Source organism: Corynebacterium sp. HMSC065H09, assembly GCF_001812845.1.
Taxonomy (GTDB): Bacteria; Actinomycetota; Actinomycetes; order Mycobacteriales; family Mycobacteriaceae; genus Corynebacterium; species Corynebacterium jeikeium_D.
Map to the genome: position 1 here is coordinate 1 of NZ_KV810595.1, position 57,671 is coordinate 57,671.

Here is a 57,671-nt window from a genome sequence, read left to right on the forward strand (position 1 = left end):
AGTGGTGATGCATTCACCGCCTGAACCTACCGGCCCGAAAGTGTCATAAACTAGGTCAGTTTCACATTTGCAGCCCGTCAGATTTTAGTCCGTCAGGCCTTAGCCCGCCAAGTCAGTTTTTCGCCGCCAGCTTGCAGCCTCTACCCCTCAATCAACTCCTGTCCCCAGTAAGAATCAGGGGTAGTGCCAGGGGCGATCCAATACACAGCGGAGCCGATGTGACGGTTCCACTCATTGAGCAAATCGCCGCGATCCAAACGGGCCTGGATTGCGCTGAACTGGTTGTCCGGGTTCTTCTGGAATGCAACCCAGACCAGGCCAACGTTCGGTCCTTCGAACGGGAAGGCCGGCTCACCGGGCTGGTCTTCGTAGGCATAGGCGCGGCGACGCAGGGCGTCGTCAGGCTGACCATCCTGCTCACGGGAAAGCGCCAAGTGAGACTGGCGGTGGATGAGATACTCGCCCTGGTCATCGACGGCGTCCATGTCCTCTTCATCGAACTCGTCATTGCCGCCGGAAAGAGGAGCGCCGGTGTGGAAGTCACGACCGATAACGATGGAGCGTTCGTCGGTGCTGAGCTCATCCCAATTGTTCAAGTCGAGGGCAATACGGCGAACAACCATCACGCAGGAGTTGTTAATCGCCTTGTCCTTGGAGTCAATCCACACCTGTTCGGACCATTCCTCCGGAGTGGACGGGTTGACGGTGCCGTCGAGCTGACCCAGCGGGTTGCGTGGGGTAGCGCCGTGAGGCTGCGAACCCCAGGCGTAGGAAAAGCCCTTCTGGAACCACTTCACGCGAGCCCACGGAGCCGCCTTCTTTTCCAGTAGACGGGACGCGGCCGAAACGGTGACGAGATCATCACCGCACAACTGCAGAGCGAAGTCAGACTGGCCCCACTCAGGGCGGAGCATGTCATGCTGGAATGACGGGATATCGTGCAGACCAGCCGGCTTGCGCTCTGGCTTGCCGAGCACATCGAAGATGCGCTCACCGAAACCTGCGGTAATGGTCAGGTTTGCAGTGGCTGCAACCATTTCCGGTTCCAGATACCCCTCGATGTCCTGGCCTTGGGTGAGGCGGCGGGCAACGTCGGTAAGCGAGGAGAACAGTGCCTTCAGATCTGCTGCGTCGACGCCGTCCTTCAAATCGAATGCGACGAGGCGGAGATGTGCTTGGCCGGGCTGTTCAACGCCTGACTGGACCGGGCCATCGAACGGAATCTTGGCGCCCCTCAGGGAAGTTTCGGAAGCCTGTGTCAATCGAGGTCACTCCTTGAAAGCGGTGGAATGAATAGCTTTTATGACTACGAGCTTAATCGCATTGGCCCCAGCAGGAGAGCACTAAAGCGAAGGCTCGGGGAGGGGCTAAGTGAATGAGATATTTGTATATTGCGATATACTTCACATCCACAGCCGCCTCGAAGGTGTTCATTAAGGAAAGTGCTGCATATCGCACGTTTTCCGCGCAAGGTGTGTTTTGAGCCTAGCGCGCATAAGGCCTTCGAGTTATGCAGGGGAATCCCGGTGCAAGTCCGGAACTGTCCCGCAACGGTAAGCATCACTGCCAGAGCTTTGGTTTATCCGACGCGTTGATAACCAATCTTTTCAGTGATGACAAGTCCGAATGCCTGCCGGTTGTGCAATTTCATACCCGATGCTGATCACGACTGACGAGGAAATCACGAGATCATGGCAATTCACGCAACCCTCGCGGGCATTCCGCGGATAGGGCGTAATCGTGAGCTCAAAAGAGCTCTGGAAAACTACTGGCGCGACCCGGCGACCGGCGGCCTGCTGGCCGCGACGGCGCGCAACACTGTCAATAGCTACATTGGCGCAGCGCTGAAGGCAGGAATCGACTCGGTTCCGACAATTGGGCGCTCGTTCTACGACTCTATGCTGGATACATCGGCGCTGCTCGGAGTGCTTCCAGCCCGCTTCCAGAATGTCCCGAAAACGGACGGTTCCAACCTACCGGAATGGATCAACCACTACTTCGCCGCCGCTCGCGGTACGAAGACGCAACCGGCATCCGCAATGACCAAGTGGTTCGACACCAATTACCACTACATTGTTCCGGAGCTGTCAGCCGATACTGAATTTACCTCTGACCTCACTGACTGGTTGGATGATTCCTGCAGCTTAAACAATGGCGCCACCACCATGCTGCGCCCTCATTTGATTGGTCCTGTGACCTACTTGAGCCTGTCGCGTACCGACGATGATTCGAACCCACTTGGCCTTTTGGAAAAGTTGACCGATGCGTACGCGGAAATCATCGCTCAACTGGGGGATAAGGGCTTTGAGTGGATTCAGCTCGATGAGCCAGTATTGGTCACTGACCTCGATGAAGTGACTCTTGCTAGGACTCGCCAGGCCTACGAGAAGTTGGCCGGCGTGGCGGAGTCTGCGAATACCAAGTTGTGGGTGCAGACCTACTTTGGTGATGGTGATCAGGCGCTGGAAACCCTTTCTGGCACAGGCGTGCAGGCCATTGGTTGCGACCTGGTAGCAGGTAGCTTTGAGTTGCCGCATTGGACCGGCAAGGAACTGCTGGTTGCGGGCATTGTTGATGGGCGTAATGTGTGGCGCACCGACTTGGATGCAGCCCTGGCGACGCTGGAGAAGCTGGCAGTCCGAGGCCCCATCGCGGTGTCGACTAGCTGTTCGCTGCTACACGTCCCGTACTCCCTGGCCTCGGAAAACCCGAGCGAAGAAGATGCCGAGGTGCTGCAGTGGCTGGCCTTCGGGGATGAGAAAATCGGCGAGGTGACCCTCTTGGCGAGGGCGCTTGATGCCAGGTTGAATGACCGCCAACTCGATGCCGCGGATTTGAAGGCGTTGAGGGAGTCCCGGGCAGCACTGGCATCAAGGGCAGAATCGAAGCGGATTGTTAAGCCTGAAGTTCGTGAAGCTTTGGCAGCAATCGAGGAGAGCGACCGGACTCGTTCCTCGTTTGCAGCTCGCCAGGCGGCTCAGGCTGAGGCCCTTAACCTGCCTCCGCTGCCGACCACCACAATCGGTTCCTTCCCGCAGACCAATAGCATTCGTCGTGCACGTGCGCAGTTGCGCGCGGGAGAGCTCACCCCAGTCGACTACGAATCAGCAATGCTCGCTGAAATTCGATGCTCCATTGAGCAGCAGGAAGAATTGGGACTCGATGTGCTCGTTCACGGCGAACCTGAGCGCAATGACATGGTGCAGTACTTCTCGGAGCAGCTGGACGGCTACCTCGCGACCGCCAATGGCTGGGTCCAAAGCTATGGTTCCCGCTGCGTGCGGCCGCCGATTCTCTACGGTGATATCACCAGGCCAGAGCCGATGACGGTGCAGTGGTACAAGGCAGCGGCAGACATGACTGACCTTCCCGTCAAGGGAATGCTCACCGGGCCGGTGACCATGTTGGCATGGTCGTTTGTCCGTGATGACCAGCCCATCGGTGACACTGCGGATAACGTTGCGCTGGTTTTGCGCGATGAGATTGCAGATCTCGTGGCCGCTGGAGCGCAAATCGTGCAGGTCGATGAGCCAGCCATTCGCGAGTTGCTGCCCCTGAATGAAGCGGACCAGCCCGCCTACCTGAAGTGGGCCGTAGGTTCCTTCCGTCTGGCTACCTCTGGTGTGGCTGACGACATTCAGATTCACACGCATATGTGCTACTCGGACTTCAATGAGCTTATCGACACCGTCGATGATCTCAACGCCGATGTCACGTCCATCGAAGCAGCTCGCAACGGTATGCAGGTGCTCGCAGCGCTGAAAGATGAGGGATACGTTCGCGGGATTGGTCCAGGTGTCTGGGACATCCACTCGCCTCGCGTGCCGACGGACGGAGAAGTCAACCAGCTCGTGGAAGATGCGCTTGAAAGCGTTGACCCCAACCTGCTGTGGATTAATCCGGACTGTGGTCTAAAGACCCGAGGTTGGGAAGAGGTTACGGCTTCACTGAAAGTATTGGTAGCCGCAGCTCAGCAGGCTCGGTTGCAGCTAGCAGAGTAAGTCGCGAACTGCATAGCCGCAAAATAAATAGTGGGTTAAGTAGCAAAAAGTGTGTCCGCTCGGCGTGTCGCCGGGTGGGCACCTTTTGCTACTTAGCCCTACTTAGCCCCAATGCGAGTTAGTGACCTCGGTTATGGCTGGCAGCGGGCCAATGGAGTTACTGACCGCGTTTATAGCAAAAATTGTCCGAAAAATGGCTTGAAAGTGTCATAAACTCTCACAGTTTCACATTTGCAGCCCGTTGTGCCTACCAGGCTCCTACCTAAGCCCCCCACTCAATCCGGGCTACTTCTTGGCCACCACTGGCTCAATTGGGTTACCTCGCCAGGAGGTGTGCGCAGGAACATGGTCACCGCGCATGACGAGAGAACCGGGTTCGACGCGGCAGCCGTCGTCAAGCACAGATGCCGGCAGTGCGACTGAGTGCGGTCCCAGCACGGAGCCGTGTCCGATGTGGACGGTGTCGAGCGTCATCACACGGTCGGTGAACAGGTGCGTCTGAACGACACAACCGCGGCCGACAGAGGCACCCCGCGCGATGGTGACCAGGTCGGTCTCGGGCAGCCAGTACGTCTCCAGCCACACGCCGTGGCCGACGTTTGCGCCGAGCAGACGCATCGCGCGTGCGATACCGCCGGTGGCCATCGCCGGGTTCAGGTACCACGGCGCGGCGACCATTTCGACGAATGCATCCTGCAGCTCGTTGAGCCAGACGAACTTGCTCCACAATGGGTGATCACCGGGCTTGTGCTTGCCGACGCACACCCACTTGGCCACGACCGTGACCAACAGCCCCAGCACACCAACAATCAGCAGCACGGCAGGGGAGAGCAGCCACGCGACCACCAGGCCGAGCAGGGCAGCGTTGACGCCACCTGCAGTGACCAACTCCGCGGTGAACATGCCAATTCCCTGCAGACTCAACAACGTGATTGTTGCCAGCATGAGAGAGACCATCGGCGCCAGGATGCGCAGCGTTTCGACAATGCCGCGGGCGACCTTCAATCCCGTAGTCGGACGGTAGGTCTGCGCTGACTCATCGCTGGAGACGGTGCCCACGCGGCGCATGCGCTCTGGCGGCGAACCCCACCAGTTGGAGCCGGACTTGGTCTTCTTCGGGGTAGAGGACAGCACGGCCACCAGCGAGTTCTTCGCCAGCTTGCGTTCCGGAAGCGTGATGCCGGAGTTGCCCAGGAAGGCGCGCTTGCCGATGCGGGAGTCGCCCACCAGCAGCCAACCACCGCCGAGCTCGTAGCTGCCGACCATGGTGTCGTCAGCCAAGAAGGACTCGTCCTTGACGTGCAAGAACTTCGGAATACCGATCGCGGTGGAGACTTCGCTGTCGTGACCAATTTGGGCGCCCAGTGCACGCAGCCACAGCGGCGTCAGCATGGAGGCGTAGATGAAAAATAGGTCGTGACGGGCAGCGTCCATCAGGCGAATTGTCGCCCAGGACTGCCAACCCACGCGCGAACGCACCGGGAACACTCCCGGCTTCAGACCGATGCTGAACAGGCGCACGAGAATCAGCGTCAGCAGGGCATACACCGCAACACCGACGAAGGTGGCGGGAATAGTCCACAGCACGGCACTGCCCAGCGTTGACCAGAGATTCGAGGTGGCTAGCTCGGTGGTGCCGTCGATAAGCCCCGTGCCCCAACCGATGACAGCAGCCATCGCGACCGCAGCGGACAGCGGCACCAATGTCAGCAAGACAGCGGTGAGACCGTAGATAGCCACCCAGTGGCGGCGAGCCGGCGGAACTTCCTCCGGGAAGCGGTGCTTGGACCGACCGACCTTGCGAGCCGGGGAACCCGACCAGCGCGCGCCAGCCTTGACCTTCTTCTCGCCGGTGACGGTGGAACCCGCCTCGATGTGAGCGTCATTGCCAATACGCGCGCCGGGCAGCAGCGTTGAACGGGCACCGATGCGGGCGTGCTTGCCAATAGTGACCTCGCCGACGTGGACGACATCGCCATCGACCCAGTATCCGGACAGGTCTACCTCCGGCTCGATCGAGCAGTAATCATCCAGTTTGACCAGACCCGTCACCGGCGGCAGCGCGTGCAGATTCACACCCTTACCAATGCGGGCACCCAGCATGCGGGCGTACCACAGCACGAACGGAGCGCCCGCCACAGAGTGGGCGCCAGAGCTCTCCGCCAGGCGTTCGGCCGCCCATAGCCGCAGGTGTACCGAACCGCCACGCGGGTAATCACCCGCGGTGATGTTGCGCGTGAGCAGGCGTGTCGTCGCCGCGTTGATGGGCATGACCCCCAGCGGGGTCAGGAACAGCACGGCCAGTACGGCCACCAACCAGCCTGGTAGCGCCAGCGGTCCGCCGATAACCCAGTTGATAATCGCAAGCCACGTTACCCAGCGCATGCCACGTGCCCACTGCAGAGGCACCATGAGGCCGACCTGCGCCCAACGGGTCTTGCGGGAGACAGGCGTCGGCTCGGGCACCTTTTCCAGGTGAGCGGTGGGGTCGCTGGTGTCGTCGGCAAGCATGTCGTCGCTGATGAAACCGCGCGCGACCAGCTCTTCAGCGAGATTTCCCAGGCGCGGGTGGTCGTAGAGATCGCGCACGGCGACCTGTGGGGCGCGCTGGCGAATGCGCGCAATGACGCTCGCCGCCGCCAAGGACGTGCCGCCCAGGGCGAAGAAGTCCGAGGCCGCGCCGGGCGCAGGTACGGACAGCACGTCCGCCCAGATGTCGGACAGCCACTTCTCCACAGGGCTCAGCTTGTCGACGTCGCCCTCACCCGCACGCGCAGGCAGGGGCCACGGCAACGCCGCCTTGTCGACCTTGCCGGAGGTACGAACCGGCAGCTCATCCATGATGTGCAGGCGTGGCACCATCGCGGCTGGCATGGCATCGCGGAGAGTGTCCATGCACTTGTCATAGTCCATGGCTGCGGCGTCGCCACCGGCGCCGACGTAGCCGACCAGGATGGAATCGCCAGCACCGGTCTTCTGCACCACGACAGTCGCCTGAGTAGCGCCGGGGAGGGCAGCCAGGTGCGCCTCGACCTCGCCGAGCTCAATTCGCCGACCGCCGATTTTCACCTGATCGTCGACGCGGCCGGTGAAGTACAGTCCGGCCTCGTCCATGATGACGTGGTCGCCGGTGCGATACGCACGCTCCCAGCCGAGGGCTGGCAGCGGTGCGTACTTCTCGGCGTCCTTCTCCGGATCCAGATAGCGTGCGAGTCCCACGCCGCCGATGACCAGCTCGCCCTTGGTGCCCGGTGGGACGGGGTTGCCCTCTTCGTCGATGACGGTGAGGTCCCAGCCGTCCAGAGGAAAACCGATGGTTACGGGCTTGCCGGGCTTCAGCTCGATGCCGGAGGCCACGACGGTGGCCTCGGTGGGGCCGTAGGTGTTCCACATTTCGCGCTCTGGGGTGGACAGACGCTCGACCAGCTCTTGCGGGCAGGCCTCGCCGCCAACGATGAGCAGGCGCACGCTGTCGAGCGCCTCGGCAGGCCACAGGCCGGCCAGTGTCGGCACCGTGGAAACAGCGGTGATGTGGCGGGAAATCAACCATGGCCCCAGGTCCACGCCGGAGCGCACCAGTGAACGCGGGGCTGGCACCAGGCAAGCTCCATTTCGCCAGGCCAGCCACATTTCCTCACAGGAGGCGTCGAAGGCGACGGACAAGCCGGCGAGAACGCGGTCATCCGGGCCGAGCGGTCCTTCCGGGTGGTTCGCCAAGAACCAGCGGGCCTCCGCATCGACAAAAGCGGCGGCGCTGCGGTGGGTGACCGCCACGCCCTTGGGCTTGCCGGTGGAGCCAGAGGTGAAAATAATCCAGCAGTCGTCGTCCGGAGTGGGCTCCTGCGAGATGATCTCGCGTGCGCTCGGCGGTGTCGGTTCCGTCTCTTCCTCGTCGGAGTCGGCATCGGAGTCCAGCGGGCGGGGGCGATTACGTGCCGTGGAGCCAGCCAAATGCAGGCCTTCAGCATCGAAGTAACCGGCGATACCGGCCTCGCCGAAGACCATTTCTGCACGCTCGTCGGGGTCATCCGCATCCACCGGAACGTAGGCGGCTCCGGCGGCCATGATGGACAAGATTGCCAGGTAGAGCTCGCGGCTTCCCGACGGCATCCGCACACCAATGCGGTCGCCGCGACGGATGCCCTGTTCGTAGAGCCACGTAGCTGTGGAATCAATCTCGTTGATCAACTCCGCATACGTGACGACAACCTCGCCGTCATCGATGGCCTCAGCCTCGGGGAACCTTCGCGCGGTCGCCCGGACAATGTCAATGAGTGTGCGCTCAAGCGGCTGTTCCGTAGCGCGTAGGAACTTCGCTTCAGTGGTTGTCACTTAGAAGACCCCTTCTTATTCTTCTTCTTGCGCTTTTTCTTCTTCGACTTCTTACGTTTAGGACGCGGGGCATCGCTTGACGACGTCGCCTGCGTCTTATTCTCCGCCATGTCCTTGGTGTCTGTCTCAGTGGCCGTGACCTCTGGGGTAGTGGTCTCGGGGTTCTTCGCGCCGGCATCGGTTTCGGGGCTTGCAGCGGAGTCGTCGGCAAGCGATGCAAGCAGCGCGCGTACCTCGGGTGCGCATTCGGCGACGGCGGCGCGTTCGGCTCTGCGGAGTGAGCGTCGCAGAGATGCGCGGGTGGTGTTGCCCGTTTCTGTCAGCGCGATGAGCTGGCGGCGTCGATCCTTGGAGTCTCGGGTGCGTTCGACTAGATTTGCCGACTCCAGAGAGTCAATCAGGCGAACCATGTCAGAGCGGTCCATGCCGAGCAGCGCGCTCAGCTCGGTTTGAGCCATGTCGCCGCCATCGGCGATGGCCTCCAGAACCCAATAACCGCGGATGGAAATCGACTCAATCTGAGTGCGGCCAAGAGCCGCGTTGACACTGGCGCGGACAGCCGCATCGAGCTGCGCCAGGCACCAGGACGCGGATTTGCGCAGGGCGGCCGGTGCGACGGCGAGTTCGCTTGCGGAGCCGGGCTTGCACTTGGACTTAGCGCTGGCCTTGTTTTTGGCTTTCGCTCCCTTGCGAGCCTTCTTCGCCTTGGTGCCGCTCTGTGCGTCGACAGCAGGCACCTTCGCGTCTACGTCGGCTGCCACACCACCGCTGGTGTCGGCTGAGTCCGCCGAGGAAAGTACGGATGAATCAGACATACTTCCCATACTAGACAATCTGGGGAACCATCAATAATGGGACATGGCCAACTAATAATGCCCATGTTTGCCTGCGGATTGTTAGAAGGTCGGTGCTTTGGGGTGGGTAAATAAATGAAAAACTGCCCTGCAGGTAGGCAGGGCAGTTGTAGTTGATTTAGTTGGCTTTCTCCATTGGGCGGCCGAAGTGCTCCCAGTCGATCATGCCGCCGGTGATGACGATGGTGTCGATACCGTTCTTCTCCAACCAGGAAGAAACCTGAGCGGCGCGTCCACCGGAGCGGCACATCAGGTAAATGTCGGAATCCAAATCTAGCTCGCCGTAGCGGGACGGAATCTCTTCCATGGGGATGTGAACGGCGCCGGTGGCGTGGCCGTCATCCCACTCCATCTGTGAGCGGACATCAATGATCTGTGCGTCTTCGGGTACTTCAGATACGTTTACGGTTTCCATAGTGCGCACTATACGCAATCTGACCTTATCGCCGGAAGCACAAAGGCCGCCGGAGGAAAACTCCGACGGCCGTAGCGCTGAATCACAGGAACTGCGTCAAAGGTGCGAGCCCCAGGAAGGGAGATTGGCTAGCGCAATTCTTACTTGTGGCTCTTACTTGTGGCGCTCGATAGCCTCAGCCAGGATGCGCTCAGCCTCAGCCTTGTTGCCCCAGCCCGAACCGGAAACTTCCTTGCCCGGCTCCAGGTCCTTGTAGTGGACGAAGAAGTGCTCAATCTCGTCCTTGGTGAACTGGGAAACATCGTCGATGTCCTGGTAGTGGTCGAAGCGGACATCATCCAGGACGCACAGCAGCTTGTCATCGCCGCCGGCCTCGTCGGTCATCTTGAAAACGCCGAGCGGACGAGCCTTGACAATAACGCCCGGGAAAACCGGCTCCGGCAGGATCACGAGAGCGTCCAACGGGTCGCCATCCTCGCCGAGGGTTTCATCGATGAAGCCGTAGTCGGCCGGGTAGGCCATTGGGGTGAACAGGTAGCGGTCGAGGTAGACCTTGCCGGTCTCGTGGTCGACTTCGTACTTGTTGCGCTGACCCTTCGGGATCTCAATAGTGACCTCAACGCTCACGGCGATGACTCCTTATAATCGGTGTACACTTCTCTGACGGCTATCTTATGCGAAACCCGCTCAAAACCGTTTATTTGTGCACCTTAAGTGAGGTTTTGTTTTCAGGAAGAAGGTGTTTGTGACCGTGGGTAGTACCGACTCTGACAGCTCCAAAACCGCCGCTAAGGGCACGCAAAAATCGCCCAGTTCCGTAAAATCCGGCAAATCCAAGAAGTCGCGCGGACTGAAAATCGGCGGTGCCATCGCCGGTGTTCTCGTTATCGCAGCGGGCAGCGGCGTAGCGGTTGTCGTCAATAACAATCGTCAGATTGTTGTCGATGCACCGCCCGCGGTCAGTCATGTCTCTGCTCCTGTGACGGCGGCGCAGTCTTCGCTTGACGACGGCGCTCTGGCCCAAAAAGTCAGCGCCATCATGGACGCTGCTGCGGCCGATCCAGCCTTCGGTGAGCTGCATGGAATTGTTAGCGATGCTACTACCGGCCAGAAACTGTGGGGGATCAATGACACCGCGGTGGCCTTGCCGGCGTCCAGCATGAAGATTCTCACCGCGTCTGCCGCACTGTTGGACTTAGGTGAAGATCATCGGGTTTCCACCCGCGTCTCCCGGGTTACGGGGACTAATGACATCGTTTTGCACGGCGGGGGCGACCCTACCTTAAGCAAGGACGGGGAAGGGTTCTTCCAGGACTCGGCTTCAATCGCTGAGTTGGCGAAAAAGATTTCCGTGGTCATTCCGGAGGGGGTCGGCAAGGTTTATCTCGACAACTCTCTATTCACCGAGAGTTTCCACGAGACCTGGGAGCGCGAGGGGTTGGAGGACGGCTACATCGCACCGGTGGAGTCGGTGATGATGGATGCCGGTCGTATCGATCCGACGAATGAAGAATCGCAGCGCAGCGCCACGCCCGCTGCGGATGCAGCTGATGCGCTGGCCAAGGCGCTTGGTGCGGAAAACGGAGGCAGCCTGAGGGATGCAGCCAAGGATGGTCAGTCACTACCTCTGGACCCAGACATTGTTGCGCTCGTGCAGTCGGCTCCGCTAGTTACCCGTGTGCACGAGATGATGATTTACAGCGACAACGTGCTCGCAGAGTCCATTGCCCGTGAGGTGGCTATCTCTCGCGGTCTGCCGCCGACCTTTGAGGGGGCCGCACGTGCCGTGCGTGACACTCTCGCGGAGCACGGTTTTCCTCTCGATGGTGCGGTGCTGTCGGACTCCGGCGGCCTGAGCACGGATAACCGTATTTCTCCGCAGCATCTCTCCGAGGTGCTCAATTCCGCCGCGGGGCCGGTGGAATCGGCTGAGCAGGGAGGACTGGCGGAGTCGCAGGAGTCGTCGGAAAGCACTGCGTTGCGGTTGCGCCCACTGTTGGACAGCCTGCCGGTGGCGGCAGTGTCCGGCACTCTGGCGACGCGCTTTGCTGGTCAGTCCGGGGCGGGCATCGTCCGTGCGAAGACAGGCACGCTGAATAAAGCCTCGGCGTTGGCGGGATATGTGGTGACGAAGTCGGGGCAGGTGCTGACGTTCGCACTGATTTCCAACGAGGCGAGCCTGTTGCCGGCAAGAGCTGCGTCCGATAAGGCAGCGAGCGCCCTTGCGGATATCTAAACTGAGATTCATTTGCCACTGAAAATAATTTGAGGAGATGAATCCGCAATGGCCTCTCACACTTCCGCGATTAGGAATTTGCCAACCGTTCGCGAGATTGCCGCACAGGTCCGCGAGGGAAAGCTAAGCCCCGTGGACAGCGTGCAGCGCAGTCTCGACGCTATCGCCAGACTGGATGGAGGGATTCATGCCTTCCGCGAAGTGTGGGCGGATAGGGCTCTGCAGGCTGCGCGGGAACTCGAGCAAAGCGAGAAACTCTCGGAGTTGCCGCTTGCAGGTGTGCCATTTGCGCTGAAGGAAAACACCGCTCTAGAGAACCCGTTTGTCCAGCAGTTGACTAGCGCCGGTGCAATCGCGGTGGGAACTACGGTGAATCCGCAGTTCTGTACGTGGGGGACGACGACGCTGCCGGGGCTGGCAGTCGATAATCCGATTCTGCCGGGGCACACTCCGGGTGGGTCCTCCGGTGGATCCGCAGCGGCTGTCGCCGCTGGGATGGTTCCGTTTGCGCAGGGCAACGACGGCATGGGGTCACTTCGTATCCCTGCAGCGTGCTGCGGGCTTTCGACTCTGAAGGCGACCCCGGGAACAATGCCGGGGCGCGTGGGCGGCAATGACTGGTACGGAATGTCTGTCCAAGGGGTGCTCACAGTCGACAACGATGACTTGCGCCTGATCACCAAGATCCTCACAAATGGCATGGTGGATGCGGAGGATCCGGCGAAGACCCTGCCTGAAAACTTCGCCGTCAGCGTGGACACCACTGCGCCCGTATTCGGTTTGAAGGCTGCACCGGAGTACGTCGATGCGGCACAACAGGCGGCGAGAGTATTCGCGGACAAGGGATTTGCCGTCACGGAAAAGAACATGCCGTACCCGCTGAACCCACTGCCGATGCTCGCGCGCTGGACTGCGGGGGTGGCGGATCAGCTTCGCGACGAGCCGCGCCCTGATCACCTGGAGTGGCGCAATCGAGTCCACGCCGGCATTGGACGCTTGCTGCGTTTCACAATCAATGGCCGCCAAGTGGCACGCGATGGCGCCCGCATCGAGCGTGAGCTACCGGGTGACACCATCTTGATTACCCCGGCTCTGGCCAAGAACCCACCGCGAATCCGCGCGTGGCATCGCATGCCCTGGATTGTGAACCTGCTGTCCAATCTGCGCTTCACTCCCTACGTCTCGACGTGGAATTACCTGGGATTCCCGGCTGGCATCGTTGTGGAACCGACCTCTGGGGTGCCGGTGCAACTGATTGCGCGCCCGACCCAGGAGCGAATTCTGCTTACCGCGATGGAAACCATCGCAAGTGGTGGGCGCGTTGGCTAGACCTTTTTGGCCGGACCGCAGCCCTCATTTCCTCATCATTCGGCAAGCTGTCCGCGCGATAGTGCAGCAGGTGGGGCAGGAATTGGGCAGCGGTGTCGTCATTGGGCTTTCCGGTGGTGCGGATTCGCTGGCCCTGACCGCCGGGGCCTGTGCGGAAGCTCTCGGGCCCAAGGGTGCGCTGGCCGGCCGCAAAGTCCACGCCGTCGTCGTGGATCATCAGCTTCAGCAGGGCTCTGCAGAAGTCGCCGAGCGCGCCGCCCACATAGCTCGGGGGATGGGGGCTACGGCCGAGGTTATCGCGGTCGATATCAACAACAATTCCGACCGTGGTCCCGAATACGAGGCGCGTTTGGCACGACACAGAGTCCTACGGGAGGTCGCCCAATCTCGAGGTGCGGCGCTGATGCTTGCCCACACCTTGGACGACCAGGCGGAAACAGTTTTGCTGCGGCTGGCCAGGGGAGGTGGTCCGCAGGCGCTGTCCGCCATCCGCGACAACCTCACGTGGTCTGACGGGACTCGGATTCTGCGCCCGCTGCTCGGTGTACGACGCTCAGATACTCAGCTCTGCTGCGAAGAGCTGGGCTTGAAGGTGTGGCATGACCCGCACAACCATGACGACCATTACGCCCGCGTCCGGGTTCGAAAGACGATTTTGCCGCTGCTGGAGCAGGAGCTGGGTCCGGGGGTGGCGGAAAATCTCGCTAAGACTGCGGCGATTGCCGCAGTCGACAATGACTTTTTGGACGCTCACGCCGAGTCAGCTCTGCATGCGCTGCTGGGGGAGGAAGAGGCGTTGGCAAGCGGGAGTCTGTCTGTGCGAGGGGTGGCTGAGCTCGACGACGCCATCGCGGTGCGCGTCCTCGCACGTTGGTTGAGGCAGGCGGGTGCGGAGCCCAGCAGTAAACAGATCGGCATGGTGTTGGCGCTCGTGCACCGCTATCACGGCCAGGGCGAAGTGCCGGTGACCCGTGGTCGCGATGGTGCTGACAGAAATGCCAGGTTGGTCGTTGAGCGAAAAGATGGCACTCTACAATTGGTAATGAATCGTCCCGCGGTGCCTTAAGAAGGGTGCCGCAATCCAACTTCCGGCGGCTGAGAACAATCGGTTGCCATAGCTCTGAACTTGCACTGGGGCAGTTACGCTCCATCGACACGCCGCCATAGAAGTGCGGAAAGGAAATGCGATGCATGATGTGAAGGATTTCAACGTCCCCGCAAACCCCTACGGCGATGAGGTAGAGGCAGTTCTCATTGGCGAAGAGGAGCTGCATGCTCGCATTGACGAGATGGCGCATCGTGTGAATGAGAAGTACAAGGATGCCGACAGCGATCTGATTCTGGTCGCAGTGCTCAAGGGTGCGGTGTTCTTCCTGACTGACTTTGCTCGTCAGCTCAGCATTCCCAGCCAGATGGAGTTCATGGCGGTTTCCAGTTACGGAAACTCCACCTCGTCGTCAGGCGTGGTGCGTATTTTGAAGGACCTGGATCGAGATATTGAGGGACGCGATGTTGTGATCGTCGAGGACATCATTGACTCCGGCCTGACCCTGTCCTGGTTGATGAAGAACCTGCGCAACCGTAATCCGCGCTCCCTGGAGGTCATTACGCTGCTGCGTAAGCCGGAGGCTGTGCGCACCAGCCTGGATGTTGCGGATGTTGGCTTCGACATTCCGAACGAGTTCGTCATCGGTTACGGCCTGGATTACGCCGAACGTTACCGCGATTTGCCGTACGTCGGCACGCTTCACCCGCGCGTTTACCAGGGCTAGGTCTGTCTTCGGCGCTATTGCACAGTGCCGATGCTTGACGACGGGCATTGCGCGCGTACCTCCGGCAGTTCTAGCTGTCTTCTAGCGATGAAAAGTAGGAGTTGGAAACTTTTTTCGGTTGCGATGCGTTATGCCTACTGTGGGGTCAGGTGCCATGAGCCCTGGCCCCACGTTGTGTCATTGATGTGTCTTCGAGAAGAACTCGTTGATGCGTACAATTAATAAAAGCAACTAATAGATGTAGAGAGCGAAAAGCGAACCCACTGTATGGACAAGAAAAAGGTGTTCCGGTTTGCCACCGTTGCCGGCATCATCCTGATTATCCTCTTTGCTATTACTCAGCTGGCGGATGATTCCCGGGAATACCGCGAGGTGGATACGTCCGTTGCCCTGACCCAGTTGGATAAGGGCAATGTCACGGAAGCTCAGATCGACGATCGCGAACAGCGAATTCGCCTCACCCTGAAGAAGGGCGTGGAGGTCGAGGGCACTGAGGACGTCACGAAGGTGATGACCAAGTACCCAGCGCGTGCGACCGACCAAGTCTTTGACAAGGTCACCGCCGCCGAGGGCATGGAGAAGTTCGATACCAAGGTCACGCAGGATTCCTTCCTGATGTCCACCTTGGGCTTCCTGCTGCCGATGGTGATCTTCTTCTTCGTCATCATGTACTTCTTCAGCCGCATGCAAGGCGGCAAGAACGGCATGTTCGGCTTTGGTGGCAACCGCGCCAAGCTGCTGAACAAGGAGACCCCGACCAATACGTTCGAGGATGTTGCTGGTGCCGATGAGGCCGTCCAGGAGCTCGACGAGATTAGGGATTTCCTGCAGCACCCAGCTCGCTACGAGGAGCTCGGCGCGAAGATTCCGCGTGGTGTTCTGCTCTACGGTCCTCCCGGTACCGGTAAGACCTTGCTGGCCCGCGCCGTCGCCGGTGAGGCAGGAGTGCCTTTCTACACCATCTCGGGTTCGGACTTCGTTGAAATGTTCGTCGGTGTCGGTGCCTCTCGTGTCCGTGACCTGTTTAATCAGGCCAAGGAAAACAGCCCGTGCATTATCTTCATCGACGAGATTGACGCCGTCGGTCGCCAGCGTGGTGCCGGTATGGGCGGCGGCCATGATGAGCGTGAGCAAACCCTGAACCAGCTGCTGGTGGAGATGGATGGTTTTGGTGATCGTCAGGGCGTAATCATCATGGCTGCGACCAACCGTCCGGATATTCTCGACCCGGCGCTGCTGCGTCCGGGCCGTTTTGACCGACAGATTCCGGTGGGTGCGCCAGACCTGAAGGGCCGTGAGGCAATTCTGAAGGTCCACGCCCGGAACAAGCCGCTGGGTCCGGATGCGGATCTGACGTCGCTGGCGAAGCGCACCGCCGGTATGAGCGGTGCTGATCTGCAGAACGTGCTGAATGAAGCGGCGTTGCTGACCGCTCGCGTCAACGGCAACATCATTACTGCGGATGCGTTGGAAGAGGCAGTCGACCGAGTTATCGGTGGTCCGCGTCGTACCTCCAAGGTGATTTCCGAGCAGGAGAAGAAGGTCACCGCCTACCACGAGGGTGGTCACACCTTGGCCGCATGGGCGCTGAAGGACATCGAGCGTGTTTACAAGGTCACCATCTTGGCTCGCGGTCGCACTGGTGGACATGCGCTGACCGTCCCCGAGGACGACAAGGGCATGTATAACCTGCCAGAGCTCTTTGCCCGTCTGGTCTTCGCCATGGGTGGTCGCGCTGCCGAGGAGCTGGTTTTCGGACTGCCGACTACCGGTGCTTCTGCCGATATTGAGCAGGCCACCAAGATTGCTCGCGCCATGGTGACCGAGTACGGCATGTCGCCGGAGCTCGGCCCGGTGAAGTACGGGGAGGAGCAGGGCGACCCGTTCGTCGGCCGCGGTGGCAGCGGCTCTTTGGACTACTCTCCGGAGGTGGCAGCAACCATTGATCAGCAGGTTCGTTTGCTGATCAATAAGGCTCATGACGAGGCCTACGCCATCTTGAAGGAAAACCGCGACACTCTCGATGTTCTGGCTGAGAAACTGCTGGAGAAGGAGACTCTGCGTCGTCCGGATCTGGAAGTTATCTTCACCGATGTCGTTCCCCGTGAGCGCCTGAACTTCTTCGATAGCGACACTAAGCACCCGGCCGATGGCCGCGAGCCGGTGAAGACACCGGTGGAGTTGGCAATCGAGCGCGGCGAGGAACCGCCGAAGCGTGTCAACATCTTCGCGCCGGTGCGTCGCCGCGAACCGGAGAACCAGGACGCGGGCAACAACGGCAATGGTCAGGGGCCGGCAGGCTCCGCTGGTGCCGGTAATGCTAGTGTCCCGGGTTTGCCGGGCGCCCAGCAGGACCGACCGAATGTTCCGGTTTACGGTGGCACCCCACCGCCGGCTGGTTGGACCGCTCCAGGTTGGCCGCCGAAGGATACCGGCAGCACGCACAGTTCGGCTCCCGCACCGGCACCGGCGCCTGCGCCGACTCCTCGCCCTGATGGGCAGAACCAGCCGGGTTCGCAGGAAGGCCAGGGCAACGCGCGTGGCCAGCACCCGGGCACTGCTAACTACCCGGCAGGTGCGCCGGACTTCGGCTCGAAGGCAACCGGTACTGGTAGCAGCGGTGGCAACGGCTCCGCGAATATCCCTGCCCCTCCGAAGATGCCGTGGGACAGGCAGGGCGGACGTCACCGCCAGGACAACTCTGGCAGCGATGCCACCCCGACTACGGTGATGCCGTCGGCAGGAGAACAGCAGGAGCTGCGCGGATTCCGCCTGCCGGATAACGAGCAGCCGGAACACACAGAACGTCCGGAAAACCCGAAGAACGCCGACAACTCCGATGACAAGGGGGCACAGATGCACGATTCGGATAAGGACGGCGTCGTCAAGCGAAACGAAGACAACAGCGCCTGGCAGGACAAGCCGGACACCAACGAGGAGCGATAAGTACACATCATGGAGCGCGAATTCGATCAGGGGCGGGCCGAGGCTGCGGTTCGTGAACTGTTGATTGCCGTCGGTGAGGATCCCGACAGGGAAGGCCTGAAGGAGACACCGGCGCGAGTGGCGCGAGCCTACCGTGAGGTTTTCGCGGGCCTGTTTGAAGATCCGTCTGAGGTGCTGGCAAAGACCTTCAACGAGGATCATCAAGAACTCGTTTTGGTGAAGGACATCCCGATTTACTCCACCTGTGAGCACCATTTGGTGCCGTTCTTCGGCGTTGCCCACATTGGTTACATCCCGGGCAAGGACGGTCGTGTGACGGGCCTGTCCAAGCTCGCTCGTCTGGTCGATGGCTATGCGAAGCGCCCGCAGGTGCAGGAGCGTCTGACCAGTCAGGTTGCGGATGCCTTGGTGGAGCGGCTGGATCCGGCCTCGGCGATCGTCGTCATTGAAGCGGAGCATCTCTGCATGGCCATGCGCGGTATCCGCAAACCGGGTGCGCGCACGGTGACCTCAGCCGTCCGCGGTGGCTTCAAGACGGATGCCCGTTCGCGCGCAGAGGCAATGGCGCTCATCCGCAAGAGCTAACGCAACAGTTAAATGGTCGATTGGAAAGGCTGGACAACAAGGTGACTGAATCCCCCTTGCAAGCGCAGGCAGGACAGCCGGCGGAGATGGGTATCGAGAATCAGCTCTGCAAAGTGATGGGCATTGTCAACGTCACCGAGGACAGCTTTTCCGATGGCGGCCTGTACAAGACCTTCGACGCGGCGATTGCCCATGCGCACGAGCTGCTCGCTGAAGGCGCACATATTCTCGACATCGGTGGCGAGTCCACTCGTCCCGGCGCACACCGCGTTTCCGAGGATGAGGAAATTGCCCGGGTCGTGCCGGTGGTCCGTGAGCTCGCGGCAGACGGGCACCTGATCAGCGTCGATACTATGCGCGCAAGTGTCGCAGAGGCAGCAATCGCCAGGGGCGCGGTGTTCATCAACGATGTCTCCGGCGGTCTCGCAGACCCCAACATGTACGCAGTCTGCGCCGATGCCGATGTGCCCATCTGCCTGATGCACTGGAAGACCGATCGCTTCGGCTCCGCTTCTGGACGCGCCGAAACTCACCCGGACGGCATTGTCGCCGATGTCCGTGAGCACCTGCTTCAGCTTGTCGACGGTGCCATGGGCGCCGGCATCGCCGAGGAAAATATTGTCCTCGACCCAGGCCTGGGCTTTGCCAAGAACGCCGATGACAATTGGGCGCTCCTCCACGGCCTGCCGGAGCTTATTGACCTCGGTTTCCCCGTGTTGGTCGGTGCTTCCCGCAAGCGTTTCGCCGCCGCCGTCGGCAGTGAGGCACGCGCACCAAAGCAGGCTGATGCTGCGACTACGGCAATTTCCGCGCTGTCCGCAGCGGCGGGCGCATGGGCGGTTCGAGTTCACAATGTGGCCGACAACCTCGACGCAGTGCGGGTGGCGCAGGCATGGAACCTTGGCCGCTCACTGACCGGTTACACCGCGGCCGGCGACTATCCGGAAGGTGGCTCTAACCGCGCTGCACAGCACGATGAGTCTCCTGCTGAATCGCCAGCCGAGGCGGCTCTGGAAGGAGACGAGTAGAAACAGTGGCTGATCGCATTGAACTCAAAGGTCTGAAAGCCCGCGGCTACCACGGCTGTCTCGACTTCGAGCGCCGCGATGGCCAGGACTTCATCTGTGATGTCACCCTGTGGTTGGATTTCTCCGGTGCCGCTGCCAGCGACGAGCTGGACGACACCGTCAACTACGCCGACATCGCAGCCACAGCGCACGGAATTTTGACCGGCACTCCGCGCAACCTCATCGAAACCGTCGCGACCGAGATTGCCGAAGCAGTGCTTGCCGACGACGATGGCCGCGCCGAACGCGGATTGTCCCCACTGTTACATGCGGTGGAAGTAACCATTCACAAACCGCATGCGCCCATTCCGCTCGACTTTGATGACGCTGCGGTAACAGCCCGCCGTTCGCGGAAGAAGCGGTTGGCATGATTCGCGCCGTTCTTTCTATCGGCGCGAACATGGACCGCGCGCGAGAAAACCTAACTGGTGTGCAGGCCTTCTTCGCCGATGAATTGGTCGCAGCCTCAAAAATTTATGCCACCCCACCTTGGGGTGGGGTAGAGCAGGGTGACTTCCTCAATGCCGTGCTCATTGTCGATACGTCCCGGACACCAATGGAGCTGCTGGAAGCTGGTTGGAAACTGGAAAATGACGCTGGTCGAGTGCGCGAAATTCACTGGGGACCACGGGCGCTCGACGTGGACATTGTGCAGGTCATCGACAAGGACACCGGCGAGGAGATCATCTCTGACGATTCGACTCTGACCCTGCCGCATCCGTGGGCAACCGAGCGTGCCTTTGTACTGGTGCCGTGGCTCGATGCCGACCCGGATGCCGAATTGGGGGGAGTTCGGGTCGCGGCACTCGTCGATAAGCTGGCACCTGAAGACGTAAACGCAGTGCGTCTAGCAGACAGCGCGGATGGAGAAGAGGCCTAGAGATGAAACCGACCTCACCGATTACGTTGGCTGCATCTGCGCTGGTTCTCGCACTGGCGTCATGGATGATCGTGGCACAGTTTTTCGGTGCGCTCGGGCCACGAAGTTGGTGGGACCTGGGGTTTCCCTGGTTGCTCACAGCTGTCTGTGTGGCGGCAGCGCGGTGGATTAAGTCGGTGCTGAAAGAGGGGAAGGTCGGGCAGGATCGCAGCCAGGTGCAGCCGTTAACGTTGTCGCGATGGCTGGTGGTCGGTACGGCATCCGCATGGTTGGGGGCGATTCTCGGAGGTTTGTACGCCGGTGGCGTGCTGTGGGCTTTGCCGAAGTGGACGGAGCTTGCGGCTGCACAGGCCGACGGGCCGATCATGATTGTCGGCACAGTATCCGGCATTTTGCTCGCTGCGGCGGGGCTGTGGCTGGAAAAAGTTTGCCAATTGCCAACTGATGGCGAAAATTCTTCGCCTCCTAGCGGGGAAATGGGAACTAACTCGGTAGGGTGGGAGTTATGACTGACCTCTCCAACGCCGGTAATGACCCGAAGCGCTCGGGTGATGCCGCATATTTTCAGGGCGACGCGGCAGCTACTTCGTCGGATATGGCCGAGTCTCCGTCTCCGTCGCCTTCTTCGGCTTTCGAAAGCTACTCCGCTGGGGCTAACTCCGGGGCTGATGCGGCATATGCAGATGAGCAGAGCAATGATGTGACGAAATTCAGTTCTACCGATGGTATGACGGAGAAAACCGCCGTCATTCTCATGGTTGTGCTGCTGATGCTCGCGGTGATTGCCAGTATCGTCATGCTCTTTGCCTCCTCTGCCGGGTGGATGAAGGTTGCCGTGCTGCTGGCGTTGTGGTCGGCAGTTATCGGGGCTGTGCTGGTGACTCGATACCGCAAGACCATTGCGCTGGAGCGCAAGCGGTTGGAGACAATCGAGGAGCTGCACAAGGTGGAGCTTGACCGCGAGCTGGCTACTCACCGTGAGCAGGAACTGATTCTCGAGCAGAACTACCTGGACTCGCTTGAGGGCAACAACGATGACAACATTGCGGCGCTGCGCGCTGAGGTCTTTGCACTGCGCGCCCAGCTTGCTGAGTTCATGGGGGAGGATTTCGACGACGAGCAGGTTGCTCTTCGCGCCCAGGCCGAGCGTCTGCGTGAGCTCGACTCGCCACAGCAAGCCTCGCCGATGAAGGATCCGACCGGTCACGACCGGCCGACACCACGCGCGACTTCCCACCGTGCTGAGATGACCGCTAACGGCACTGTCGGCGCTCATACCCAGCACGGCGGCACGGGCTCCGCATCCTCCGCTTCGCCGGTTGAAGATGCCGAGGCCACCGACATGCGCCGTACATTCTCGCCGTCTGGTCAGCCGGTTGACGTCCACGAAGTCGCCGATTCCAAGGATGACGAAACCGTTTCCAAGGAGAAGTTCTCCACTAACTCTTTCCGCGCCATCAACTGGCAGGAAACCCCGGCCGAGGACGCTGCAGAGGATGATTCTCAGGGCGGTGCTCACGAGGCACACGGTGCACGGCACCCATTCGCTGCGCCGGAATCGGACGATGCCTCGGACTCTCCGACTCGCCAGCTGCAGGCCATTCGCGATGAGGACCTTGCAGAAGAGTCAGCTCAAAAAACGGCGCAAGAGCCTGCAAGCCACGGTCGGCGCCGTGCTGAGGACAACAAGGGCAGCCTCACTGTCGCCGAGCTGATGGCGCAGATGCGCAAGAAGAGGGAGCAGCGCGAGGACGAAGAAGCCTAGCCGCCAGCTGCGTATGCGCGGCCTACTCACCGCACATAGCTGGTTTGGTCTAACCTAGTCAGTCATGACGCAAAGCCAGCATGATTCCCATCCCCATCGGACAACCGCTCCGCGGTTGACGGTGGGGATTATTTCTGCCGGAAAAGTCGGGGTTGCGCTCGGCCAAGCGCTAGAGCGCTGTGGGCATCGTGTCACCCATGTGGTCGCGCGCTCACCAGAATCGGTCACACGAGCACATCTACGCCTCCCGAACGCCCAGGTCAGTAGCATTGCCGACACAGCTTCCACCTGCGAGCTCATCGTCATCGCCGTGCCGGATCGCGCCATCGCCGAGGTTGCCGAGGAAGTTGCCCGCCACGTCGGCCCCGGACGCATCGTCATGCATACTTCTGGATCCCTCGGGCGTGCCGTGCTCGATCCGGTCGCGCTCACCGGCGCGCTGACCATCGCAGCCCATCCCGCAATGACGTTCGCAGGGCTTGACGACGACTCCGAGCTTCTGACCGGTTGCCCATGGGGCATCACGGTTGGGGATGAGCTCGCGAAAACAGTCAGTGAACTGCTCATTGGTGAACTCGGTGGTCGTCCGGTGTTCATCAACGAACGGCACCGCGGCCTCTATCACGCGGCTATGGCCCACGGCTCAAACGGTCTCGGCGCAGTTGTGGTCGATGCAGTAGAAATGCTGGCAACCACTATCGGCGGAGATGCGGCAGCCGAAGACACCGACCTAGCTGAACTGCGTCGAGGCCAGGCCGCCGAACTGCTCCGACCACTGCTTGAAGCTTCATTGGACAATGCCTTGAGGTGGGGTTCCCGGGGGCTGACCGGCCCGGTGACGCGGGACGACCTTGGAACCGTCGTCAAGCATGAACGCGAAATTGAAGCGGTGGCGCCGGAAATGGGAACCGCCTACCTGGCTCTTGCCGAGCGCATCGCCGAGCTGCGCGGCGCCAACGAAGTTTTGCGGTACCTGCGCCGATGAGCTGAGCGGGCTGGTTGTTCTGGTCATCCGGGATGTGGCGTAAGGTATTGCCGTCGGACGAAAAGTTTGGTCCGGTAGATCTGAACGCGGAGGAAACATGACGGGGTATACCGCCGGAGAGACAACTGTTCACAGGACTATTGCGGGAATCGCGCAGGTCACCCGTGCGTTGCGGAAGACCGGGCGGCCGGTGGTGCTCGTACCTACGATGGGTGCGCTACACCAGGGGCACCTTGAACTAGTACAGGCCGCGAAGACACTGCCGCGCGCTGTTGTGGTGGTGTCGATTTTCGTCAATCCGCTGCAGTTCGGTGAGGGGGAGGACTTTGATGCCTACCCGCGGACTCTGGATGAAGACGTGGAGAAGCTCCGCGCTGTCGGTGCTGAGCTGGTCTTTGCGCCGAACGCGAAGGAGATGTACCCCAACGGTTTCCGCACGACCGTGCAGCCGGGGCCGCTGGCTACTGAGCTCGAAGGTGCTACTCGCCCGGGGCACTTCGCCGGTGCGTTGACAGTGGTTAACAAGCTTTTCAACATCACCAACTGCACTGATGCCGTTTTTGGTGAGAAGGACTACCAGCAGCTGTGCCTGATGCAGCAGATGGTCACTGACCTGAATATGCCGGTGCAGCTGCACGGTGTGCCAGTGATTCGCGAGGCCGATGGGCTGGCTATGAGCTCCCGCAACCGCTATCTTTCCGAGGAGCAGCGCAATCTCGCAGTAACCCTGTCCGCTGCGCTGACTGCCGGCGCTTTTGTCGCGGACCGTGGTGCGGATGCTGTGCTGGAAACCGCGCGTGGCGTGCTCGCCAGCCAGCCTGAGGTCGAGTTGGATTATTTGGAGCTGCGTGACGCTGCGCTCGCCCCGCTTTCCGACGAGGTGTTGCGCGGCGACGGCCAGGAGACTGAAGCTCGCCTACTGGTTGCTGCGAAGGTCGGCACTACTCGTCTCATTGATAATGTTGGCTTGATTCTGGGTGCGCCGCGCCCGGATTCGGCAAACGGTTTCGGTCAGCTCGGGCAGAAGGACGCCGAAATTGCGTCAGCGGCCCTGTCGGCTGCGGGGCTGGACGGCGAGCTGACTGAGCAAGAGGCTGCTGAGTTGGCTGAGCTGCAGGAAAAGGTCCGCGCTGCTCGGGATGCCCGCCTGAAAGATGAGTCCAGCAAAGAAAACCTGAAGAACGCCGGCTTTGGCGTTGAGCAGGACAGCGAGTAGGACGGCTTTTCGAAGTAGTTTTTCGTGGCTGGGAAGTTGTCGTATTATAGTGTGCCGACTAACAACCTGCCACGCTAAGGGGTGCCGCGGTAGGCAAGCATCCAGGGGACGAATCCAGGAAGGGACCTACCTTTTTCATGTTTCGCACTATGTTGAAGTCCAAGATTCACCGTGCCACGGTGACTCAGGCTGATCTTCACTACGTTGGATCGTGCACGATTGACGCTGATTTGATGGAAGCGGCCGACCTGCTTGAAGGTGAAGCCGTCGACATCGTCGATATCAATAATGGCAACCGGCTTACTACTTACTGCATTACCGGAGAGCGCGGCTCGGGCATCATTTCTATCAATGGTGCCGCCGCTCGTCTGATATCGCCGGGTGATCTGGTTATTATCATCGGCTACGGAATGATGGATGACGCTGAGGCGCGTACGTACAAGCCGAATGTCATCTTCGTCGATGAGGACAACAAGATTCTGGAAAGTGGCAATGACCCGGCGGATGTGCCGGAGGGTTCTGATTTGAAGAATCCGCGTAGCCCGGAGAACCAGGGCTAGTCCACGTAGCCCGCAGAGCTGGGGCTCGACTGCGTAGTTGGAGAGAAGAGTCGAGCCGGAGAACCGCAACACCAGGGTGTTCACTTTGCGTTAAAGCGCAAGTCATTAGACCGTCAGCTAAAGCTCATTGGCGAGTTGATTTTTAGAAACCGAAAGGTAACGCAACGTCCTTAGCTTCTTAGAGGATCTAAAAGTTTTAGTTTTCCATTTCCTCACCTAGTCGAAGCTATACAAAGGCGGTCTCCCCGTGGTTCGTATTGGCAAGAATCTGCTGACAAATCCTTTTGCTACCTCTCGCAGCTCTCTGACCTGCACTTACAAGTGTGGTAATGCCTGTGCTGACGATGCTCCGAACGAGTTCTCGGACAACCAGTACTTCGGTGATGTTGCGAAGGAGGCGTTCTCCCAGCGCGCATTCTCCCGTCGCGCGGCACTGAAGGTCACTGGTGCTAGTGCTCTTGCGGTCGGCGGTGGCGCCGTGCTGGCCGCTTGCTCCTCTGATGATTCGGGCAGCGCCGCAGGTGGCTCCGACGCCTCCGGTACCGCTGCTGCCGGTGACGGTAGCAAGGACGAATCGCCGGAGGGTATGCGTTTCGAAGCCGTCAAGCCGAACACGGAAGACGCAGTCGTTATCCCGGACGGCTACGAGCAGAATGTTCTGATTCGCTGGGGCGACCCAATCCACGAGGGTGGCCCGGAGTTCGACTTTGACAAGCAGACTCCGGAAAACCAGCTGAAGCAGTTCGGCTTCAACAATGACTTCGCTGGCCTGATTAAGGCTGAAGACGGCACACTGCTGTACGTTTGCTCGCACGAGTACACCACCGAGCCGATGATGTTCCGTGCCTACAAGAAAGAAGATGCCACTAAGGAGCAGGTCGACATCGGACTGGCTGCCCACGGCCAGACCATCCTTGCTGTGGAAGAGGATGACAAGGGATTCCTGAAGCCAATTCTCAGCGACAAGCGTAACCGTCGCATCACTGGCTTCACCGAATTCACAGTTGACGGCCCGGCTGCTGGTCACGATCTGCTGAAGACCAAGGCTGACCCGACCGGTATGAAGGTCGAGGGAACTTTGAACAACTGCTCCGGTGGTGTTACTCCGTGGGGTACCTACCTGTCCGGTGAGGAGAACGTTGACCAGTACTTCGGCAACGTTGGCAAGCTCAAGGACGAGGACGCAGTTAAGAAGCTCAAGCGCTACTCGGTCAAGAATGAAGAGCTGTCCGACCGCGCGTGGGAGAAGTACTACGACCGCTTCGATGTCTCCAAGGAGCCGAACGAGCCGAACCGCTTCTTCTGGCTGGTAGAGATTGACCCATCTGACCCGAACTCCACCCCGGTCAAGCACACCGCAGTGGGCCGTTTCAAGCATGAAGCCGGTCAGATTTACGTCACCGACGACGGCACGGTCGTGTGCTACTCCGGCGACGACGAGCGTTTCGAATACATCTACAAGTTCGTCTCCTCCCGCAAGATTAAGGAGGGGGACCTCAAGCACAACATGGGCATTCTGTCCGAGGGCACTCTCTACGTCGGTAAGTTCAACGGTAATTCCGAGTCCGAGATTGACGGCTCCGGTGAGCTGCCGAAGGACGGCCGTTTCGACGGTGACATTGAGTGGCTTCCGCTGATGACCGCCAAGGCAGACGGCAAGCACGAGTCCCACGTTGATGGCATGACCGCCGAAGAGGTCTGCATCTACACCCGCATCGCCGGTGACAAGGTCGGTGCGACCCGTATGGACCGCCCGGAGGATATCGAGCCGTCTCCGAAGACCGGTAAGGTCTACGCGGCGCTGACCAACAACAAGTACCGCGGTAAGGCGGGCGCGAAGGACGACAAGGGCAAGGAACGCAAGGATGGTGCAGGGCGCCCGCTTGCCGACGCCGTCGAGGTCGCACCAATCACCGAGAACAAGAATGGCCTTGTTCTGGAGATGGAAGATGACCACGCCGGTACCAAGGGCAAGTGGAACCTCCTGCTGGTCTGTGGTGACCCGAACGAGGCTTACACCTACTTCGGTGGCTTCGACAAGGAATCGGTCTCGCCAATTTCCTGCCCGGACAACGTCGCCTTTGACGAGTACGGCAACCTGTGGGTTTCCACCGACGGCAACGCGCTGGACTCCAACGACGGCCTTTTCGCCGTTGCCGTCGAAGGCGAGCGTCGTGGTGAGACCAAGTGCTTCCTGACTGTTCCGGTTGCTGCAGAGACCTGTGGTCCGCAGATCTTCTCCAACCGCGTGATGGTCAACGTCCAGCACCCGGGCGAAATCGAGACGGATCAGGGTCATCCAGTCGGCGACAACCCGGACCCGACCACCAACCCGACCTCGCACTGGCCGGACGGCGGCAAGGAGCAGCCACGCCCGGCCGTCGTTCAGGTTGTACGCACTGATGGCAAGAAGATTGGCGTCTAAAGGGCACTCAACTAGCAGGTCGGCGGTGTAGTCGGCTAACCTTTATAGCCGTGACTGACGCGAAGAAGACCCCTGAAAACACCGCCACCGTTCCTGAGCAGCTGCGCATTCGCCGCGAGAAGCGTGACCGCCTGCTCGAGGCTGGAATTCAGCCGTACCCGGTTGAGGTTCCCCGTACTCACTCTCTCAAGGATGTCCGTGAAGAGTGGGGCCACCTCGAGGCTGGCGAGGAGACTCAGGATGTCGTGACCGTCATTGGTCGTGTCATGTTTATTCGTAACACCGGCAAGCTCTGCTTTGCCGCTCTGCAGGAGGGTGACGGCACGACCCTGCAGGCCATGCTTTCCAAGGCTGAGGTCGGCGAGGACGCCCTGGCTGCTTGGAAGTCGGACGTAGATATGGGCGACTTCGTCCTCATTACTGGCCGCGTAATTTCTTCGCGCCGCGGCGAGTTGTCTGTGATGGCTACCGAGTGGCAGATGGCCTCGAAGGCTCTGCGTCCGCTGCCGGTGTCGTTCGCTGATCTGTCCGAGGACAGCCGCGTGCGTCACCGCTACACGGACCTGATTATGCGTGAGCAGGCTCGTACTAACGCACTGACTCGCATCAAGGTCATCCGCGAGCTGCGCCACGCACTTGAGCGTCGCGGTTTCCTCGAGGTCGAAACCCCGATGCTGCAGACTCTGCACGGCGGTGCAGCTGCACGTCCGTTCGTGACTCATTCCAACGCTTTGGACATCGATCTCTACCTGCGTATCGCGCCGGAGCTTTTCCTCAAGCGCTGCGTCGTCGGCGGTATGGAGCGAGTCTTTGAGATCAACCGTAACTTCCGCAACGAGGGTATCGACTCCTCGCACAGCCCGGAGTTCGCGATGCTGGAGTACTACGAGGCATTCGGCACCTACGATGACTCCGCCCGCACCGTCCGCGAGGTCATTCAGGAAATCTGCGTCGCGGTCTTCGGTTCGACGACTGTTACGCTTGCCGACGGTACGGAGTTCGACTTTGGCGGCGAGTGGAAGCAGATTGAGATGTACCCGTCGCTGAACGAGGCACTTGCTCGCAAGTTCCCTGGTCAGCCGGAAGTCACTATTGACTCGACCGTCGAGGAGCTCAAGGCAATCGCCGATGTGATTGGCCTTGAGGTTCCGGAGAAGGGCGGCTGGGGCCACGGCAAGCTGGTTGAGGAAATCTGGGAGCTGCTCTGTGAAGACCAGCTCGACGGTCCTATCTTTGTCCGCGACTTCCCGGTCGAGACCTCTCCGCTGACTCGTCAGCACCGCTCCAAGCCTGGCGTGACCGAGAAGTGGGATCTTTACGTCCGTGGCTTCGAGCTGGCTACCGGCTACTCCGAGCTGGTTGACCCGGTTGTCCAGCGTGAGCGCTTTGAGGATCAGGCGCGACTGGCCGCTGGCGGCGACGACGAGGCCATGGTTCTGGATGAGGACTTCCTGCACGCAATGGAGCAGGGCATGCCGCCGACGACCGGTGTGGGCATGGGCATTGACCGCCTGCTGATGGCCCTGACCGGCCTTGGCATTCGCGAAACCGTGCTGTTCCCGATCGTGAAGCCGGAAGCGTAAGCGACTGAATTCATGTGTAGTTATCCCGGTGTTATCACCGGGATTATTTTTATCCCGTAATTTCTTCACCCGTGAATTCGGTAAATGGGAATAAGAAAATTGATCGGCGATCCGTATTGCGCTTGGGAGCAGTAGCGGGTGCGGGGGCTGTAGCGGTTGCCGTCAATAGCGTCGGGACGCGAGCAGTTGCATCGGCGGCCCCGAACCAGTCGCCGTTTCCATTCACCGGGTTGACCAGCGGCCTTGTTGTGACGGACCTGGAAGTCGTGACCGTGACCGATACGTCGGTGACATTTTCGTGGGCGACGTATGCAGGCCCACATCCAGCGTGGGGGAAGCTGGCTCCACTGGCGCCGGCCGACACTGAAGTTGCGCTAGTGCCAGTCGATGCCGATGAGGGCGGCGAGCTACCCGTGGTACATAAGGACGAGACGCAGGTTGGCTACCACTTTGTGACCGTCGATAAGCTGCGCCCTGGAACCACGTACCGTTTCGAATGTCGATCGAATGGACTGGTCGCCGAGCCGGGATTAATTACCCGAAACCTCCCCAATGCACCCGAGCAAACTGGACAGTTCACGACGTTGGTCGCTCCGGAAGGGGAGTACCTGACCACGATTGCCATCCTTAATGACGCGCATATTGGCGAAAATGGGCACGGTATTATCACCGGCGATTTCCCCGCTCCTATCTTTTCTGAACCGGGTGCCGCGCCGTATCCCGAGGTCATGCTGACGGCTGCGCTCGCCGAGCTGCGGGGGATGGGGATTGAAAAGGTTTTCGTCAACGGTGATGCCACGTCGGAAGCACGTCCGGCGGAGGTGCGTCGATTTGCCGAGATTATGAATACTTTTGGTGCTCAGGAGCGGCAGTGGTTTGTCACCCGCGGCAATCATGATCGTCCGCATAAGCCGGATGCCGATCCATCTGCTGGCTACGACGAATTCCCGGTTTTGGAGGGTACCGAGAATCATCGCGATCCCTTCGGTGTTCTCCTGGGGCGTCCGCGGCAGGAACTGTGGGTCACTCAGCAGGGGCCGGTCCGTGTCATAGGGCTGGATTCATCGAAGTTGGATGAGTCCGGCGGCGAAATTAGCCCGGAACAGTTCGATGCACTGGAGCGGGAATTGCAGCGTGACCCCAGTAAGCCGACAGTTGTGCTGGCTCATCACCCAATTACCTCCGAGGCTGGTTGGACACATGCTGCCGGGCCCACCTTCATTCTCAACAGCGCTGATGCACGACGCTTGCAGCAGATGCTTAACGACGCTCCGGGTGTATTCTTTGCGGGGGCAGGTCACACCCACCGTGCAAAGCGTACTCGCGGTGATGTTGGGGCCGGCGTTGATTATTTGGAGACCGGCGCGTGCAAAGCATACCCCGGTGGCTACACACTGCTGCATGTCTACTCCGGTGGCTACCAGGTTAACTTTCACCGTTTGAGCAGCGAAGATGCGCTTGCGTGGACTGCGCGTGCCCGTTGGGCGATGTACGGTTTCGAGCCCGAGGCTCTGCTTGGTGAGCTCTCTGATCGCAACTACGTTGTTAACCGCGTTATCGCCTGACAAGTTAGAAGCCTGAAAGTTTTCTGTTACTTGGCAATGTTTTTTCAATTCTTGTGACAACGGTCACGTGATTGTTTTATTGTTATGCCAGTAATAGTTCTGACTCGAAAGGCCATGATCACATGAGCGAGAAGAAGAACCGCGAAGATTCGACTGTCGGCCGCAATAACCCTGGTCGCGACGCTATCGGAGCGGCAATGCGGTTCATCACGTCGATTACTGGTTCGGACTTCGCCCAGAAGTACGACCTTCAGCCAAAGATCGACCGCGTGGTGTACCAGTCCACCAAGTCCGGTTTTAAGACCCTTGGTGCCGCGAACCGTCAGTTTAAGAAGATTTCCGGTTCCGGTAAGCCGGAGCGTCCGGCTGAGGAAGCCCAGGCTGCACAGGAGGCCGCAGCCGAGGAGAAGGCAAAGAAGCTCTTCGACCTCACCCCGACCGAGGATCAGCAGATGATCGTCGAGACGGTTAAGGAGTTTGCTGAGTCGCGCTTGCGCGAGGCTGCTTACAAGTCCGACCACGAGGCAACTCCCCCGGAGAATCTCGTCTCTGAGGCTTCTGAGCTGGGCGTCACTATGATCAACGTCCCGGAGGCTTTCGAGGGCATCGCTACCGGCGAGGACGTCACCACCAACGCGCTGGTCGCGGAGGCTCTGTCCTACGGTGACATGGGTCTGGCTCTGGCAGTGCTGGCTCCGGCCGGTGTCGCTGCCACCCTGACCGCTCACGGCTCCGACTCGCAGCAGAAGACCTACCTGCCGGCATTCGCTGGCGAGAACGTCCCGGCCGCCGCTGTTGTTCTCGCAGAGCCGCGCCCGCTTTTCGACGCACGCAAGCCTGAAACCACCGCAAAGCGCGAGGGCGATTCGCTGGTCCTCAACGGTGTTAAGTCCTTCGTTCCGAACGCCGGCGCAGCTGAGCTGTTCATCATCGGTGTTGAGCTCGAGGGTAAGCCGGCTCTGGTTATCGTTGAGTCCGACACTGAAGGTCTCCACGTTGAGGCTGACCCGTCCATGGGTCTGCGCGGTGCCGCAATGGGTCGCGTCATCCTGAAGGATGTCAAGGTTCCGGCCGAGAACATTCTCGGCGGCGCTAGCACCTCGGCTGCAGACCGTGAAGAGGCATACCTCGACATTCTGCGTCGTTCCCGCCTCGGCTGGGCAGCTCTTGCAATGGGTACTTCTCAGGCAGTTCTCGACTACGTCATTCCTTACGTCAATGAGCGTCAGGCATTCGGCGAGCCGATTTCCCACCGCCAGGCAGTGGCCTTCATGGTCGCCGACATCAAGATTGAGCTCGATGGTCTCCGCATGATTACTCTCCGCGGTGCTTCCCGCGCTGACCAGGGTCGCGGCTTCGCTCGCGAGGCAGCTCTGGCTAAGACCTTCGCCACTGAAAAGGGTATGAAGATTGGTTCCGACGGTGTGCAGCTGCTCGGTGGCCACGGCTTCACCAAGGAGCACCCGGTTGAGCGTTGGTACCGTGACCTCCGCGCAATTGGTGTCGCCGAAGGCATCGTCGTTCTGTAAACCGCTAGATACTTCAGCCGAAAAGAATTAAGAGGAAAGAAAATGATTAACCTCGAACTGCCGAAGTTCCTCAAGGCGGGCGCGTCCCAGTCGCATCAGGCCGCCGCTGAGATCTTCCGACCGATTTCCCGTAAGTACGATCTCGCTGAGCACGAGTACCCGAAGGAACTCGACACCCTTGCCTCCATGATGGACGGCATGGCAGATGGTGGCCGTGGCTTCTCCGGTGCTTCCGGTGGACGTGGTGACGATAAGAAGCCGAAGCGCACCGGTGTAAAAAACGGTGGCAACATGGCTTCGCTGCTCAACGTTATTGAGACCTGCTGGGGTGACGTGGGTCTGACCCTGTCCCTGCCGTACCAGGGTCTAGGTAACGCAGCTATCGCAGCTGTTGCTACCGATGAGCAGCTGGAGGCTTTCGGTAAGACCTGGGCTTCCATGGCAATTACCGAGCCGTCCTTCGGTTCTGACTCCTCCGCAGTTTCCACCACCGCCAAGCTCGATGGTGATGAGTACGTCATCAACGGTGAGAAGATCTTCGTCACTGCTGGTGAGCGTTCCGACTCCGTCGTTGTGTGGGCGACCCTGGACAAGTCCAAGGGCCGTGCTGCCATCAAGTCCTTCCTGGTGAAGAAGGGCACTCCGGGCTTCACCGTTGAGCGCCTGGAGGAGAAGCTGGGTATTCGTTCCTCGGATACCGCAGTGCTCCGCCTGGACAATGTCCGCGTTCCGAAGGAGAACCTGCTGGGTTCCCCGGACATTGATGTTAAGAAGTCCTTCGCCGGCGCAATGGCGACCTTCGACAACACTCGTCCGCTGGTTGCGGGTATGGCCATCGGCGTCTCCCGTGCTTCGCTGGAAGAGCTGCGTCGCATCCTGGAAGAGGCTGGCATCGAGATTGACTACGATGCACCGGCACACACCCAGAGCGCTGCTGCAGCTGAGTACCTGAAGCTGGAGTCCGATTGGGAGGCTGCATACCTCCTGGCTCTGCGCGCTGCGTGGATGGCTGACAACAAGCAGCCGAACACTCTGGAAGCTTCCGAGTGTAAGGCCAAGGCCGGCCGTGCAGGCACCGAGATTTGCCTCCGTGCCGTTCAGCTGGCAGGTACCTTCGGTTACTCTGAGCGTAACCTGCTGGAGAAGTGGTCCCGCGACGTCAAGATCCTGGACATCTTCGAAGGTACCCAGCAGATTCAGCAGCTGGTCGTTGCTCGCCGCACCCTGGGCCTGTCCTCCAAGGAACTGAAGTAGTTACAGTTTCAGAGCAATCTACATACTGGTGAGCCGGTAAAAGCTCACAAAGATGCTCAAGCCACATTTTCCTAAAACACCGTCCTGCCATGACTTGGTAGGCGGTGTTTTATTTTGCGCTGTTTTGGCCGTGTGTCTCTTGTCGTTGCGTTCCTATTTTTCTGAGATTAGAGGGAGAGTTCATCTAATTTTCATCTTTAGGTTCTAGGCTTATTTGCCATGAGCATTTCCCGCCGGGCCTACCTCTCTGTTGCAACTCTTGCTGCAAGTTCAATGGCCGTCGCGAAAACCTCGGGAGCGTACGGCCTTGAGTACGTCACGTCGGGTCTGGGGCTTACCCAGTCGGATTCCAAGTCGTGGCAGGTACTGGCTAGCGACTTGGAGGTCATCACTGTCACAGACACGTCAGTGGCATTTACATGGGCAACATATGCTCCGGGAGTGCAGACAGCGTATGGCTTCATTAAGCCGACCGTTCCTTCGGATGAGCGGGTGCTGCTTGGTCCTGCGGATTCAACGCAGTTAGAGCTCGTGCACGAGGGGTACTCAGAGTCGGGCTACCACCATGTGGTCATTGACGGGTTGGAGCCGGGACGGGAGTACCGCTTTGAGTGCTGGTCACACAACTGTCGCGCGGTTCCGTCGCTGAATATCACCATGAGCAAAACGGCACCGGAGAAGACAGGCGTCGTAAGCACTCTGCCAGCGCTGGAGGGTGCACATTTGGCGACGTTCGCGCTGACGAATGACACACACATTGGTAAGCCCAATCATGACGGCATTCGCATTGGCAACCTCGGTCTTTCCTCCGGTCCGGGAGAGCAGCCTTTTGCCTCTATGCAATTGCAGGGTCTGGTGGACACGGTAAAGGCTGCCGGGTTAGACACTCTCGTCATCAATGGCGATTGCACGGATAGCAACCGCCCTGAGGAGTATGACGAACTCATCAGGGTTTTGGATACTTTCGGTGAGTTTGGGAAAAACTGGTTTGTCACCCGTGGTAATCACGATGTGCACCCGCCCGGGCTACCCAATATCAATGGTTTCCGGGGACGCGGAATCCGCAAAGGCAAGACCGCGGTTCCGGATTACTTCAGCCAGCGTCTTGTGCCGACGCAGCAGCACTGGTCGACTCGCGTCGGCGAAGTGCGCCTCATCGGTGTTGATACCGCCGAGTTTGGTTATGCAGGTGGACGTATTAATGAGCGGCAGATGCGTGCATTGCGTGCCGAACTCGCAGACGATCCAGAGCGTCCGACAATTTTGTTTGCGCATCACCCGTTTACTCAGGATGCGGTGCGTTCGCATTTCGGTGGTGAGGCATTCATGGTCGAGGCGCAGCAGGCCAAGATTTTTCAGGAGATTCTGGCCGCCACGCCGGGTGCCAAAGGCGTGTTCGCTGGTCATACGCACCGCAGCCGCCGTGGTATCGCTGACTACGGGGATACGGACTTCTGTGAGCGGGGTGCGGCACTCGGCTATCCGGGTGGATACACACAGATTCGAGTTCACACTGACGGTTACCAAATTAGCTACCACCGCACTACGACACCTCAGTCTCTGTCCTGGTCAACGAAGACTCGTTGGTCGATGTTCGGGTTGGAGCCAGAGTTTATGCTGGGAAAGATCTCCGATCGGAACTACGTCAATTTCTTCAAGAACAAAGTGCCACTCTGAGCTAGTGCTAGCTTCTAGCAGGGTACGCTGGGCAACGCATAGTGTTAATGGAAAATACGTAGTGGCAAGTTCCGCTGTGGGCGAAGTCGCAAGCCACCACGTTATTGGCCGAGCACAAGTGTGGCTCTGAAGTAATAAGGAATTTAGCGATGACCGACCAGTACAACCCGCGTTCGTCCTCCCCGCAGGATTGGGAGCAGGACGGTTATGCAACATCTGCCTGGGAGCAGCCGCAGGGTGGGGCTCAAGACGAGTACCAGCCTCAGTACCAGTACCAGTCGCAGGGGCCGAACCAGGGAGGTTCACCCCAGCAGTATCCGGCTTATCAGCAGGCTCCGGTACCTGAGCAGAAGAGCAACAACGGTCTGTACGTGGTTTTGGGCATCGTCGGTGTCGCACTTGCAGCGGTCGCCGGTATCGGTGGCGCGTACTACCTGAATAATTCCTCCGATAATTCCCCGCAGTCTCCCGATACGGTTGCGGCAGGGGACTCGTCGTCAAGCACTGCGTCCCCGGCGCCGGTGGAGACGTACACGGAAACCTATACCCAGACCGTCGAGCCGGAAACGACGAAGCAGCCGGAGAGCAGCGCTCCTACCACTACGCAGCGGGGAAATTTTGGTCTTCGCGCGTTCGGTATGAATCGCGATGATATCGATGCCAAAGGTTGGGTTGGCAGTACCGCTCGCTGCTCGGGTGGGTATTACGCGCGTGTGTTGGCGGAGACTTCTTCGGGTAAGGCCGTGATTTGTGAGAACTCCAATAACCGCCAGCAGCGCCATTACATTGGTGACTTCGGTGAGATTTCGGATACCCCGGATGCGTACACAGTAGATAGTTTCTCCGGGAACCGTGCTGTCGCGAAAAATGGTGGCTACACGTATACCGTCACTCCGAATGCGGTAACCGTGACCCAGGACGGCGAAGAGATTTTCCGTGAGCCCGTCACGGACTACGGTGTTTTGAACGCTGGCTAATCAGCTCTAGTTCTTCCTAGGACACGCAAAAAGGACGCGGTAACTTCCATAACGGAAGTTTTTACCGCGTCCTTTTCGTGTCTGCCGTTCGCTTTACGACGGTCCCTGCGCCCTAAGCCACCTTCTCCTCGGTGACATTCTCCCACGGCTTCGGCAGGTGGCGAGGAACCACCTTGCCGACTGCGTTGCGTGGCAGTTCATCGAGGAACACGGTCTCGCGCGGAACGGCGAATCGGCTGAGGCGCTGCTTGACGTATGTGCGAATCTGCTCATTGGTCAGGGCGCGGCCCTCAGGGGAGTCGTCGCGGACAACCCAGGCGACCAGGGCCTGACCGAAGCGCTCATCCGGGACACCTGCGACTGCGCACTCGCGGATACCCTCGAGCTGGCTGAGTGCATCTTCGGTCTGGCGTGGGAAGACGTTCTCGCCACCGGAGACAATCATGTCGTCCTCGCGACCGGAGATGTAGAGCAAGCCGTTTTCCATGCGACCCAGGTCACCGGTACAGACCATGCCGTCAATGACCTGCTTGTCCGCGCCCGGGCGGGTGTAGCCCTCGTACAACATGTTGTTGCCGACGAAGATTCGACCGGTCTCGCCGTCGGCGACGCGGTTGCCGTCTTCGTCGAGAATCTGGACACGAGTGCCCAGCGGTGCGCGACCAGCTGTGGTTGGGTTTGCCTTGAGCTCATCCGGGTTAGCAATGGTTGCCCAGCTGACCTCCGTGGAACCGTACTGGTTGTAGAGAACCGGCCCGAAGCGCTCGAGGGTCTTGGTGACAATTCCCTCTGGAATAGCCGAACCGCAGGATGCGATGACCTTTAGCGATGTCGCGCCGATGTCGTAGTTGTCCGGGAGAATCTCAATCATGCGCTGCAGCATGGTCGGCACCAGGAAGATGGTGTGCGGAGAGTGCTGCTCGATAATGCGCAGGCTGTCGGCTGGATCGAACTTGCGGCGCATAATCATGGTGGAACGCAGTGCGATGCACAGCTGCGCAGTCGCGAATCCCCAGGTGTGGAACAGCGGAGCCGCAAGGTAAGCCGGGCGACGCTGACGCAGAGGAATTCGGCTCATGATGGAAGATGCCGGCATCCAGCTGCGCGGCTCCGGACGCTTGGCACCCTTTGGAGTGCCGGTGGTTCCGGAAGTCAGAATAATAACGCGGCCACGGCGCGGGCGGGTTGGCAGCTCGGCGGTCGGCCACTTTGCCGGCGGTGCTGTCTTCAGCATCTCCTGCATGGAGGTCCAGCCCTCGCGAACGCAGGAGGTGTCACCGTAGTTTTCAAACCACGACACGGCGACCGGGCACTCATCGAAGTCCTCCGGCAGCATGTGAGTGAATTCCTCATCAATGAACAGGAAGTCAATCTTCTGTTCACGAATTACGGCCAGAGTCTGCTCGGCGGAGGCGCCGGTATTGAGCAGCACCAGGTCGGTGCCGAGACGACCGTGGGCACACAGAGCCATAATGAAACCGCGGTGGTTGCGAGCCAGCACACCGATGCGGTCGCGCTGCTGAATATCGCCGTGACGGAGTGCTCGCGCCAGGGCAGTGGAGCGCTCGTGCAGCTCCTCGTAGGTCAGCGAGCCGCCATCATCAATAATCGCAGTGTGGTGCGGATCGCGGCCGGCTGCAATGCCGAGGAGACCAGCTGGCAGGAAGTCCCAGCGGTAGATGGAACTTAATGCCTTACCAGCCGCGCCGGGCCCCATCGAGCCGAGGACGCCAGCCTGAGTCACCGGTGCGAGTCCGAGAACGAGGTCCGAGGTAGCTCGCGAAGCTTTGCGCACCTTATTGAGAATCGAGGTCTGTGGATTAGATGTCATAGTCACTCATCTTCCGTGGTTCATGTCCTGTGGTCTTCGGAGAGGCCTAATCAGGCGAAACCTCATCGGTAGGACTGCCGATTTAGTTTCTTTTACAGTAAGAATAAGTGTCCTAGGTCACTTTTGCGTAGCTTTTTGCAAAATTTTTTTATCAGAAACGAATAGTTGTGAAGATATGTGGCGTGACCAGTGAAGATAGTCAAGTATCAGTTCTCTTTCGCAGCTCAATGGGTGCTGACCTTAGCCGGGGAGGGGTTCTGGTTTGGATCTGATTCTTTTGGGGAAAGCTCCTGAAACCTGTTCTTATCCAGTTGCGCTCTCGACTCGGTGGCGAAGGGCGAACCTATCCGATACGACTCCAGTCCAGACCACTATGGTGACGTCGACTGAGGAGCTGGACGATGATCGCGATGACATTGATGACACGGATGATGACCGTGACGATGGCATGGACGACGATGATCACGATGACTTTGATGACGACGATGACGATGACCGCGTGAACAATTAGTTTTCTAATCGGCACCGTAGATTTTGTGAATCATCGGCCCCCCACGTAACCCATGAACCCCCGCTCACTAGTGAGCGGGGGTTCATGGGCGTTTATGGCAGGGACGCTATTTATTGTCCTGCGGTGTCCTGTGCCATATTCTGCTTAGCGGCATGGCTGACATTGTCGGCGATATCTGTTGACAGTTGTTCGGCATCATCCCACGGGCCAGAATTGGATACCCACACATTGAGCTGTATATGCCCGGTTCGGATGGTTTCTAGGTATCCGTCCTGGTCGTTAATGGTAGATGCACGAGACTGGGCGTCTTCGTCTGCTCCACCAACAAGAATGAGAATTGTTCCATTGGAATCTTCAAAGTTGTAGCCACAGCCAATACCTAAGTCCTTCACGCTAGTCGGCACAGCGTGAGTCTCTTCCGGCATGTAGTCGCCAGCATCACAGACGTTAAGCCAGCTGAGCGCCATTTTGTAGTAATAGGAGGCTATGGAGGCCTGGTCGGAATTGGTGTTCTTGTCTTCCAATTCCGAGTTTGCTTCTTCCAGCTCATCAATCTTTGCTTGCAGCTCGCTTTCCCGCTCCTCTGCCTGCTGTTGAAACGAGTAAATCTCTTCACTCGCGCTTGCAAGTTCGGACTCAGCATTCTTACCGCCCATGGCAAACCCCGCCGCGCCGGCAACAATCACTCCGACTGCGCCGAGGATGAGCGGCAGCGTCAAAGGTTTACTCTTTCCGGACTTAGTGCCGGAAGCTCTCTCCGACACTTTCTCGGAAGTGCCCGACTGGTTGCTATTCCACGGATCGATGGGTTCGTGAGCGTTCATTTTTAACCGACTACCTTCACCTTCTGTGCGATTGTGATTGGTTCGAATCCTGGCTGCTGAGCTGTCACAGCAACGATGTATTCACCGGGTTCTGTAAATGTTGCGTAGGCCTTCTCCCCAAACCGGCGAACGATCTGGCAAGGAGTATGTTGTCCAGTCACACCTGCGCTGGCACTTGCAGTCGGTTTGCCCTCAGAATCGTAGACATCCACCTTGTTTTCACAGGTTTCCGTACCACCAGACTGGCTGAAATTCCACAGCAACCTCGCGTTTGCTTCGCCATCAACCAGGGGATAGGTCAACAGGCTATTGGCCCCCTCGAAGGGAAGCGTGATCCGAGCAGTGTCGAAGCCGCCCAATTCTTTCTGGTGAGCAGTTGCGTCAATCTTGACGTTTTGGCGCTTGGCACTGCCGGGCTCCATGCCGCCAATTTTGGTCAGCTCCATCGAGCTATTCAGCGTTACTGCACCGGAGTCGGCATCCGAGTCTGAAAGTTCGCTGTTGGGAGAATTCTTATCCTGCGAACTGTTGGCATATTCCTGCTCTGGCTCTTCCGACCCGGTCGAGCTCTCAATCGAGCTAGGAGTTTCGGATTGTGCATCAGAAGCAGGGGACGTTTCTGTAACTGTCACCACCGCGGGGGACTCCGGGACAGCGTTGTTAGTGGGCATACCTGAGCAGCCAACCAGAGTCAGGGTAGCAGCGGCGGCTGCCACAGCTAAAACGTGCTTTGAATGAAACTGGGATGTCATGGGCGTTAAAAACCTCCGAGTTAAGCGCCGAATAAGCGTTTTCTTCATCTGCTTGACGACGCTATAGCGGAGGCCTCAGAAGCGGTACGGGAGTTCTCCCGGTGACTTTCACTACCCGTGCAGGTTTAACTAAATCCTGTCGGGTTCAGCGAATTAATCGTTGGACAAAAGATTGAGGGAAAGAACCGTTTAATGAACCTCCAACAGCTGAAAGATGTGGCCAAAAGCTACTTCTCAAAAACCACAGATATTGTGAAGGGTGTTCCAGATCGTACTAAAGGTTGGCGCGGTGATTTGGAGGATCAAGGAATTATTCCAAACCGTGTTGGTGTAGATCAAGAAGGTCGTATCATTCCGCCATTTTTTGTTTGGTGGGCACCCTGGATGTTTCGAGTCGTACTCATTATCGCCGGATTCATAATTGGCGGAATTTTGGAATCCATCAATAGTGGGCCATATCCAGATACGGCGATGTTGATTCCATTCGCCATGGGGTTTGCGATGTGGTTCTTGCGAAATCAGACTAGTTGGATTCCCGGCCTCATTATCACGGTGCTGGCAGTCACCGCAGCATCGCTTATGTCTAAAAGCGTCCTTATTTCGCTCGAAGCATTAATCCTTTTCGCTCTCGTAGTCCTAGTGGAATACATCTACGCTCGCGCCGCATTCGACTACAACACTGCCGCGGCGTTTGAAGAGATGAAGCAGGCGCTTTCCACCTACGGCACTGCCTATGAGCTTGAAGAACGAGAGGACACCAACGTCAACGGAGAGACTCTGACAACTGTCTCCGCGCTTGATTCGGGACGCCCTGCTAGGGCAATGATTCGACTGTTGCCGGAGCATGTAGACCCCGGATGGCTTATCGCAGTAGATCCCGCCAGGCGGTTTATGACAGGCCTATCTCCAGAACAGCGTGTTCGCATCAGTGAGATTCAGGAGCAGATGTGAGTCTGAATCCCGCAGTTCGAGACAACCTAGCTGGAAATCTATTTTCACCAGGCGCAGTGCCAACGGGCGCCAAGTTAGCTCAGCTGATTGCTGACATTCCCATGGGCGGAGATGCCTCTTCCTCGGATTTTTGGGAAGCGCGTGTCCGTTTAATTCGAGACCTGTTGTTCTTCGGTAAGCAGTCCCAGCGCGCACTGGACATTATCGATGAGCTGCACACCGAAGATTTTGTCGACGCAGTGCGAAAGAAGTTCGGTGTTTCTTTTCGACTTGTTCTCAAACGAGTACAGCGTCCTCAGTACTTCTTCACTGATGTGCAGATGAAGGCAGTTAAAGAGGGGTTCTTGAAGCCGTATGCAAAGGGCAGCGGAAAAGCGATTACCGAGCACGGGCTTGAAGAGTTCTTTGATCGGATATTGGTTCCAACGTCTAACCGCATGGAGCTCCGTGAATACGTCGACGTTGAAGATAGCCAGGAAATTGAGACTGGTCCGACGAACAACGCGGAGAAACGAGTCTGGGCGGCCTTTGATGAGGCCAGTAGTGCAAATACCGACATTCGGTCGATTGCAGATGTCATTGCGAACGGTTTTCGTGAACAGTCCGAAGGCTTTATTGACGGCAAACCGATCGATAGCGACATGCTGAAGAGTGCAACTAAATCCATCGGTGCGAGTTTTCGTACCGGCTCGCCAGAGGCTGAAACCCGCACCGGTCTTATTCGAAGGTTGCAAGCAGTCGATGATCCAGCGGATTTAGTGACTCGACATACTTTCGGTCTGCTTAACGACGAATCGTCGCTGGACCCAACGAGACTTCGTAAAGAATTGCAAATTGCTGAGGGAGCCTACTGTTCTAGTTCCGATTCGACAATTGAGAATCGCGTCCTTCAAAACGTCAATCGAGACGATGTCTTGAAGGCTGATACCGGAAGGGGAAAATCGGATTTTAAGACGCCCCATGCCGGTGAAGGGGATGCGATTGCCAAGGAGTTATTACGATTTCTTTCTCCATTTGTTGTGCTCGGTTTAATAGTGCAGTTCATGCAGGAGGGTAATGGATTTATTGCTGTACCGGTTCTGGCTATTTTTGTCGGTATCTTGTGGGCGTTGGTAAAGAAGCGAGTGGCAAAACGATGGATTGCTGTTTTTGGAATCGTATATTTCATTGCCATGGGGGTTATAAATGATAATTTCTATGAATTAGGATGGGTTCTATTTTCTATATTTATCATTACATTTGTGTCGATTGCCTATCTATTCGCTAAGGGGAAGGAATATAAAAATGGGGTTCTTTAATAACAAAAAGGATGAAAATAAAAGGTCGGTTAAACATTCAGACGGTCGTGCTGATGAGTATCAGGAACGAGATCCTAAGTATCCGGAGGTTGACTTCGGTGGAGCGCATAATTTCGCCCCGCTGCCGAATTTTGATGAGTCCTTCGGCCCCCGGGGCACGGTCGACAATGGTGATACCACAGGTCAGGAGCCGGTCGAGTATTCCGGAGATCCAAAACTAGACACCGACGAAGCTGCATGGTCCAAGGTTGAGAACGTCGAATTTGACGGTGTTGAATTTGGTGGTGCCGAGTTTGGCCATGATGAAGACACCGCGGAAGGAGTTCCAGCCCAGCAGGATTTTCCTCCCGCGACAGTGGAAGAGCTCCCAGAAACGGATGCTGAAAGTACCGCAGGTGTTGCGGCCGGGAACGTCGTAAAGCAGTTGGATTTGATTCAAACACGGCTGGACACAATGAACGCAGTATTGCGCTCTCAAAGTGAAGAGTTGGAAGCGCTGACTGATCGTCGTTGGTACGCCCAGTTGATGCCGCTGGCGGAAAAGTTGGCGGCCATCCATGACGGGATTTGCGCTGACCTTTCGCGGCTCGAAGAAACTACCGAAACTGATGGCAGTGACCTGTATTCGACCCTGGATTTCCTGCAGGACTCGATCGCAGATGCGCTTCAGTCCATGGGAGTGGCAATTACAGAGGCGAAGGTGGGCGATGCCTTTGATTCTTCAATTCACCGTCGTACCAAATTCGCGGATTCGGATAACCCCGCGCTGCACCGCACGCTGGCGCCATCACGACGAATCTCGCACTACTACACCTTCACCAGTTCTACCAGTCCAATTGTGGTGGCCAAGGCGCCGGTCACGGTGTACCGGCACAGCGGCAACTAGGCCAAAACTCGAGTCTGAACAGAGCACAGCTCGAGTCCGGCCAGCACACAACTAGAGCGCTGACACGGCAAAAGAAGTCAAGAATCCAACAGATTTCAGAATAAGGAGAAAAATCATGGCTGAACGTATTTACGGCATCGATCTGGGCACATCCAATAGCGCAATTTCCTACGTGGACTCACTGGGTGTTCCTGTCATTCAAGAAAACCTCGACGGAGATCTGTCGACACCAAGTGTGGTGTGGTTTGAATCGAAGGCCAATACCGTTGTCGGAAAGCTGGCACGTGAAGAGAAGCTCTTCAGCCCCAATGACGTCATCGAGCTGGTGAAGCGGAGCATCGGCACCGATAAGAAATGGAATTTCAGCGGGAAGGCGTATACCCCGGAGGAGATTTCTTCATTGATTTTGCGCTCGTTGGTTCCAGACGAAGCAGCTGACGACGAGATTTCGGCAGTTATTACTGTGCCGGCATATTTTGGTGCGAAGGAGCGCGAGGCAACTCGCAACGCAGGGCAGATTGCTAATTTCAATGTGTTGGAGCTGGTAGCAGAACCGGTTGCTGCGGCCCTCTACTACGACTCCAAGCAGCCTCTAAAGGACAAGACCTTGCTGGTGTATGACCTCGGAGGCGGTACATTCGATGCCACGATTGTGCAGGGGATTGACAACACCTTCCGGGTTATTGCCACCGACGGTGATGCTCGACTGGGCGGTGCTGACTGGGATAAGGCGCTTGGTGAATTTATCCTGGATAAATTCATTGAGCAGACTGGTGACGAGGAGGCGGAAAACGATGAGACCTTCGTCGCTAAGTTGCATGAGCAGACGGTGAACTGTAAAGAGGCGCTGAGTAATGCGGAAAGCGCCACTGTGCGACTTGCCAGTGACTCTGGTTCCCGCGCCAAGATTGCCGTTACCCGCGAAGACTTGGAGCGTGTCACGGCGCCATTGCTCGAGCAGACGGAGATTCCTTTGACCCGTGTATTGGAGACGGCAAAGGAAAAGGAGCCGGGACTGACAATTGATGAGGTCATCCTGGTGGGTGGATCTTCGCGAATGACCGCCGTAACCAAACTGGTGGAGCGTCTGACGGGTAAGAAGCCACTGTTGGTTGAGCCTGATCTAGCCGTTGCTAAGGGTGCTGCCCTTGCTGCGATGATCAGCAAGCTCGGGGGAGTGGTTAATGCTGAGTCCAGCCCTGCTGTCCAACAGCAGTCAATTGCGCAGATCGCGGCTGAGACAGGGATTGACGCCGGGCAGCTAGCCGCGCTGTCGGAGAAGAAGGTGGCAAATGTATTGCCAAAGTCGATTGGCATTCGAGTTGTCGATCATCTGAACAACCCGTACATCGACTATCTGGTCAACCAGAATGACATGATTCCCCTGTCTGAGCCGGTGGTCCGGGAGTATTCGACCGTAGCTGATGGCCAAGAGGAAGTAGATTTGACGCTGTATCAGCAGGCCAGTGACGTTCCATCCGAAGATGTCGCTCTCAATGACATCATTAGTGGATCGGAATCTATGCTGACAGGTATCCCGCCGTTGCCCAAGGGTCAGCCAATTCAGGTTAAGTTCTTTGTAGCAGCAGACGGCATGATTACCGTGGAAGGCACTCACGTTCCATCGGGTCGCTCAATCGAATCCCACGTGCGCATTGGTGTGATGAATGAGGAAGAGATTTCGGCTGCTCGCACGACGATGATGAAGGTTTCTGTCAGCCAAGGAGATAACTGATGACCGACGATCGCACTCTAATCCCGGGCGTCGATGACATTGACAGCGGTGCAAATTCCGATACTGATGGTCGAAATCGGAAGATTCTGCTGTTCGTGCTCGCCATTCTGGTTGTCGTCATCCTGGCAATGGTGGTCTGGATCCTAAATTTCCGCTCTAACCAGCAGGATAACGCCGACGGGTTGTTTGAAACCACTGAAAGCACCGAAGTGGAAGTCTCGCCGTCCTACTATGTGGGCGATGATCAGGAACCAACCTCGACTACAATCGCACCGCCTGCCGACGATCGGTTCGTAGACCCAGAGGTCTTAGCGTCGACCGTTGATCCGACGTGCCCGATGCTGCAGAGTGCCTGGTCAAACCAGGGCTCCGATATGGACTGTGAAGCATATTACGAGGTAGTGCGGGCGCTCAGTAAACAGCGGCAAGAGCAAGGAACACTGCCAAAGCAGACGACAATCGAGATTGAGTATGACGGTCAGCCACTGACGATGGAATGCCAAGAAGTTTCGCCTAATTATGATTGCCGCTCTGAGTCTGGGATTCAGATTATGGTGGGTAATCTCGATGGGTCTGGGCAACGGAACCGATGACTAATCTTCCCCAGGTAGGCGATATTTTTGAGGGCTACGAGGTTGAAGCTCTCATCGGTGCCGGCAATATGGGGACTGTTTTTCGAGTACGAAATCCCAAGCTGGGCCGAAACGAAGCACTGAAAATCGTCCCACTGCCGGAAGAGGCCAGTGCTTCTAAGCGAATGGAGGCACTGTTCCAGAACGAGGTTTCTATCGCAGCCACTGTTCACGTTCCCAACGTTGTGACCGTGTTCGATGGCGGGCGAGCCGGGAACCTGCTTTGGTTCACCATGACTCTTATTAGCGGTAATTCGTTGGGCGCTGAACTGGCCGAATATCCGCCGCGCACTTTCGATAAGAGCGAGGTCATGTCGATTGGTGTGGAGATTGCTACCGCGCTAGATCGGCTAGCAAAGCACGAACCAGCGGTGATTCATGGTGATGTAAAACCATCAAATATCGTCGTAGAGCGAGATTCGTCGGGGCTTGTGTTAAGCGCGACGCTTGTGGATTTCGGTGTATCAACCGCCACTGAAATCGACAGTGTTGGCGTGACCAATCGTGTTGCCGGCTCATTGCCCTACATGGCGCCAGAGATCTTCACTAAGGGTTGCATTAGTGCAGCTAGTGACGAGTATGCGTTTGCGTGCACGATATTCGAGCTGTTGCAGGGATATAAGGCATTTCCAGCTACTGACGGGGCCAGTGCGCGGCAATTGCACTGCGGTAAGCGACCGGTTACCAACCTCGGTGCGGTAGTTGATTCGGTCTTCGCCAAGGCGTTGGCGGTTGACGCCGATGAACGCTACGAATCCTGCAATGCGTTTATTAGCGATCTCATTGCTGCGCTAAATGGTGGTGCCGTCGAGGTTCGCAATCCGAAGAACCGGAAGAAAGCCCTTGCAGCGTTCTCCGTAGTGGCATGTCTAGGCCTTATTGGTGGTGGCATTGTTGTTGCCGAACGTAGCGGCATTGGAGATGGCGGTCTCTTTAGTGCCAAGCACTTGGCACAGCCAGTAGCTATCGGAGGTTCTGCGGAACCGATGCGACTTCGCGCTCCCGATTTGGCGAAGGGGCCTCGGATTCCGGTGGGTGACCGATGGACCCTTACGTCGTTAAGCGACGTCCCCATCGGTGAGAAGAGCTGGCAGGGGATTCAGCGGATGGGAACATTCAACGGTGCTGCATATCACGCGACGCAGTTTGCTTCGGCAGATGAATTCTTGCTGCCATTTCGCCACGGTATTGATGAGAAGAAGCCGATTGCAGAGGCTGAAAATGACAAATGGCGGGGTGAAATTCTGGATGCCGTGAGCAAGAACCGGTCAGTGGCTGAACCAGCTGGCTCTGAAGTGGTGAAACTGCGAATGGAGCCCGATGGTCGCCGGCTGGATGTCCTACAAACGTCAGGCTCATTTCAAGCTGTGAACAGCGAAGGTTCCGAGGCAACACGGCCGATTAATTACTGCTTGGTTCAGCCGGCGGAAAGTTCTGCGCCATCCAGTCCCGAAGTGCTTCGTCCGGTATTTGTCGTTTTGAGTGAAGGCGATCCTTGTCCTGCTGCCTATGACACGGTGGCGGCGTGGGCAATGCAAACCACGACGAATTAAGCGATAACGCCGAGAATATTTGTTATATTTCGGATAACTATCATGAATGCCAGTCACTTCAGCCGTCGTTGGGCGATTCCCCCAGGAGCGTTGGGTAGGGTTCCTGATTCGCGGTTGGTGGCTGGTGGTGCGAGAGAAAGGCCTGGTCAACGTGACATCGCTCCCAACACTTGTGGTTGATAATTTGTGTGGGGATGCGATTGTTGCCAATCCGAGTGAGGGATTGACCATCGGGCGTGACGCCGACCTCAAAGTGGGCGAAGATAACCGCTACATGCACCGCATAGCAATGTATGTGTATGCGGAATCCGGAATGTGGTTTCTGCTCAATAACTGCGAGCACGTGACTGCAATGGTGCACATTCCGGAGGTGTCGCGGTCATTCCGGCTGGCTCCGCAACAGCGTTTTGATTTGAGCTACCCGGAGTATTTCATCCGCTTTTCCGTCAAGGATGACCAGTACGAAATTCAGATTAAACAGGATATTGAGCACGCCGATGCGAAGGTCGTGCTGCCAACTGACGGGACTGAAACCATCTCGGTTGGGGAGCTGCCGGAGCGCCAGCGTGCTCTGATCGCTGCATATGCGGAGGATTATCTGCGCGGCCGAATCGACACCATTATGGTTTCATGCACCGATGCCGAGGCCGGCCGAAAGCTGGGAGGCAAGACCGCAAAGGCAGTCGAGCATTACCGCACCGCACTTTTTGAATCCGCTTTGAGCAAGGGGCTGGTCTCAAGCAAGGAGTGGCAACGGGTTAATCAAAAGAGCCGTCTGCAGCTGGTAGTTGTCGCTGCAATCGAAGCACGATTGGTCACTGCAGACGACTTGAAACTGCTCGCTTAACGACGGTACTTGCGATAAGTCAATCCTTTAATTGGCGTGTTCACAGTAGTGGTTCGGCCGCCACGGGCATTCTTCGTCCACCGAACGGGCCCCATGCGATAGGAATATCCGAGGCCAGAACGCGATAGCGTAACCCGGGAGTTGCGGGTGGGGCGGAAGGTCTTTCGGAAGCTGAATAGTTTGAAAGCCATTGATATAAATCCATTCTCGGTGCGTCACAGACTGCCATGCGCTCTGACCGTGCTGCTTTGGACAGCATCGCTCTCTGACTGCATTGTGCCGGTGACATAAGCGGATAAATCGTGGTGCGTTTGATGGCACCACTGTCCAGATTTGGGCAGTCCAGCATGGTTTAGCTAGGGGAGAACTCCCCGGGGAGAACTCCCGTTTCTTTTGTGTCCGAGAGTTTTTAATCTGAGATCATGTTCACCAAGAAGATTTCCGCTGTAGCCGCCGCAATCACTGCCGCCACTGCGCTTGCTGTTGTCAATCCGTCCGTCGCCGATGCAGCTACGAACTACCCCAAGATCAACCGTGACTATGTCAGCTATTCCACAGACGGAGAAACCGTAGTCTGTGGTGGGTCGGTAAATCAGGACATGTTCCGCTGCCAGACCACAGCTAAGTGGGGTAACAAGAAGAACGCCCACAATCTGGTCACCTTTGATCTCGAGGATGCATCTGGAAGTTGGGAAGCCGGAATGAGCGGTGGAAATTGGGATGCCTCGCGCCCGCCATTCCGACTGAAGGAAGGGAAGAAGTACAGCTTCCACGGGATCGTGGTCCTGAATAAGAATGGCACCCTGTACTTCAGTTCTCCGTACCACGAGGTGCGCGGTGAAGTGACTCCGTATGAGTGGGAGATTATGGAGACTGACTGATATCCCGTGCAAATACTCCTTCTTGTCTGGCGTTTGGCTTAACGCGCAGGAGTAATTCATTCCAACATTCGTTTCCTCCCGGTGGCATTGCCGCCGGGAGCTTTTGCTGCCGTACGAGCAGTGATACCTCTCTCGACCAGGCTGTTCGCTACTGGCGTACGGCTATAGGGATTAATCTGTGTCGCGTCGCGTTTAAGCTAGGTGAAACAACCTTTATTGAATTACGGCAAAAATAGACACTTGAAAGGGCAGTGATGTTCGAGAGGTTTACGGACCGAGCACGTCGCGTTGTCGTCCTGGCACAGGATGAGGCACGCGAGCTCAATCACAATTACATCGGCACGGAGCACATCCTGCTCGGCCTGATTAGTGAAGGCGACGGTGTAGCTGCCAAGGCGCTGGAGTCCATGGGTATTTCCCTGGATGCTGTGCGCTCTGAGGTAGTCGACATTATTGGTCGTGGCTCCCAGCCGCCGAGCGGTCACGTGCCGTTTACCCCGCGTGCAAAGAAGGTGCTGGAGTACTCTCTGCGCGAGGCTCTGCAGCTGGGTCACAAGTACATCGGTACTGAGCACCTGCTGCTCGGCCTGATTCGTGAGGGCGAAGGTGTTGCTGCTCAGGTCCTGGTTAAGCTCGGCGCTGACCTGCCGCGCGTACGTCAGCAGGTTATTCAGCTGCTCAGCGGTTTCCAGGGCGATGAGTCCGATGGTTCTCCGGAGCAGCGTCCGGTCGGTGCTACTTCCGGCGCTCGTGTGCAGGAGGGTAACCACCAGTCGGGTTCGCTGGTGCTTGATCAGTTCGGTCGTAACCTGACCGTTGCTGCACGTGAGGGCAAGCTGGATCCGGTTATTGGCCGCGAGAAAGAAATCGAGCGCATTATGCAGGTTCTTTCTCGTCGCACCAAGAACAACCCTGTGCTGATTGGTGAGCCTGGTGTTGGTAAGACCGCCGTCGTGGAGGGGCTTGCACTGGACATTGTCAACGGTCGTGTGCCGGAGACGCTGAAGGATAAGCAGCTTTACTCTCTCGACCTGGGCTCGCTGGTTGCGGGTTCCCGTTACCGCGGTGACTTCGAGGAGCGTCTGAAGAAGGTGCTCAAGGAGATTAACCAGCGCGGTGACATCATCCTGTTTATTGACGAGATTCACACGCTGGTTGGTGCCGGTGCCGCCGAGGGCGCAATTGATGCAGCCTCGATTCTGAAGCCGAAGCTGGCTCGCGGTGAGCTGCAGACCATCGGTGCTACCACTTTGGATGAGTACCGTAAGCACATTGAGAAGGACGCCGCTCTTGAGCGTCGTTTCCAGCCGGTGAACGTGCCGGAGCCGAGTGTGGATCTCACTATCGAGATTCTGCGCGGTGTCCGCGATAAGTACGAGGCTCACCACCGCGTATCCATCTCGGACAAGGCTCTGGTTGCCGCAGCTACGCTCTCCGACCGCTACATCAACGACCGCTTCCTGCCGGATAAGGCCGTTGACCTGATCGATGAGGCCGGTGCTCGCATGCGCATCAAGCGCATGACTGCCCCGGCTGACCTGCAGGAGATTGACTCCAAGATCGCCGATGTGCGCCGCCAGAAGGAAGCCGCCATCGACGAGCAGGACTTTGAGAAGGCAGCTGGTCTGCGCGACAAGGAGCGCAAGCTGGGCGAAGAGCGCCGCGAGCGCGAGAAGAAGTGGCGTGCGGGCGAGTCCGACACCATCGCTGAGATTGGTGAGGAGCAGATTGCGGAGGTCCTGGCTTCCTGGACTGGCATTCCGGTGTTCAAGCTCACCGAGGAAGAGTCCTCGCGTCTGCTGCGCATGGAGGATGAGCTGCACAAGCGCATTATCGGTCAGGAAGAGGCCGTCAGTGCTGTCTCCCGCGCTATTCGTCGTACCCGCGCTGGTCTGAAGGACCCGAAGCGTCCGTCCGGTTCGTTTATCTTCGCCGGCCCGTCTGGTGTTGGTAAGACCGAGCTGTCGAAGGCCCTGGCCGAGTTCCTCTTTGGTGAGGAAGACGCACTCATTCAGATTGATATGGGTGAGTTCCACGACCGCTTCACCGCTTCGCGCCTCTTCGGTGCTCCTCCCGGATATGTCGGCTACGAAGAGGGCGGCCAGCTCACCGAGAAGGTGCGCCGCAAGCCGTTCTCCGTCGTGCTTTTCGACGAGATTGAGAAGGCCCACAAGGAGATTTACAACACCTTGCTGCAGGTCCTGGAAGACGGTCGTCTGACTGACTCGCAGGGTCGAGTGGTGGACTTCAAGAACACGGTTCTGATCTTCACCTCGAACCTGGGTACCAGCGACATTTCCAAGGCTGTTGGTATGGGCTTCTCGGGGGTCGGCGAGGCCGATGAAGATGGCAAGTACGAGCGGATGAAGGACAAGGTCCACGACGAGCTGAAGAAGCACTTCCGTCCGGAGTTCCTGAACCGTATCGACGAGATTGTGGTCTTCAAGCAGCTGAGCCAGGCTGAGATTGTCCAGATGGTCGACCTTATGCTGGCCCGCGTCAGCGACCAGCTCGACGAGAAGCGCATCACCATGGAGATTTCCGACCGCGCCAAGAACCTGCTGGCCAAGCGTGGCTTTGATCCAGTGCTCGGTGCCCGTCCGCTGCGTCGCACGATCCAGCGCGAGATTGAGGATCAGCTCTCCGAGAAGATTCTCTACGGTGAGGTCGGTCTCGGCGAGACCGTCTTCATCGATGTCGAAGGCTGGGATGGCGAGTCCAAGGACGTCGACAAGGCGAAGTTCACCTTCACCAACAAGGGCAAGGCCGGGAACGTTGATGCCGACGGCGGTGCTCTGGGGGAGTCTGAGGAAGACAAGGACGTTCTCGGCAGCGCTGATGGCACCCTGAGTGTTGAAGCCGACGACATCGAAGGTGCTGCCGACCAGGCCGCTGCCGAGGTCGAATCCGATAACTCCGAGGGAGAGAACTAAATGGGGCTCCAATTTCGCAAGAAGCAGAACCTGGACAAGGACACGTGGCTGAACTACTCGGGTTCGGGAGTCTCTGGTTCTAAGCGTATCGGTCCGGTGACCATTAACAGCCGCGGCGGTTACACCGTCCGACTGGGCAAGGGCCTGACCTTCCGCGGTCGTTGGAAGAAGAAGTAGTTAGTGGCTGATGGCTGTCGGTGAGCATTTCACCGTCAGTACAGCTAGTGCGCTAGCACACTAGTACCCCATTTTCTGATTCACCCACGCAAGCATCTCGTCGTGGGTGAGCACGTAGGCAAGGCCGTGCGTCCCATCACCGAGGTCAGTGTCGACCTCCACGTAGGTGATGTCGGCGCCGGCCTTTTGCCATTTCTGCACAAGTTTGCGTGCCGACGTCACGGGTAACACATCATCCAACGCGTTATGGGTAACGAATACGGGCATACTGGGAGTCTTTGTCCCCAGAGCTTGTTCTTCCACGTGGCGCCGAACGACGGGGGAGAGCTCCGGCGAGCGCAGATTCTCCGCTATCCCCAAGTCGTTGGCCGTAAATGCCTTGGTGTCATTGCGAGGCCAACGTTCGACAGTGGCGCCAATGCATTCATCGGCCGTGAGCTTCAGGAAATCCTGCCCCAGCGGGCTCAGCATGCGCTCGATTGGTTCTTTTGCCTCTGGGTACTCTGCAATCAAGCCGTTCATGAAGTAACCGACGAGCCCCGCCAGCGCCGAGCCGCGAATATGCAGTGCAGTGTCGGTGAGATCGGCCGGAATAGCCCCGGCGTAAACAGCGCGGATGTTCAGCTCCGAGGCATACTCATCGGCTAGCTCGGCCGCTGCAGCGGTGGCGCCTCCGCCCTGTGAGTAGCCGAACAGCGCAATGGGAGTATCTGCAGGTAGTTGTAAAGCTTCAATAGTCGCTCGTGCCATATCGAGCGTGTTATTCCCGGCAACCTCACGGTTGAGATACGGATGTACCCCAGGCGTGCCGAGCCCCTGGTAATCCACGATGGCAACATTCCATCCCTGTGCCAGCAGCTGAGGTGCCGGAGGCGTCGGAGGTGCTTCGTAGCGCAGCGCAACCGAACTGGCGCAGTTATCGCCCATCCCGAGAGTCCCCGGCGCAATCACCGCCAGCGGCCGTGGGGACTTCTCCGACCAGCGGGCATAGGGCTGCAGTACGGTACCAGATACCGCTGTTTGGCGGTGGTCGCGTGCACCTGTGGAGGAAAACACGACCCGCTGTGCGCGTGCGGGCGCATTGACCGGGAATGGCGTCTGCGTAATTACCTGCCCCGGAGGCAATCGCTTCACCGTAGAAGAGTCAGAATCTGAGGAGCCGAAGTCAATCGAACCTAGCCCATCGACCGCTGAGCAACCACTGAGCACACCCGCGCTAGCGCCAATCAGAGAAATTCCGAGCACCATGCTCAGCGCAATTCTGCGCTTACTAGCCCCAAAGAGACAGCGTTGGCGCTGAGATCGATGGAGCGAGGCATTCATGCTCCTAATTCTAGGCAACGCACTTGTTCGAATCTGGTCTTTACCGGAGCATTGCCTCGGCTTTAACGGGGCAACTGGAAGCGGCCATCGGGAGTTTGCTCTGCAAGTCCGTCGTCAAGCAGGGAAAACAGTGCGCGGGAACGCTGATGTGCATCATCCCAGACCGCATCGAGAGCGGCCTGTTCGACGGGGGAGTCGGCGGCGCGGAGCACGTCGAGAAGCAAGCCCCGGACTTGGCGGTCGGTGCCTTCGAACTTCTGCACACGCCGTTTAGCAGCGGCGATTTCGTGGTCTTCGGGTTCGGGGCGACCGGCGGCGATCCAGGCGCAACTGGTGGCGATGGGGCAGGCCTCGCACTCGGGTGTCGTTCGGCAGACGGTAGCGCCGAGTTCCATGAGCGCGACGGAAGTCTCGGCTGCAGTCGTGGGGTCGAGCGGTAGCAACTCTTCGACGAGCGCCATGTCGGCGCGTTTGGCGATGCCGGGAAGGTACGTGCCCTGGCGGTGTCGCCGGAGTACGCGGCGCACGTTGATGTCCACCACCGGCGTGCGCGCGCCAAAAGCAAACGCCGCTACCGCCCGAGCGGTGTAGTCTCCTACCCCCGGAAGGGCTAACAGCGTGTCCACGTCACTCGGCACTTCGCCGTCGTGCCTTTCGACGATCTTTTCTGCGCATTCACGCAGCCGGAGTGCACGTCGGGGATAGCCGAGTTTTCCCCACATACGCAGGACTTCATCCTTGGGTGCGACTGCCAAATCGGCTGGGGTGGGCCATTTTTCCAGCCAGGCGCGCCACGAGGGGATTACCCGGGCGACGGGAGTCTGTTGACTCATCACTTCGCTGACGAGCACAGCCCATGGTGAAGTGCCTTCTTCACGCCAGGGAAGTGGCCGCATATTGGCGCGATACCAATCACGTAAGGCGGCATCGACGTGTTCGCCGAAGTCGTCGGATTGGTTAATTGCAGAGGTCAATCTACATTCTCGCTTTCCCATAAACAGCGGAGTCGTTGCACAATATAGCTATGAGCAATTCTGAGAGGACTCCTGAAAGTGTATGGCAATCGATGGTGCGCGGAAACCTCCGCTTCTGTGAGAGCAAGACTGCGCATCCTCGACAGGACTTGGTTCGTCGTAAGCAGTTGACTCAGGGGCAGAAGCCCAAAGCCGTTGTGTTGGCTTGCTCGGATTCCCGCGCACCGGTGGAGATCATTTTCGATCAGGGGTTGGGCGATGTATTTGTGATCCGTACCGCCGGTGAGATTACTGACCTGTCGGTGCTGGCTTCGCTGGAGTTCGCAGTTGATGGTCTTGGAGTTTCGCTGGTGATTGTTCTCGGTCACGAGTCCTGCGGCGCTGTGGCTGCGGCGAAGAATGCACTGGACGGTGGCGACCTGCCGGGTGGTTTCCAGCGTGTGCTGATTGAAAAGGTCACCCCGTCGTTGCTTGCGGCTCGCAAGGATGGCGAGACTGAAATCGACGAATTTGAGCGTCGCCACGTGCGCGAGATTGTTAATCACATTATTGATCGCTCCCCGGAGATTTCGTCGCGACTGGAGACCGGCGAGGTAGGCGTTGTCGGTATGCGGTACCGCTTGGAGGACGGACGCGCTGAGACCGTCGTTACCCATGGAGTCAGTGAGAACCCGCTAACCTAAATGTGTGACCAATAAGCTGCCTCCAGAAATCTACCGGCGTCGGCGTATCGCTGCGGCGGTGTTGCTCGTTATCATCCTCGTTCTCCTGGGCTGGGGTATTTCCGCACTGGTAAACCGGGACAGCGAGGATTCTGAACCGGTGAATGTCACCAGGGATGACGGGAAAGAGGTGACCCCTCCGGAACAGCCCAAGGAACCTTACGCGCCTAAGTCTGACAAGGACTCGAAGAACGACAAGGCTGACAAGTCTGACAAGGACACCAAGAAGGGCGACAAGGAAGGCGAAGACTCCGCGAAGGATGACGCTCAGGCGGCGCTTGCGAGCAAAAAGGACTGTACCCTTGCAGATCTGCAGGTGACAGCCACCTCGGATCAGCCGAACTACGGCGATGAGCAGCCGACTCTGGCGATCACCGTCCACAACCCCACCGGCGGTGAATGCCGCGTGAACCTCGATGAGCAGCAGTTGCGCTTCGAGGTGTACGACCTGGCAACGTATGAGCGAGTCTGGTCGGATGTGGACTGTAATGAATCCGAAGGCCACGGTGAACTGGTATTGGCACCGGGCGAGGAAGTCAACTATGCCGCCACCTGGTCGCGTCTGACCTCGGCGCCGAACAAGTGCTCCGAAGAAGACCGGGTCCCAGTTCCCTCCGGGTCGTACATCTTCTACGGCGTGATTGGTGACAACAACTCTGACGCCTACACGTTCAACATGCGCTAGCGCTTAGCTCCTAACCCAAGCTCAATGGCCTCGGCAACGGTGCCTGCTTCCAGCAGCCGCATCCCTGCCGGGCCTTTTGCGCCTCTGGGCACAATTGCCGTGTCGAAGCCCATTCGATGAGCTTCTTTAAGGCGCCACTCCAAATCGGTCACTCGCCGCACTTCGCCGGCCAACCCCAGTTCGCCGAGTGCAATGGTTTTGTCCTGGAAGGTCCGCTTAGTCATGGATGAGGCCAGTGCCAGCGCAATCGCTAGGTCCGCGGCAGGCTCCGACAGCGTCATTCCGCCGACGGTGGACACGTACATCTCCATGCGGGCCAACTGCTTGAAGTTGCCGTGTTCAGTCAGCACGGCCGCGACCATCGGCACGCGCCTCGGGTCGAGACCAGAGACATTGCGTCGTGGATTATGTGCCTCAGTGTTGATTACCAGGCCCTGCACCTCCGCCAGCAGCGGTCTGCGGCCATCCATGGCCACGGTAATTGCAGTTCCCGAGGTCGGCGTTCGGTGATGCAAAAACAGCCCTGAGGGATCCTCGACTTCCGCAATACCGCCCGCGGTCTGCTCGAAGCAGCCCACCTCATCGGTGCTGCCGAAGCGGTTTTTCAGACCCCGCAAGAAGCGTAGCCCCGAGTGTCTATCGCCTTCGAAGTTGAGCACCACATCAACCAGGTGTTCCATCGTGCGCGGGCCGGCCACATTGCCGTCCTTGGTCACGTGCCCTACCAAGAAAATCGCAGTCCCGGTCTCCTTCGCCAACGCCGCCAGGGCGGAGGTTACGGCGCGAGCCTGAGCAACGCCACCGCGAGCACCTTCGACGTCGGCACGCATCGTCTGCACGGAGTCCACAATGAGCAGACCGGGGGAGAGCTCTAGCGTCAGATCGATGACGTCCTCGATATTCGACACCGCCGACAGGTACAGCGAGTCCGACAGCGCGCCAGTGCGCTCGGCACGCAGCCGCACCTGACCGACCGACTCCTCACCTGTGACGTAAAGCGTCGGCCCCAAATCGCCGTCCGCGCAGCGGTAGGCCACTTCCAGCAGCAACGTCGACTTACCAACCCCCGGCTCGCCGGCCAAGAGTACCAACGAACCCGGCACAATACCGGAACCGAGCACTCGATCCAGCTCACCGATGCCCGTGCGCACCGCGTGCGCAGCCTTGGCGGAAATTCCGGTAATGGCTGTCAGCTCAGAAGAAGAAGTGGGGATTCGATCTGTTGCGGATGTCTCGGCGAGGAAACGTTCCTCCGCCTCGTCGTCAAGCGCGCGCTGTGCTAAACGCTGGCTCTCAGCCGCGACGGAAGTGGAAGATGCTTTACGACGGCCACCTCGCGTGCCGGGCTCCGTTGCGGCAGCACTCCGGCGACGTTGCTTGGCTGCCCGGGCGGCGATTTTGTCCTCAAGGGTGGAGCCGGACTTCCCCCTGCTGGAGCGGATAGTGACCTTCTCCAGTGTGCCCCACTCTTTGCAGTTGGGACATTGACCAACCCATTTCGACACCTGCCAACCGCATGCCGAGCATTCGTAGGCTTCGTCTTTGGTCTTGGCCACGGTGCAACCGCCTTTGCTTCAAACGAGGGGGCGACAGACCCGACAACGTGTGTTGTGCGGTCTGCGGTGAATGTCGCGAGAAAATTTACCCCAGATACGCGAGAGCGGGCCAGGGCAGTGTCAATGACTTGTGTCAAGGATGACTGTACTGCCGTGACCCGTATCAAGCGACCAATCGCCCATGCCCGCTCGATGAAGCGCCTCGCGTTGTTTGCGGGACAGGACTGCGCTGTACCAGCGCCTAAAAGTGCGCTGCGCGCGAACAGCGCAGGAACACCACTGTGCTGCGATTACTTGGATTCAATCATGCCGTCAGCACCGCGGTTCGGTGCGCCAGCTTCCAGAATGTCAGCGGAGATGGTGATGTCCAGGTCGTAGGTGTTGGTCTGGCCCTGCGGGTCGGTGAACTCGAAGGTGGCCTCGCGGTTCTGGCCAGCAGCGCTGCTCTTGTCTCCAACCAGGGTGCTCGGGTCCAGCTCGTTGGTGTAGTACGCGATGCAGCCGGTGTTGTCCTTGGCGGTCTTAGCCAGCGGATCGATGACGGACTTCGGGCCGGCAACAATCTGGCACTCACGCGGCAGGGAGTCCTCGCCCTTGGCAGCCTTAGCGAAGGAAGGTGTCTCAGCGACCTTCTTCAGCTCAACCTC

Annotated in this window: 47 protein-coding genes, 1 pseudogene and 1 riboswitch (1 of these 49 running past the window's edge); of the genes and pseudogenes, 35 read left to right on the forward strand and 13 right to left on the reverse strand. The window is 58.4% G+C overall.

The genetic code is table 11. From position 1 onward, the window contains the following. Positions 1–140 precede the first annotated feature (140 nt). A complete protein-coding gene (locus HMPREF2878_RS08355; RefSeq protein WP_070595433.1) occupies positions 141–1,262 on the reverse strand; it encodes a Dyp-type peroxidase in 1,122 nt (373 codons plus the stop codon). Positions 1,263–1,469: 207 nt separating this feature from the next. Beyond that, a riboswitch (cobalamin riboswitch) is annotated at positions 1,470–1,653 on the forward strand. Positions 1,654–1,691: 38 nt separating this feature from the next. Between HMPREF2878_RS08355 and metE the strand changes: the two genes are divergently transcribed. Continuing rightward, a complete protein-coding gene (gene metE / locus HMPREF2878_RS08360; RefSeq protein WP_070653277.1) occupies positions 1,692–4,001 on the forward strand; it encodes a 5-methyltetrahydropteroyltriglutamate--homocysteine S-methyltransferase in 2,310 nt (769 codons plus the stop codon). Positions 4,002–4,286: 285 nt separating this feature from the next. Here metE and HMPREF2878_RS08365 read toward each other — a convergent pair whose 3' ends face one another. The 4 genes from HMPREF2878_RS08365 to HMPREF2878_RS08380 all read right to left on the reverse strand — a co-directional run bounded on the left by HMPREF2878_RS08365 (position 4,287) and on the right by HMPREF2878_RS08380 (position 10,229). Beyond that, on the reverse strand, positions 4,287–8,333 hold the full coding sequence (locus HMPREF2878_RS08365) for a Pls/PosA family non-ribosomal peptide synthetase (protein WP_070653279.1): 4,047 nt from the start codon (positions 8,331–8,333) through the stop codon (positions 4,287–4,289). Continuing rightward, complete coding sequence (locus HMPREF2878_RS08370) at positions 8,330–9,148, reverse strand: MarR family winged helix-turn-helix transcriptional regulator (RefSeq protein ID WP_070653281.1); 819 nt, start codon at positions 9,146–9,148, stop codon at positions 8,330–8,332. Before HMPREF2878_RS08370 ends, HMPREF2878_RS08365 begins: the two co-directional genes overlap by 4 nt. A 157-nt stretch (positions 9,149–9,305) precedes the next feature. Further along, positions 9,306–9,602 carry a rhodanese-like domain-containing protein gene (locus tag HMPREF2878_RS08375; protein WP_016421494.1) on the reverse strand — a complete coding sequence of 99 codons (297 nt, stop codon included), beginning with the start codon at positions 9,600–9,602 and terminating at the stop codon, positions 9,306–9,308. A 153-nt stretch (positions 9,603–9,755) separates the two neighbouring features. Continuing rightward, on the reverse strand, positions 9,756–10,229 hold the full coding sequence (locus tag HMPREF2878_RS08380) for an inorganic diphosphatase (protein WP_172954623.1): 474 nt from the start codon (positions 10,227–10,229) through the stop codon (positions 9,756–9,758). 124 nt (positions 10,230–10,353) lie between these two features. Between HMPREF2878_RS08380 and dacB the strand changes: the two genes are divergently transcribed. The 21 genes and pseudogenes from dacB (at position 10,354) to HMPREF2878_RS08485 (ending at position 35,953) form a co-directional block, all read left to right on the forward strand. Continuing rightward, on the forward strand, positions 10,354–11,838 hold the full coding sequence (dacB, locus tag HMPREF2878_RS08385) for a D-alanyl-D-alanine carboxypeptidase/D-alanyl-D-alanine endopeptidase (protein ID WP_242458651.1): 1,485 nt from the start codon (positions 10,354–10,356) through the stop codon (positions 11,836–11,838). A 48-nt stretch (positions 11,839–11,886) separates the two neighbouring features. Beyond that, on the forward strand, positions 11,887–13,167 hold the full coding sequence (locus tag HMPREF2878_RS08390) for an amidase family protein (protein WP_070653285.1): 1,281 nt from the start codon (positions 11,887–11,889) through the stop codon (positions 13,165–13,167). Beyond that, positions 13,160–14,233, forward strand: coding sequence for a tRNA lysidine(34) synthetase TilS (gene tilS, locus HMPREF2878_RS08395; protein ID WP_242458650.1), 1,074 nt, complete (start codon positions 13,160–13,162; stop codon positions 14,231–14,233). Before HMPREF2878_RS08390 ends, tilS begins: the two co-directional genes overlap by 8 nt. A gap of 121 nt (positions 14,234–14,354) precedes the next feature. Beyond that, a complete protein-coding gene (gene hpt, locus HMPREF2878_RS08400) occupies positions 14,355–14,939 on the forward strand; it encodes a hypoxanthine phosphoribosyltransferase (protein WP_016421490.1) in 585 nt (194 codons plus the stop codon). 267 nt (positions 14,940–15,206) lie between these two features. Further along, positions 15,207–17,885, forward strand: coding sequence for an ATP-dependent zinc metalloprotease FtsH (ftsH, locus tag HMPREF2878_RS08405; RefSeq protein WP_070653287.1), 2,679 nt, complete (start codon positions 15,207–15,209; stop codon positions 17,883–17,885). A gap of 9 nt (positions 17,886–17,894) precedes the next feature. Beyond that, the gene (gene folE, locus HMPREF2878_RS08410) at positions 17,895–18,470 is read left to right on the forward strand and encodes a GTP cyclohydrolase I FolE (RefSeq protein WP_016421488.1); all 576 of its coding nucleotides are present in this window, start codon (positions 17,895–17,897) and stop codon (positions 18,468–18,470) included. A gap of 86 nt (positions 18,471–18,556) precedes the next feature. Beyond that, a complete protein-coding gene (gene folP / locus HMPREF2878_RS08415; RefSeq protein ID WP_070653314.1) occupies positions 18,557–19,498 on the forward strand; it encodes a dihydropteroate synthase in 942 nt (313 codons plus the stop codon). 5 nt (positions 19,499–19,503) lie between these two features. After that, entirely contained in the window at positions 19,504–19,908 is a 405-nt protein-coding gene (gene folB / locus HMPREF2878_RS08420; protein ID WP_016421486.1) for a dihydroneopterin aldolase, read from the forward strand. Further along, positions 19,905–20,417, forward strand: coding sequence for a 2-amino-4-hydroxy-6-hydroxymethyldihydropteridine diphosphokinase (folK, locus tag HMPREF2878_RS08425; protein WP_070429765.1), 513 nt, complete (start codon positions 19,905–19,907; stop codon positions 20,415–20,417). Before folB ends, folK begins: the two co-directional genes overlap by 4 nt. A 2-nt stretch (positions 20,418–20,419) precedes the next feature. Continuing rightward, a complete protein-coding gene (locus tag HMPREF2878_RS08430; RefSeq protein WP_049190665.1) occupies positions 20,420–20,926 on the forward strand; it encodes a DUF3180 domain-containing protein in 507 nt (168 codons plus the stop codon). Further along, the gene (locus HMPREF2878_RS08435) at positions 20,923–22,182 is read left to right on the forward strand and encodes a DUF6779 domain-containing protein (protein WP_070653289.1); all 1,260 of its coding nucleotides are present in this window, start codon (positions 20,923–20,925) and stop codon (positions 22,180–22,182) included. The genes HMPREF2878_RS08430 and HMPREF2878_RS08435 overlap by 4 nt, the downstream gene beginning before the upstream one ends. A 64-nt stretch (positions 22,183–22,246) precedes the next feature. Further along, positions 22,247–23,167: a Rossmann-like and DUF2520 domain-containing protein gene (locus tag HMPREF2878_RS08440; RefSeq protein ID WP_070653291.1), complete on the forward strand. Its 921-nt coding sequence runs from the start codon at positions 22,247–22,249 to the stop codon at positions 23,165–23,167. Positions 23,168–23,264: 97 nt separating this feature from the next. Beyond that, positions 23,265–24,206, forward strand: a pseudogene (gene panC / locus HMPREF2878_RS08445) (pantoate--beta-alanine ligase); the annotation flags it as partial. Between the two features lie 314 nt (positions 24,207–24,520). Next, positions 24,521–24,943: an aspartate 1-decarboxylase gene (panD, locus tag HMPREF2878_RS08450; protein ID WP_016421480.1), complete on the forward strand. Its 423-nt coding sequence runs from the start codon at positions 24,521–24,523 to the stop codon at positions 24,941–24,943. 247 nt (positions 24,944–25,190) lie between these two features. Further along, complete coding sequence (locus HMPREF2878_RS08455; RefSeq protein ID WP_049171890.1) at positions 25,191–27,368, forward strand: PhoX family protein; 2,178 nt, start codon at positions 25,191–25,193, stop codon at positions 27,366–27,368. 50 nt (positions 27,369–27,418) lie between these two features. Further along, positions 27,419–28,951: a lysine--tRNA ligase gene (lysS, locus tag HMPREF2878_RS08460; protein WP_016421478.1), complete on the forward strand. Its 1,533-nt coding sequence runs from the start codon at positions 27,419–27,421 to the stop codon at positions 28,949–28,951. A 71-nt stretch (positions 28,952–29,022) separates the two neighbouring features. Continuing rightward, entirely contained in the window at positions 29,023–30,516 is a 1,494-nt protein-coding gene (locus HMPREF2878_RS08465; protein ID WP_016421477.1) for a metallophosphoesterase family protein, read from the forward strand. A 122-nt stretch (positions 30,517–30,638) separates the two neighbouring features. Further along, on the forward strand, positions 30,639–32,045 hold the full coding sequence (locus tag HMPREF2878_RS08470; protein WP_048731769.1) for an acyl-CoA dehydrogenase family protein: 1,407 nt from the start codon (positions 30,639–30,641) through the stop codon (positions 32,043–32,045). Positions 32,046–32,087: 42 nt separating this feature from the next. Then, positions 32,088–33,299 carry an acyl-CoA dehydrogenase family protein gene (locus HMPREF2878_RS08475; RefSeq protein ID WP_016421475.1) on the forward strand — a complete coding sequence of 404 codons (1,212 nt, stop codon included), beginning with the start codon at positions 32,088–32,090 and terminating at the stop codon, positions 33,297–33,299. Positions 33,300–33,518: 219 nt separating this feature from the next. Further along, the gene (locus HMPREF2878_RS08480; protein ID WP_048731772.1) at positions 33,519–34,976 is read left to right on the forward strand and encodes a purple acid phosphatase family protein; all 1,458 of its coding nucleotides are present in this window, start codon (positions 33,519–33,521) and stop codon (positions 34,974–34,976) included. Between the two features lie 149 nt (positions 34,977–35,125). After that, entirely contained in the window at positions 35,126–35,953 is an 828-nt protein-coding gene (locus tag HMPREF2878_RS08485; protein WP_038626626.1) for a hypothetical protein, read from the forward strand. A 112-nt stretch (positions 35,954–36,065) separates the two neighbouring features. On the opposite strand, the gene HMPREF2878_RS08490 is transcribed toward HMPREF2878_RS08485, so the two are convergent. Continuing rightward, positions 36,066–37,784: an AMP-binding protein gene (locus tag HMPREF2878_RS08490; RefSeq protein WP_038626623.1), complete on the reverse strand. Its 1,719-nt coding sequence runs from the start codon at positions 37,782–37,784 to the stop codon at positions 36,066–36,068. A gap of 373 nt (positions 37,785–38,157) precedes the next feature. Here HMPREF2878_RS08490 and HMPREF2878_RS11320 point away from each other — a divergent pair, with 373 nt between their 5' ends. Next, positions 38,158–38,295, forward strand: a complete 138-nt coding sequence (locus HMPREF2878_RS11320) for a hypothetical protein (RefSeq protein WP_160310025.1) — start codon at positions 38,158–38,160, stop codon at positions 38,293–38,295. Between the two features lie 110 nt (positions 38,296–38,405). Here the strand turns inward: HMPREF2878_RS11320 and HMPREF2878_RS08495 are convergent, their stop codons facing one another. After that, complete coding sequence (locus HMPREF2878_RS08495; RefSeq protein ID WP_049171884.1) at positions 38,406–39,119, reverse strand: hypothetical protein; 714 nt, start codon at positions 39,117–39,119, stop codon at positions 38,406–38,408. Between the two features lie 2 nt (positions 39,120–39,121). Continuing rightward, on the reverse strand, positions 39,122–39,871 hold the full coding sequence (locus HMPREF2878_RS08500) for a hypothetical protein (RefSeq protein ID WP_222865188.1): 750 nt from the start codon (positions 39,869–39,871) through the stop codon (positions 39,122–39,124). Positions 39,872–40,063: 192 nt separating this feature from the next. Between HMPREF2878_RS08500 and HMPREF2878_RS08505 the strand changes: the two genes are divergently transcribed. From HMPREF2878_RS08505 to HMPREF2878_RS08535, 7 genes are all read left to right on the forward strand, one after another. Further along, on the forward strand, positions 40,064–40,822 hold the full coding sequence (locus tag HMPREF2878_RS08505; RefSeq protein WP_016421468.1) for a hypothetical protein: 759 nt from the start codon (positions 40,064–40,066) through the stop codon (positions 40,820–40,822). Then, positions 40,819–42,120 (forward strand): hypothetical protein, encoded by a 1,302-nt coding sequence (locus HMPREF2878_RS08510; protein WP_049171882.1) that lies wholly within the window; start codon positions 40,819–40,821, stop codon positions 42,118–42,120. Before HMPREF2878_RS08505 ends, HMPREF2878_RS08510 begins: the two co-directional genes overlap by 4 nt. Then, entirely contained in the window at positions 42,107–43,006 is a 900-nt protein-coding gene (locus HMPREF2878_RS08515) for a hypothetical protein (RefSeq protein WP_016421466.1), read from the forward strand. Before HMPREF2878_RS08510 ends, HMPREF2878_RS08515 begins: the two co-directional genes overlap by 14 nt. Before the next feature lie 115 nt (positions 43,007–43,121). Continuing rightward, entirely contained in the window at positions 43,122–44,741 is a 1,620-nt protein-coding gene (locus HMPREF2878_RS08520) for an Hsp70 family protein (protein WP_016421465.1), read from the forward strand. Further along, the gene (locus HMPREF2878_RS08525) at positions 44,741–45,334 is read left to right on the forward strand and encodes a hypothetical protein (RefSeq protein WP_016421464.1); all 594 of its coding nucleotides are present in this window, start codon (positions 44,741–44,743) and stop codon (positions 45,332–45,334) included. Before HMPREF2878_RS08520 ends, HMPREF2878_RS08525 begins: the two co-directional genes overlap by 1 nt. After that, positions 45,331–46,926 (forward strand): serine/threonine-protein kinase, encoded by a 1,596-nt coding sequence (locus tag HMPREF2878_RS08530; protein ID WP_070653295.1) that lies wholly within the window; start codon positions 45,331–45,333, stop codon positions 46,924–46,926. The genes HMPREF2878_RS08525 and HMPREF2878_RS08530 overlap by 4 nt, the downstream gene beginning before the upstream one ends. Before the next feature lie 46 nt (positions 46,927–46,972). After that, positions 46,973–47,773: a hypothetical protein gene (locus tag HMPREF2878_RS08535; protein WP_224433510.1), complete on the forward strand. Its 801-nt coding sequence runs from the start codon at positions 46,973–46,975 to the stop codon at positions 47,771–47,773. Here the strand turns inward: HMPREF2878_RS08535 and HMPREF2878_RS11035 are convergent. Next, positions 47,770–47,964 (reverse strand): DUF4236 domain-containing protein, encoded by a 195-nt coding sequence (locus HMPREF2878_RS11035; RefSeq protein WP_016421461.1) that lies wholly within the window; start codon positions 47,962–47,964, stop codon positions 47,770–47,772. The genes HMPREF2878_RS08535 and HMPREF2878_RS11035 overlap by 4 nt on opposite strands. 231 nt (positions 47,965–48,195) lie before the next feature. Between HMPREF2878_RS11035 and HMPREF2878_RS08540 the strand changes: the two genes are divergently transcribed. From HMPREF2878_RS08540 to HMPREF2878_RS11325, 3 genes are all read left to right on the forward strand, one after another. Beyond that, complete coding sequence (locus tag HMPREF2878_RS08540; RefSeq protein ID WP_038626607.1) at positions 48,196–48,654, forward strand: hypothetical protein; 459 nt, start codon at positions 48,196–48,198, stop codon at positions 48,652–48,654. Between the two features lie 254 nt (positions 48,655–48,908). Beyond that, positions 48,909–51,587, forward strand: coding sequence for an ATP-dependent Clp protease ATP-binding subunit (locus tag HMPREF2878_RS08545; RefSeq protein ID WP_049194048.1), 2,679 nt, complete (start codon positions 48,909–48,911; stop codon positions 51,585–51,587). Beyond that, a complete protein-coding gene (locus HMPREF2878_RS11325; RefSeq protein WP_162837151.1) occupies positions 51,588–51,764 on the forward strand; it encodes a hypothetical protein in 177 nt (58 codons plus the stop codon). A gap of 60 nt (positions 51,765–51,824) precedes the next feature. On the opposite strand, the gene HMPREF2878_RS08550 is transcribed toward HMPREF2878_RS11325, so the two are convergent. After that, a complete protein-coding gene (locus tag HMPREF2878_RS08550) occupies positions 51,825–53,012 on the reverse strand; it encodes a lipase family protein (RefSeq protein WP_070653297.1) in 1,188 nt (395 codons plus the stop codon). A 137-nt stretch (positions 53,013–53,149) separates the two neighbouring features. Next, a complete protein-coding gene (locus HMPREF2878_RS08555) occupies positions 53,150–54,082 on the reverse strand; it encodes an HhH-GPD family protein (RefSeq protein WP_070653298.1) in 933 nt (310 codons plus the stop codon). Between the two features lie 29 nt (positions 54,083–54,111). Here HMPREF2878_RS08555 and HMPREF2878_RS08560 point away from each other — a divergent pair, with 29 nt between their 5' ends. Together HMPREF2878_RS08560 and HMPREF2878_RS08565 are read left to right on the forward strand one after the other, a co-directional pair. Further along, positions 54,112–54,744 carry a carbonic anhydrase gene (locus tag HMPREF2878_RS08560; RefSeq protein ID WP_070653300.1) on the forward strand — a complete coding sequence of 211 codons (633 nt, stop codon included), beginning with the start codon at positions 54,112–54,114 and terminating at the stop codon, positions 54,742–54,744. A 4-nt stretch (positions 54,745–54,748) separates the two neighbouring features. Beyond that, entirely contained in the window at positions 54,749–55,468 is a 720-nt protein-coding gene (locus HMPREF2878_RS08565; protein ID WP_070653302.1) for a hypothetical protein, read from the forward strand. Here HMPREF2878_RS08565 and radA read toward each other — a convergent pair. Further along, positions 55,465–57,024 carry a DNA repair protein RadA gene (gene radA, locus HMPREF2878_RS08570; protein WP_070653304.1) on the reverse strand — a complete coding sequence of 520 codons (1,560 nt, stop codon included), beginning with the start codon at positions 57,022–57,024 and terminating at the stop codon, positions 55,465–55,467. The genes HMPREF2878_RS08565 and radA overlap by 4 nt on opposite strands. Positions 57,025–57,314: 290 nt before the next feature. Beyond that, positions 57,315–57,671 carry the 3' portion of a hypothetical protein gene (locus HMPREF2878_RS08575; RefSeq protein WP_070603942.1) on the reverse strand. Its footprint extends 330 nt past the window's final position, so only the last 357 of its 687 coding nucleotides appear in the window; its start codon lies beyond the right edge, outside the window; its stop codon occupies positions 57,315–57,317.

Bases quoted from the DNA above. Each gene is read 5' to 3' on its own strand.
- metE (WP_070653277.1), top strand. From the start codon at position 1,692: ATGGCAATTCACGCAACCCTCGCGGGCATTCCGCGGATAGGGCGTAAT.
- HMPREF2878_RS08370 (WP_070653281.1), bottom strand. From the start codon at position 9,148: ATGTCTGATTCATCCGTACTTTCCTCGGCGGACTCAGCCGACACCAGC.
- HMPREF2878_RS08375 (WP_016421494.1), bottom strand. From the start codon at position 9,602: ATGGAAACCGTAAACGTATCTGAAGTACCCGAAGACGCACAGATCATT.
- HMPREF2878_RS08390 (WP_070653285.1), top strand. From the start codon at position 11,887: ATGGCCTCTCACACTTCCGCGATTAGGAATTTGCCAACCGTTCGCGAG.
- hpt (WP_016421490.1), top strand. From the start codon at position 14,355: ATGCATGATGTGAAGGATTTCAACGTCCCCGCAAACCCCTACGGCGAT.
- ftsH (WP_070653287.1), top strand. From the start codon at position 15,207: ATGGACAAGAAAAAGGTGTTCCGGTTTGCCACCGTTGCCGGCATCATC.
- folE (WP_016421488.1), top strand. From the start codon at position 17,895: ATGGAGCGCGAATTCGATCAGGGGCGGGCCGAGGCTGCGGTTCGTGAA.
- folP (WP_070653314.1), top strand. From the start codon at position 18,557: ATGGGTATCGAGAATCAGCTCTGCAAAGTGATGGGCATTGTCAACGTC.
- folK (WP_070429765.1), top strand. From the start codon at position 19,905: ATGATTCGCGCCGTTCTTTCTATCGGCGCGAACATGGACCGCGCGCGA.
- HMPREF2878_RS08430 (WP_049190665.1), top strand. From the start codon at position 20,420: ATGAAACCGACCTCACCGATTACGTTGGCTGCATCTGCGCTGGTTCTC.
- HMPREF2878_RS08435 (WP_070653289.1), top strand. From the start codon at position 20,923: ATGACTGACCTCTCCAACGCCGGTAATGACCCGAAGCGCTCGGGTGAT.
- HMPREF2878_RS08440 (WP_070653291.1), top strand. From the start codon at position 22,247: ATGACGCAAAGCCAGCATGATTCCCATCCCCATCGGACAACCGCTCCG.
- panD (WP_016421480.1), top strand. From the start codon at position 24,521: ATGTTTCGCACTATGTTGAAGTCCAAGATTCACCGTGCCACGGTGACT.
- HMPREF2878_RS08470 (WP_048731769.1), top strand. From the start codon at position 30,639: ATGAGCGAGAAGAAGAACCGCGAAGATTCGACTGTCGGCCGCAATAAC.
- HMPREF2878_RS08475 (WP_016421475.1), top strand. From the start codon at position 32,088: ATGATTAACCTCGAACTGCCGAAGTTCCTCAAGGCGGGCGCGTCCCAG.
- HMPREF2878_RS08480 (WP_048731772.1), top strand. From the start codon at position 33,519: ATGAGCATTTCCCGCCGGGCCTACCTCTCTGTTGCAACTCTTGCTGCA.
- HMPREF2878_RS08485 (WP_038626626.1), top strand. From the start codon at position 35,126: ATGACCGACCAGTACAACCCGCGTTCGTCCTCCCCGCAGGATTGGGAG.
- HMPREF2878_RS08490 (WP_038626623.1), bottom strand. From the start codon at position 37,784: ATGACATCTAATCCACAGACCTCGATTCTCAATAAGGTGCGCAAAGCT.
- HMPREF2878_RS11320 (WP_160310025.1), top strand. From the start codon at position 38,158: ATGGTGACGTCGACTGAGGAGCTGGACGATGATCGCGATGACATTGAT.
- HMPREF2878_RS08495 (WP_049171884.1), bottom strand. From the start codon at position 39,119: ATGAACGCTCACGAACCCATCGATCCGTGGAATAGCAACCAGTCGGGC.
- HMPREF2878_RS08500 (WP_222865188.1), bottom strand. From the start codon at position 39,871: ATGACATCCCAGTTTCATTCAAAGCACGTTTTAGCTGTGGCAGCCGCC.
- HMPREF2878_RS08505 (WP_016421468.1), top strand. From the start codon at position 40,064: ATGAACCTCCAACAGCTGAAAGATGTGGCCAAAAGCTACTTCTCAAAA.
- HMPREF2878_RS08515 (WP_016421466.1), top strand. From the start codon at position 42,107: ATGGGGTTCTTTAATAACAAAAAGGATGAAAATAAAAGGTCGGTTAAA.
- HMPREF2878_RS08520 (WP_016421465.1), top strand. From the start codon at position 43,122: ATGGCTGAACGTATTTACGGCATCGATCTGGGCACATCCAATAGCGCA.
- HMPREF2878_RS08525 (WP_016421464.1), top strand. From the start codon at position 44,741: ATGACCGACGATCGCACTCTAATCCCGGGCGTCGATGACATTGACAGC.
- HMPREF2878_RS08530 (WP_070653295.1), top strand. From the start codon at position 45,331: ATGACTAATCTTCCCCAGGTAGGCGATATTTTTGAGGGCTACGAGGTT.
- HMPREF2878_RS08535 (WP_224433510.1), top strand. From the start codon at position 46,973: ATGCCAGTCACTTCAGCCGTCGTTGGGCGATTCCCCCAGGAGCGTTGG.
- HMPREF2878_RS11035 (WP_016421461.1), bottom strand. From the start codon at position 47,964: ATGGCTTTCAAACTATTCAGCTTCCGAAAGACCTTCCGCCCCACCCGC.
- HMPREF2878_RS08540 (WP_038626607.1), top strand. From the start codon at position 48,196: ATGTTCACCAAGAAGATTTCCGCTGTAGCCGCCGCAATCACTGCCGCC.
- HMPREF2878_RS08545 (WP_049194048.1), top strand. From the start codon at position 48,909: ATGTTCGAGAGGTTTACGGACCGAGCACGTCGCGTTGTCGTCCTGGCA.
- HMPREF2878_RS11325 (WP_162837151.1), top strand. From the start codon at position 51,588: ATGGGGCTCCAATTTCGCAAGAAGCAGAACCTGGACAAGGACACGTGG.
- HMPREF2878_RS08550 (WP_070653297.1), bottom strand. From the start codon at position 53,012: ATGGTGCTCGGAATTTCTCTGATTGGCGCTAGCGCGGGTGTGCTCAGT.
- HMPREF2878_RS08555 (WP_070653298.1), bottom strand. From the start codon at position 54,082: ATGGGAAAGCGAGAATGTAGATTGACCTCTGCAATTAACCAATCCGAC.
- HMPREF2878_RS08560 (WP_070653300.1), top strand. From the start codon at position 54,112: ATGAGCAATTCTGAGAGGACTCCTGAAAGTGTATGGCAATCGATGGTG.